The sequence below is a fragment of the Cupriavidus sp. 2TAF22 genome (genome assembly GCF_052115045.1).
Lineage (GTDB): Bacteria > Pseudomonadota > Gammaproteobacteria > Burkholderiales > Burkholderiaceae > Cupriavidus.
Genome location: NZ_JBFRFX010000010.1, coordinates 172,125 through 227,202, shown reverse-complemented (window position 1 = coordinate 227,202; position 55,078 = coordinate 172,125). Strand labels below are relative to the sequence as shown.

At 69.2% G+C, this 55,078-nt stretch carries 43 protein-coding genes and 1 riboswitch; of the genes, 27 read left to right on the top strand and 16 right to left on the bottom strand.

Annotated elements, in window-relative coordinates; genetic code table 11:
* The first annotated feature begins 9 nt into the window (after positions 1 to 9).
* The 6 genes from soxC (at position 10) to AB4Z48_RS14710 (ending at position 5,752) form a co-directional block, all read left to right on the top strand.
* Positions 10 to 1,209, top strand: a complete 1,200-nt coding sequence (soxC, locus tag AB4Z48_RS14735) for a sulfite dehydrogenase (protein ID WP_441615117.1) — start codon at positions 10 to 12, stop codon at positions 1,207 to 1,209.
* Positions 1,196 to 1,750, top strand: a complete 555-nt coding sequence (locus tag AB4Z48_RS14730; protein WP_441615107.1) for a c-type cytochrome — start codon at positions 1,196 to 1,198, stop codon at positions 1,748 to 1,750. Before soxC ends, AB4Z48_RS14730 begins: the two co-directional genes overlap by 14 nt.
* Before the next feature lie 211 nt (positions 1,751 to 1,961).
* Entirely contained in the window at positions 1,962 to 2,876 is a 915-nt protein-coding gene (locus AB4Z48_RS14725; protein ID WP_441615105.1) for a TauD/TfdA dioxygenase family protein, read from the top strand.
* A gap of 84 nt (positions 2,877 to 2,960) precedes the next feature.
* A complete protein-coding gene (locus AB4Z48_RS14720; protein ID WP_441615103.1) occupies positions 2,961 to 3,995 on the top strand; it encodes an ABC transporter substrate-binding protein in 1,035 nt (344 codons plus the stop codon).
* Position 3,996: 1 nt separating this feature from the next.
* The gene (locus AB4Z48_RS14715) at positions 3,997 to 4,845 is read left to right on the top strand and encodes an ABC transporter ATP-binding protein (RefSeq protein WP_441615101.1); all 849 of its coding nucleotides are present in this window, start codon (positions 3,997 to 3,999) and stop codon (positions 4,843 to 4,845) included.
* A 19-nt stretch (positions 4,846 to 4,864) separates the two neighbouring features.
* Positions 4,865 to 5,752, top strand: a complete 888-nt coding sequence (locus AB4Z48_RS14710) for an ABC transporter permease (protein ID WP_441615099.1) — start codon at positions 4,865 to 4,867, stop codon at positions 5,750 to 5,752.
* 44 nt (positions 5,753 to 5,796) lie between these two features.
* Here AB4Z48_RS14710 and AB4Z48_RS14705 read toward each other — a convergent pair whose 3' ends face one another.
* Positions 5,797 to 6,324: a shikimate kinase gene (locus AB4Z48_RS14705; protein ID WP_441615115.1), complete on the bottom strand. Its 528-nt coding sequence runs from the start codon at positions 6,322 to 6,324 to the stop codon at positions 5,797 to 5,799.
* A gap of 283 nt (positions 6,325 to 6,607) precedes the next feature.
* Here AB4Z48_RS14705 and AB4Z48_RS14700 point away from each other — a divergent pair, with 283 nt between their 5' ends.
* Entirely contained in the window at positions 6,608 to 7,375 is a 768-nt protein-coding gene (locus AB4Z48_RS14700) for a class I SAM-dependent methyltransferase (RefSeq protein WP_441615097.1), read from the top strand.
* A 72-nt stretch (positions 7,376 to 7,447) separates the two neighbouring features.
* Here AB4Z48_RS14700 and AB4Z48_RS14695 read toward each other — a convergent pair whose 3' ends face one another.
* The 3 genes from AB4Z48_RS14695 to AB4Z48_RS14685 are packed head-to-tail and all read right to left on the bottom strand — an operon-like array spanning position 7,448 to position 13,451.
* Positions 7,448 to 8,968, bottom strand: a complete 1,521-nt coding sequence (locus AB4Z48_RS14695) for an efflux transporter outer membrane subunit (protein ID WP_441615095.1) — start codon at positions 8,966 to 8,968, stop codon at positions 7,448 to 7,450.
* Position 8,969: 1 nt separating this feature from the next.
* Complete coding sequence (locus AB4Z48_RS14690) at positions 8,970 to 12,164, bottom strand: efflux RND transporter permease subunit (protein WP_441615093.1); 3,195 nt, start codon at positions 12,162 to 12,164, stop codon at positions 8,970 to 8,972.
* Between the two features lie 15 nt (positions 12,165 to 12,179).
* Positions 12,180 to 13,451 (bottom strand): efflux RND transporter periplasmic adaptor subunit, encoded by a 1,272-nt coding sequence (locus AB4Z48_RS14685; protein ID WP_441615091.1) that lies wholly within the window; start codon positions 13,449 to 13,451, stop codon positions 12,180 to 12,182.
* A 795-nt stretch (positions 13,452 to 14,246) separates the two neighbouring features.
* On the opposite strand from AB4Z48_RS14685, the gene AB4Z48_RS14680 reads away from it, so the two are divergent.
* Both AB4Z48_RS14680 and AB4Z48_RS14675 read left to right on the top strand, forming a co-directional pair.
* Positions 14,247 to 14,975, top strand: coding sequence for an IclR family transcriptional regulator (locus AB4Z48_RS14680; protein ID WP_441615090.1), 729 nt, complete (start codon positions 14,247 to 14,249; stop codon positions 14,973 to 14,975).
* Positions 14,976 to 15,270: 295 nt separating this feature from the next.
* The gene (locus tag AB4Z48_RS14675; RefSeq protein ID WP_441615088.1) at positions 15,271 to 16,500 is read left to right on the top strand and encodes a diguanylate cyclase; all 1,230 of its coding nucleotides are present in this window, start codon (positions 15,271 to 15,273) and stop codon (positions 16,498 to 16,500) included.
* Between the two features lie 21 nt (positions 16,501 to 16,521).
* Here AB4Z48_RS14675 and AB4Z48_RS14670 read toward each other — a convergent pair whose 3' ends face one another.
* The 5 genes from AB4Z48_RS14670 to AB4Z48_RS14650 form a co-directional block, all read right to left on the bottom strand.
* Entirely contained in the window at positions 16,522 to 17,400 is an 879-nt protein-coding gene (locus AB4Z48_RS14670; protein WP_441615086.1) for a citryl-CoA lyase, read from the bottom strand.
* Positions 17,397 to 18,596, bottom strand: coding sequence for a CaiB/BaiF CoA transferase family protein (locus AB4Z48_RS14665; protein WP_441615084.1), 1,200 nt, complete (start codon positions 18,594 to 18,596; stop codon positions 17,397 to 17,399). Before AB4Z48_RS14665 ends, AB4Z48_RS14670 begins: the two co-directional genes overlap by 4 nt.
* Before the next feature lie 74 nt (positions 18,597 to 18,670).
* Positions 18,671 to 19,654 (bottom strand): Bug family tripartite tricarboxylate transporter substrate binding protein, encoded by a 984-nt coding sequence (locus tag AB4Z48_RS14660; protein ID WP_441615082.1) that lies wholly within the window; start codon positions 19,652 to 19,654, stop codon positions 18,671 to 18,673.
* A 444-nt stretch (positions 19,655 to 20,098) separates the two neighbouring features.
* Positions 20,099 to 21,106, bottom strand: a complete 1,008-nt coding sequence (locus AB4Z48_RS14655) for a Bug family tripartite tricarboxylate transporter substrate binding protein (RefSeq protein ID WP_441615080.1) — start codon at positions 21,104 to 21,106, stop codon at positions 20,099 to 20,101.
* Positions 21,107 to 21,262: 156 nt separating this feature from the next.
* Positions 21,263 to 21,988 (bottom strand): MgtC/SapB family protein, encoded by a 726-nt coding sequence (locus AB4Z48_RS14650; RefSeq protein WP_441615078.1) that lies wholly within the window; start codon positions 21,986 to 21,988, stop codon positions 21,263 to 21,265.
* Between the two features lie 631 nt (positions 21,989 to 22,619).
* Between AB4Z48_RS14650 and AB4Z48_RS14645 the strand changes: the two genes are divergently transcribed.
* From AB4Z48_RS14645 to AB4Z48_RS14575, 15 genes are all read left to right on the top strand, one after another.
* Positions 22,620 to 23,165 (top strand): DUF6630 family protein, encoded by a 546-nt coding sequence (locus AB4Z48_RS14645; protein WP_441615076.1) that lies wholly within the window; start codon positions 22,620 to 22,622, stop codon positions 23,163 to 23,165.
* Positions 23,166 to 23,416: 251 nt separating this feature from the next.
* Positions 23,417 to 24,124: a response regulator transcription factor gene (locus AB4Z48_RS14640; protein WP_441615074.1), complete on the top strand. Its 708-nt coding sequence runs from the start codon at positions 23,417 to 23,419 to the stop codon at positions 24,122 to 24,124.
* 428 nt (positions 24,125 to 24,552) lie between these two features.
* Complete coding sequence (locus tag AB4Z48_RS14635) at positions 24,553 to 25,452, top strand: polysaccharide deacetylase family protein (RefSeq protein WP_441615072.1); 900 nt, start codon at positions 24,553 to 24,555, stop codon at positions 25,450 to 25,452.
* Between the two features lie 105 nt (positions 25,453 to 25,557).
* A complete protein-coding gene (locus AB4Z48_RS14630; RefSeq protein ID WP_441615070.1) occupies positions 25,558 to 26,208 on the top strand; it encodes a MotA/TolQ/ExbB proton channel family protein in 651 nt (216 codons plus the stop codon).
* Positions 26,208 to 26,636 carry a DUF2149 domain-containing protein gene (locus AB4Z48_RS14625; protein WP_441615069.1) on the top strand — a complete coding sequence of 143 codons (429 nt, stop codon included), beginning with the start codon at positions 26,208 to 26,210 and terminating at the stop codon, positions 26,634 to 26,636. Before AB4Z48_RS14630 ends, AB4Z48_RS14625 begins: the two co-directional genes overlap by 1 nt.
* Positions 26,633 to 30,709 (top strand): cobaltochelatase subunit CobN, encoded by a 4,077-nt coding sequence (locus AB4Z48_RS14620; RefSeq protein ID WP_441615067.1) that lies wholly within the window; start codon positions 26,633 to 26,635, stop codon positions 30,707 to 30,709. Before AB4Z48_RS14625 ends, AB4Z48_RS14620 begins: the two co-directional genes overlap by 4 nt.
* 114 nt (positions 30,710 to 30,823) lie before the next feature.
* A complete protein-coding gene (gene cobW / locus AB4Z48_RS14615) occupies positions 30,824 to 31,897 on the top strand; it encodes a cobalamin biosynthesis protein CobW (RefSeq protein ID WP_441615065.1) in 1,074 nt (357 codons plus the stop codon).
* 29 nt (positions 31,898 to 31,926) lie between these two features.
* Complete coding sequence (cobN, locus tag AB4Z48_RS14610; protein WP_441615063.1) at positions 31,927 to 35,721, top strand: cobaltochelatase subunit CobN; 3,795 nt, start codon at positions 31,927 to 31,929, stop codon at positions 35,719 to 35,721.
* A complete protein-coding gene (locus tag AB4Z48_RS14605) occupies positions 35,718 to 36,758 on the top strand; it encodes an ATP-binding protein (protein ID WP_441615062.1) in 1,041 nt (346 codons plus the stop codon). The genes cobN and AB4Z48_RS14605 overlap by 4 nt, the downstream gene beginning before the upstream one ends.
* 167 nt (positions 36,759 to 36,925) lie before the next feature.
* The gene (locus tag AB4Z48_RS14600) at positions 36,926 to 37,429 is read left to right on the top strand and encodes a vWA domain-containing protein (protein ID WP_441615060.1); all 504 of its coding nucleotides are present in this window, start codon (positions 36,926 to 36,928) and stop codon (positions 37,427 to 37,429) included.
* A 550-nt stretch (positions 37,430 to 37,979) separates the two neighbouring features.
* Positions 37,980 to 38,843: an IclR family transcriptional regulator gene (locus AB4Z48_RS14595; RefSeq protein ID WP_441615058.1), complete on the top strand. Its 864-nt coding sequence runs from the start codon at positions 37,980 to 37,982 to the stop codon at positions 38,841 to 38,843.
* Between the two features lie 24 nt (positions 38,844 to 38,867).
* Positions 38,868 to 39,809 carry a dihydrodipicolinate synthase family protein gene (locus AB4Z48_RS14590; protein ID WP_441615056.1) on the top strand — a complete coding sequence of 314 codons (942 nt, stop codon included), beginning with the start codon at positions 38,868 to 38,870 and terminating at the stop codon, positions 39,807 to 39,809.
* Between the two features lie 99 nt (positions 39,810 to 39,908).
* Positions 39,909 to 40,622: an SDR family NAD(P)-dependent oxidoreductase gene (locus tag AB4Z48_RS14585; RefSeq protein WP_441615054.1), complete on the top strand. Its 714-nt coding sequence runs from the start codon at positions 39,909 to 39,911 to the stop codon at positions 40,620 to 40,622.
* A gap of 103 nt (positions 40,623 to 40,725) precedes the next feature.
* Positions 40,726 to 41,898, top strand: coding sequence for a mandelate racemase/muconate lactonizing enzyme family protein (locus tag AB4Z48_RS14580; RefSeq protein WP_441615052.1), 1,173 nt, complete (start codon positions 40,726 to 40,728; stop codon positions 41,896 to 41,898).
* Between the two features lie 187 nt (positions 41,899 to 42,085).
* On the top strand, positions 42,086 to 43,069 hold the full coding sequence (locus AB4Z48_RS14575) for a Bug family tripartite tricarboxylate transporter substrate binding protein (protein WP_441615050.1): 984 nt from the start codon (positions 42,086 to 42,088) through the stop codon (positions 43,067 to 43,069).
* 95 nt (positions 43,070 to 43,164) lie between these two features.
* Here the strand turns inward: AB4Z48_RS14575 and AB4Z48_RS14570 are convergent, their stop codons facing one another.
* The 3 genes from AB4Z48_RS14570 to AB4Z48_RS14560 are packed head-to-tail and all read right to left on the bottom strand — an operon-like array spanning position 43,165 to position 48,037.
* A complete protein-coding gene (locus tag AB4Z48_RS14570) occupies positions 43,165 to 44,223 on the bottom strand; it encodes a HoxN/HupN/NixA family nickel/cobalt transporter (RefSeq protein WP_441615048.1) in 1,059 nt (352 codons plus the stop codon).
* A 29-nt stretch (positions 44,224 to 44,252) separates the two neighbouring features.
* Positions 44,253 to 45,773: a PepSY domain-containing protein gene (locus AB4Z48_RS14565; RefSeq protein ID WP_441615046.1), complete on the bottom strand. Its 1,521-nt coding sequence runs from the start codon at positions 45,771 to 45,773 to the stop codon at positions 44,253 to 44,255.
* A gap of 11 nt (positions 45,774 to 45,784) precedes the next feature.
* Complete coding sequence (locus AB4Z48_RS14560) at positions 45,785 to 48,037, bottom strand: TonB-dependent receptor (protein WP_441615044.1); 2,253 nt, start codon at positions 48,035 to 48,037, stop codon at positions 45,785 to 45,787.
* A gap of 125 nt (positions 48,038 to 48,162) precedes the next feature.
* A riboswitch (cobalamin riboswitch) is annotated at positions 48,163 to 48,420 on the bottom strand.
* Between the two features lie 291 nt (positions 48,421 to 48,711).
* Between AB4Z48_RS14560 and AB4Z48_RS14555 the strand changes: the two genes are divergently transcribed.
* Positions 48,712 to 50,268: a methyl-accepting chemotaxis protein gene (locus AB4Z48_RS14555; protein WP_441615042.1), complete on the top strand. Its 1,557-nt coding sequence runs from the start codon at positions 48,712 to 48,714 to the stop codon at positions 50,266 to 50,268.
* Between the two features lie 44 nt (positions 50,269 to 50,312).
* Here the strand turns inward: AB4Z48_RS14555 and AB4Z48_RS14550 are convergent, their stop codons facing one another.
* Together AB4Z48_RS14550 and AB4Z48_RS14545 are read right to left on the bottom strand one after the other, a co-directional pair.
* Positions 50,313 to 50,774, bottom strand: a complete 462-nt coding sequence (locus tag AB4Z48_RS14550; protein ID WP_441615040.1) for a DUF2501 domain-containing protein — start codon at positions 50,772 to 50,774, stop codon at positions 50,313 to 50,315.
* A 448-nt stretch (positions 50,775 to 51,222) separates the two neighbouring features.
* Positions 51,223 to 52,185 carry a GlxA family transcriptional regulator gene (locus AB4Z48_RS14545; RefSeq protein ID WP_441615038.1) on the bottom strand — a complete coding sequence of 321 codons (963 nt, stop codon included), beginning with the start codon at positions 52,183 to 52,185 and terminating at the stop codon, positions 51,223 to 51,225.
* A 143-nt stretch (positions 52,186 to 52,328) separates the two neighbouring features.
* Here AB4Z48_RS14545 and AB4Z48_RS14540 point away from each other — a divergent pair, with 143 nt between their 5' ends.
* On the top strand, positions 52,329 to 52,637 hold the full coding sequence (locus tag AB4Z48_RS14540; protein WP_441615113.1) for a DUF1272 domain-containing protein: 309 nt from the start codon (positions 52,329 to 52,331) through the stop codon (positions 52,635 to 52,637).
* Positions 52,638 to 52,652: 15 nt separating this feature from the next.
* Here the strand turns inward: AB4Z48_RS14540 and AB4Z48_RS14535 are convergent, their stop codons facing one another.
* The gene (locus AB4Z48_RS14535) at positions 52,653 to 52,988 is read right to left on the bottom strand and encodes a cupin domain-containing protein (protein WP_441615036.1); all 336 of its coding nucleotides are present in this window, start codon (positions 52,986 to 52,988) and stop codon (positions 52,653 to 52,655) included.
* 311 nt (positions 52,989 to 53,299) lie between these two features.
* Between AB4Z48_RS14535 and AB4Z48_RS14530 the strand changes: the two genes are divergently transcribed.
* Positions 53,300 to 53,722: a DUF3574 domain-containing protein gene (locus tag AB4Z48_RS14530; RefSeq protein ID WP_441615035.1), complete on the top strand. Its 423-nt coding sequence runs from the start codon at positions 53,300 to 53,302 to the stop codon at positions 53,720 to 53,722.
* Between the two features lie 51 nt (positions 53,723 to 53,773).
* On the opposite strand, the gene AB4Z48_RS14525 is transcribed toward AB4Z48_RS14530, so the two are convergent.
* Entirely contained in the window at positions 53,774 to 55,012 is a 1,239-nt protein-coding gene (locus AB4Z48_RS14525; protein ID WP_441615033.1) for a YbfB/YjiJ family MFS transporter, read from the bottom strand.
* Between the last annotated feature and the right edge of the window lie 66 nt (positions 55,013 to 55,078).

The following is a 55,078-nucleotide window of genomic DNA, read 5'->3' as shown; positions in this document are numbered from 1 at the left end:
GCCGGTGCCCTGGGCGCCGGCGCGCTTGCCGCCGGCGCGCCCGCGGCGGCGCAGGCGCAGGCGCAGGCGTTGAGCGTGCCGCCATGGTCGCGCACGCCCGGCGAGCCGGTGTTGTGGCGCGCCTACGGCCAGCCCTCGGACTTCGAGAAAAACGTGATCCGCCGCAACCGCGGCGCGGCACCGATGCCCGGCGCCAACTCGTCGATGACGCCGCTGCAGGACCTGCGCGGCATCATCACGCCGACCGGGCTGGTGTTCGAGCGCCACCACGCCGGCATCCCGCTGATCGATCCGGCGCAGCACCGGCTTGCCGTGCATGGCCTGGTCGACCGGCCGCGCATCTTCACCATGGAGGACCTGGTGCGCCTGCCTTCGGTGTCGCGCATCCATTTCCTGGAGTGCTCGGGTAATACCGGCCGCGAGTGGCGCGCGCCCAGCGCCTCCTCGGTGCAGCTCAGCCATGGCCTGTTGTCATGCTGCGAATGGACCGGCGTGCCACTCTCGGTGGTGCTGGAAGAAGTGGGCGTGCGGCCGGAGGCCGCCTGGGTCCTGGCTGAAGGCGCGGATGCCGCGTCCATGACACGCAGCGTGCCGCTGGCCAAGCTGCAGCAGGATGCGCTGCTGGTCTACGCGCAGAACGGCGAGATGCTGCGGCCCGAGCATGGCTATCCGCTGCGGCTGTTCCTGCCCGGCTTCGAAGGCAATATGAGCATCAAGTGGCTGCGCCGCCTGAAGCTGGGCCGCGCGCCGTTCATGACGCGCGAGGAGACCTCCAAGTACACCGATTCGCTGCCCGACGGCAGCGCGCGCCAGTTCACCTTCCTGATGGACGTCAAGTCCGTCATCACCTTTCCCGCACCCGACCATCAATTGCGCGACAAGGGCTTCTACGAGATCTCCGGCCTGGCGTGGAGCGGCCACGGCCGCGTGAAGCGCGTCGATGTCAGCGTCGACGGCGGGCGCAGCTGGAGCCAGGCGCAATTGCAGGATCCCGTGCTGGACCGCGCGCTCACGCGCTTTCGCCTGCCGTGGCATTGGGATGGCGGCCCCGCGGTGCTGCAGAGCCGCGCCGTCGACGAGGCCGGCAACGTGCAGCCCTTGCCCGATCAACTGGTCGCGCAGCGCGGCTACGAGTCCACCTATCACTACAACGCGATCCAGGCCTGGCGCGTGTCCGCCGACGGGAGGGTCGCCAATGCACGCGCCTGAGTCATCGCACCCGCGGCTCGCCGCGTGGCTGCTCGCGCTCGCCGCTTGCGGCGCGCACGCGCAAACCTACAATCTCGGCAAGCCCGCCAGCGCGCATGACCTGGCGGCCTGGAATATCGATGTCACCCCGGACGGCGCCGGACTGCCGCCCGGCAGCGGCACGGTCCTGCGCGGCAAGCAGGTGTACGAGAGCCAGTGCGCCGCGTGCCACGGCCTCAAGGGAGAAGGCAAGCCGGCAGACGCGCTGGTCGGCGGGCAGGGGACGCTGAACAACGCGCAGGAGGGAGGCAAGCCGCCACTGAAGACCATCGGCAGCTTCTGGCCGTATGCGACCACGGTGTTCGATTTCATCAACCGGGCCATGCCCTACAACGCGCCGCAGAGCCTGAAGCCGGAGGAAGTCTATTCGGTGACGGCCTACCTGCTCTACCTGAACGGGATCGTGCGGGACGACGCCGTGCTGGACGCGCGCTCGTTGCCGCGCGTGCGCATGCCCAATCGCGATGGCTTCGTGGTGGACGGCAAGGTCGGGGGATCCTGAGCGTATCGGCCAGGCGATATGCGATAAACAGATAAGACCCGCCACTATCCTTCGTTGACCGCACTACCCGGTGGTCACTAAAGTGCAAGGCTTGAAACCAAGCAGTGCGGGGCACTCCTTTTGCCGGAGCATGGCACCGCACCTACCGGTCCGCATAGATCCGCATAGATCCGCATAGATCAGACCGCACTTTCGTACCCCCGAGCCCGTCATGACGATTGGAACCCACACCGCGCCGAGCACGCCAGCCAGCGCAGCGCTTTCAGCCCGCCCCGGCACTTTCGAGATCCGTCCCTTCGATGCCCCGCTGGGCGCCGAGATCGTCGGCCTGGACCTGTCCGCGCCGCTCTCGGCCGAGGACTTCGCACGCATCCATCGCGCGCATCTCGACTACCACGTGGTGGTGTTTCGCGACCAGCGCATCACGCCCGACCAGCAGATCGCCTTCAGCCGCCGCTTCGGCCCGCTGCAGATCCATGTGCTGCATCAGTTCCAGCTGGCCGGACATCCGGAAATCCTGATCGTCTCCAACGTGCTCAAGGACGGCAAGCCGATCGGCCTGGGTGATGCGGGGCATTTCTGGCATTCCGATCTCTCGTACAAGGAGAAGCCGAGCCTCGGCTCGCTGCTGCATGCGCAGGAACTGCCCGCCGAAGGCGGCGATACCTTGTTTGCCAATATGCATGTGGCGTGGGACACCCTGCCCGCGCACCTGAAGACGGCGGTGGAAGGGCGCAAGGCCGAGCACACTTACCTGGCCAAGTACGCCGAGCTGCAGCAGCGCAGCCCGTGGCGGCCCAACCTGACGCCGGAGCAGATCGCGCAGGTGGCGCCGGTGCTGCAGCCGGTGGTGCGCACGCATCCGGAAACCGGCCGCCGCGCGCTCTTTGTCAGCGAGCACTTCACCACGCGCATCGCAGGTTTGCCGGAAGATGAAAGCCGCGACCTGCTGGCGCAACTGTTCGCGCACAGCGTGAAGCCCGAGCATATCTACCGCCATCAATGGCAGGCGCACGACCTGGTGTTCTGGGACAACCGCTCGCTGCTGCACCTGGCCGCCGGCTGCCCGCCGGAGATGCGCCGCGTGATGTACCGCACCACCATCGAGGGCGACCTGCCGGTCTGAGCCTTTCCCCGATGCCGGCGCCCAGGCGGCGCCGTCGTCTTCCTTACCCGGTCTTCCTGTCCAGAATCCAACGGAGTGTCCCGCATGTCCCTGTTTCGTTCCCGCTTCTTTCCCGCCCGCTGGCAGCGCGGCGCCGTCGCGCTGGCGCTGGCCACCGGCATGGCGGTCACGGGCGCGGCCCATGCCGAAGGCAAGATCCGCGTCGCCGAGCAGTTCGGCGTGGTCTACCTGCTGCTCAACGTGGCGCGCGACCAGCAACTGATCGAGAAGCACGGCAAGCAGCAGGGCGTGGACATCAAGGTGGAGTGGACCCAGCTCTCGGGCGGCGCGGCCATCAACGATGCGCTGCTGTCGGGCGCCATCGACATCGCCGGCGCCGGCGTGGGGCCCCTGCTGACGGTGTGGGACCGCACGCACGGCAAGCAGAACGTGAAGGGCGTGGCGTCGCTGGGCAACTTTCCCTACTACCTGGTCAGCAACAATCCCAAGGTGAAGACCATCGCGGACTTTACCGACAAGGACCGCATCGCGCTGCCGGCGGTGTCGGTCTCGGTGCAGTCGCGCGTACTGCAACTGGCCGCGGCCAAGCAGTGGGGCGACAAGGAATTCAATCGCCTGGACAAATGGACGGTGGCCGTGCCGCACCCGGACGCGGCTGCCGCCATCATCGCCGGCGGTACCGAGATCAGCGGCCACTTCGGCAACCCGCCGTTCCAGGAACAGGAACTGGCCGGCAATCCCAACGCGCGCATCGTGCTGAATTCGTACGACGTGCTGGGCGGCCCGAGCTCGGCCACGGTGCTGTACGCCACCGAGAAATTCCGTAACGACAACCCCAAGACCTACCGCGCCTTCGTCGACGCGCTGGCCGAAGCCGCGAAGTTCGCCACCGCCAATCCGGAAGCGGCGGCCGACCTGTATATCCGCGTCAACAAGGCCAAGATCGACCGCGCGCTGCTGGTCAGGATCCTGAAGAACCCGCAGGTGCAGTTCAAGGTGGCGCCGCAGAACACCTTCGCGCTGGCCGAGTTCATGCACCGCGTAGGCGCCATCCGCAATCAGCCGAAATCCTGGCAGGACTATTTCTTCCAGGATCCGGTCACCGCACAAGGTAGCTGATATGTCCGTGCAGCCTCTGCGCGTGGTTTCCACCCGCGCGACCACGGGCGCCGCGCCGCTGTTGCAGGTCGACGGTGTCTCGCTCGAGTACCGCACCCCCGAGCGCGTGGTGCGCGCCACCCACCAGGTCAGCTTCGACGTGCACGCGGCGGACCGCTTCGTGCTGCTGGGCCCGTCGGGCTGCGGCAAGTCGACGCTGCTCAAGGCGGTGGCCGGCTTCGTGCCGCCGTGCGAGGGCGAGATCCGGCTCGACGGCGTGCCGGTGCGCGCGCCGGGCCCGGACCGCATCGTGGTGTTCCAGGAGTTCGACCAGTTGCCGCCGTGGAAGACCGTGCGGCAGAACGTAATGTTCCCGCTGGTGCGTTCGCGCGGCATGTCGCGCCGCGAGGCCTCGGAATGCGCGCTGCATTTTCTCGAGAAGGTAGGGCTGGCGCAGTTTGCCGATGCCTACCCGCATACCTTGTCGGGCGGCATGAAGCAGCGCGTGGCCATCGCGCGCGCGCTGGCAATGCGGCCCAAGGTACTGCTGATGGACGAGCCCTTCGCCGCGCTCGACGCGCTCACGCGCCGGCGCATGCAGGAAGAGTTGCTGGCGCTGTGGCAGGACGCGGCCTTCACGCTGCTGTTCGTCACCCACTCCATCGAGGAAGCGCTGGTGGTGGGCAGCCGCATCCTGCTGCTGTCGCCGCATCCGGGCCGCGTGCGGGCCGAGCTGAACAGCCACCAGTACGACCTCGCCAGCCAGGGCGGCGCGGAATTCCAGGCCACCGCCCAGCGCATCCACCACCTGCTGTTCGACGAAGCGCCGCATGCGGCGAGCGCGCCGGCACGCACCGCGCAGGCGCGCTGAGCGCCCGCCAGGACCGATCATGAGCCAAGCGACCCCAAGCCTCGCCGCCACCACCGTGGTGCGCCCCGAATACGAGCGCAAGCTCGAACCCTTCACCGCCTTGCCGGTGGCGCGCGCCTTGCCCTGGCCGCAGCGCCTGTGGCAGCAGGGCTGGCTGCGCAAGACCCTGATCCTGGTGGTGCTGGCCTGCCTGTGGGAGGCCATCGCCCGCGTGCAGGACAACGACCTGCTGCTGCCCACCTTCCTTGCCACCGCGCGCGCGTTTGCCGAAGGCATCGGCAACGGGGAGCTGCTGTCCAAGGCGGGCGTGTCGCTCTCCGTGTTGCTGCAGGGCTATGCCGGCGGCATCGTGCTGGCCTTCGTGCTGACCACGGCGGCCGTTTCCACCGAGCTTGGCCGCGATGTACTGGATACCCTCACGTCCATGTTCAATCCGTTGCCGGCCATCGCGCTGCTGCCGCTGGCGCTGCTGTGGTTCGGGCTCGGCAGCAAGAGCCTGGTGTTCGTGCTGATCCACTCGGTGCTGTGGCCGCTCGCTCTCAATACCTATGCGGGCTTTCGCGGCGTGCCGGCCACGCTGCGCATGGCCGGGCGCAACTACGGCCTGCGCGGGTTGCGCTACGTGCTGCTGATCCTGGTGCCGGCGGCGCTGCCGGCCATCCTGTCGGGCCTGAAGATCGGCTGGGCCTTCGCCTGGCGCACGCTGATCGCGGCGGAACTGGTGTTCGGCGCGTCGTCGGGCAAGGGCGGGCTGGGCTGGTACATCTTCCAGAACCGCAACGAGCTGTACACCGACCGCGTCTTCGCCGGCCTGGCCATGGTGATCCTGATCGGCCTGCTGGTGGAGAACCTGGTGTTCCGCACGCTCGAGCGCGTGACGGTGCGGCGCTGGGGCATGCAGCATTGATGGATGCCCCCGGGGCGGCCTCTCCCGGCGCCGGCGCCGGCGGGTCAGCCTGGCTCCGGATCCGTGTGCGGCAATCCGGCCTGGCCGTCGAGCCCGAGCCCGAGCCGCTCGATCACCCTGGTGGCTGCATTCGCCACGCTATCGCCGTGAGAAGGCATGACCAGGTGCGCCGTCTCGCGATAGAGCGGGTCGCGCAGCAGGTAAAGGGCTTCGAGCGTGGCGCGCGGATTGGCGCCTCGCAACAGCGGCCGGTTCTGGTTGCGGCGCGCGCGATGCCATAGTTCGGCGGACGAGGCGCTGAGGTAGACCACGCAGCCGCGCGAGCGCAGCATCGCGCGGTTTTCCGCGCGCAGCACCGCGCCGCCGCCGGTGGCCAGCACGATGCCCCGGTGCCGGGTCAGCTCGTCGAGCATGCGGGTTTCGCGCTCGCGGAAGCCTTCCTCGCCCTCCAGCTCGAAGATCGTCGCGATGCGCACGCCGCAGCGTGCTTCGATTTCGTGGTCGCAATCGAAAAAAGGCCGTCCGAGCCGGCGCGCCACCTTCCTGCCGATGGTGGACTTGCCGGCTGCCATGAAACCAATGAAGAACAGGTTGTCGAGGTCCAATTGGGGGCGGTCAGCCACGGGCTTCCGATGCAGTCTGCGCTACGGTAGCACGAGATGCGCGCGCCGCAAAACCCGGCCGGCCCTTGCGATTGCGGCCTGAACGGCGTAATTTCTCGGCTTGCCGCCGCCGCGACGGCAAGACTCCCCGGGTTTTGACCGCGCGCCGCCCGGCGCCGCCGCTTCCCGGGCCGTCCTCGCAGCGCATTCGGCCCGGAGCGCCCATTTCCCCGCATCCGGAGACCGCGCACCCATGACCGACATCCACCACGCCGCCGCCCAGGGCTTTTCCAGCCAGGCCGATACCTACGCCCGCGGACGCCCGGACTATCCGCCCGCGCTGGCGGGCTGGCTGGACCAGGAACTCGGCTTGCGCGCAGGCAGGACCGTGCTGGACCTGGGCGCCGGCACCGGCAAGTTCAGCCGTCTGCTGCAGGCCACCGGGGCCACGGTCGTCGCCGTCGAGCCGGTTGCCGCCATGCGCGCCCAGCTCAGCGCCGCGCTGCCGGCCGTGCAGGCGCTCGAGGGCACCGCCGAGGCCATCCCGCTGCCGGATTCCAGCGTCGACGCCGTGGTCTGCGCGCAGGCCTTCCACTGGTTCGCCAACCACGCCGCCATGGCCGAGATCGCACGCGTCCTGCGGCCGGGCGGCAAGCTTGGCCTGGTGTGGAACGTGCGCGATGAGTCGGTCGACTGGGTGGCGCAGCTGACCGCCATCATGACGCCTTACGAGGGCGACGCCCCGCGCTTCTACAAAGGCGACTGGAAGGCGGTGTTTCCCGCCCCAGGGTTTGGCGAACTGGGCCTGGCCAGCCTGCCTTACGAGCATGTCGGGCCGGCGCAGCAAGTGATCATCGACCGGGTGATGTCGGTCAGTTTCATCGCCTCGCTGCCCGCCGCCGGACAGGACGCGGTGCGGGCGCGGCTGCAGGCCGTGATCGACGGCAGCCCGGCACTGGCCGGCAAGGCCAGCGTGGCCTTTCCGTACCGGACCGAGGCCTATAGCTGCCAGCGCCTCTAGGTCTGCGGCAGGCGCGGCCCCGGAGCCTCAAAGCCCGCGGCGCGCGGACCGGCACGGACATCTTCCCCGCTTCTAAGGCGCTGTGGACGTCCCCTGCGCCTGCGCGCTGCTGTAGTCCGCCGGCGCATCCGCTGGCCGTGGCGCGTCGCCGGCCCGTTCGATCCACCCGCCGCCGAGAAACTGGTACAGGTCCACCAGGTTGGTCAGCCGCTGCAGGCGCGCGGTAATCAGCAACTGCTGCGCGTTGTAGAGGTCGGTCTGCGCGGTCAGCACGGCCAGGTAGCTGTCGACGCCGTTGCGGTAGCGCAGGTCGGACAATGCCAGCCGGCGTTCCTGCGAGCCGGTGAAGCGCTCCAGCGAGCGGATCTGCCTGTCGAAGGTGCCGCGCGCCGCCAGGCCGTCGGAGACTTCGCGGAAGGCGCTCTGGATGGCCTTCTCGTAGTTGGCGATCTCGATGCGCTTCTGCACCTGGGCCAGGTCGAGGTTGGCGATGTTGCGGCCGCCTTCGAAGATCGGCAGGGTGATCTGCGGGGCGAACGACCAGGCGCCGGAGCCGGGCTTGAACAGGCCGCCCAGCGTGGGCGAGAGCGTGCCGGCGCTGCCGGTGAGCACGACCCGCGGAAAGAAGGCCGCGCGCGCCGCGCCGATATTGGCGTTGGCGGCCAGCAGCGATTGTTCGGCGGCGGCGATGTCGGGGCGCCGTGTCAGCAGGTCCGACGGCAGCCCCGCGGGGATATCCGTCAGCAAGGCCTGACTGTTGAGCGGCAGGCCGGGAGGAAGGTCGCCCGGCAGCGGTTCGCCCACCAGCAGCACCAGGGCATTTTCCGCCTGCGCGCGCAGGCGGCTTTGCGACTCCAGGTTGGCGCTGGCCTGTTCGACCACGCCTTCGGCCTGGCGCAGGTCCAGCTCCGAGCCGGTACCGACCTCGAACTGTAGCTTGGTGATGCGGAACGACTCCTGCGCGCTCACCAGCGTATTGCGCGTGACGGTGAGCGCGTCGTCGAAGGCAAGCATGGCGAGGTACTGGTCCGCGACCGACGACAGCAGCGCGATCTCCGCCGCCTTGCGGGTTTGCGCCAGCGCCAGGTATTGCGCCAGCGCCTGGTCCTTGAGGCTGCGGATGCGGCCGAAGAAATCGATCTCCCACGACGCGCTCAGCCCGACCGAATATTCGCTGCTGATGGTCCTGCCGGCGATGGAAAGATTCTCGGGCGTGCGCGCACGGCTGCCCGAGGCCACCGCGTCCAGCGCGGGGAACAGGGCGGCGCGCGTGATCTGGTACTGGGCGCGCGCGGCTTCCATATTGAGCACCGAGACGCGCAGGTCGCGGTTGTTCTTCAGCGCCAGTTCGAGGATGCGCTGCAGGCGCGTATCGGCGAAGAAGTCGCGCCAGCCGATCTCCGGCGCCGGCGTGGCGCCCGCGCTCACGGTGCCGCCGGTGCTGTCCTGCGCCGGGCCTGGCTGCTGGTCGTAGACGCCCCCGCTGGGGAAGGCGGGCGCCACCGGCGCCGCGGGGCGCTCGTACTTCGGCGCGAGCGTGCAGCCGGCGGCCAGGATGGCCGCGGCGGCCGTCATCAGTGCGTGCCTGCGCATGTCAGTGGCCCTCCCGCGGCGCGCCGCCGCCGTCGCTGCCGCCGCCCGGGTCGTCCGGCGCCGCCGGGGCCGCGGGGTGCGAACCGGGCTTCGCCTTCACCTTGCTGAACTTGCCGATCACCACGAAGAACATCGGGATCATGAAGATGGCCAGGAAGGTGGCGGTCACCATGCCGCCGATCACGCCGGTGCCGATGGCGTGCTGGCTGCCCGAGCCGGCGCCGTTGCTCACGGCCAGCGGCATCACGCCGAGGATGAACGCCAGCGAGGTCATCAGGATCGGGCGCAGCCGCTGGCGCGCGGCTTCCACCGCGGCATCCAGCGTGCTCATGCCCTGGTCGCGCAGGTCGCGCGCGAACTCCACGATCAGGATGGCGTTCTTGGCCGACAAGCCTACGGTGGTCAGCAGGCCGACCTGGAAGAACACGTCGTTTTCCAGCCCGCGCAGGGTGGCCGCCAGCAATGCGCCAAGCACGCCGAGCGGCACCACCATGATCACGGAGAACGGGATCGACCAGCTTTCATACAGCGCCGCCAGGCACAGGAACACAAAGAGGATGGAAATGCCGTACAGGATCGGCGCCTGCGAGCCGGACTGGATTTCCTGGTAGGACAGGCCGGTCCATTCGTAGCCGATGCCGGCCGGCAGCTTGGCGGCGATGGCTTCGATGGCCTGCATGGCCTGGCCGGTCGACTTGCCGTGCGCGGCGGCGCCCTGGATCTCGACGGCCGGAATGCCGTTGTAGCGTTCCAGCTTGGGCGAGCCGTAGATCCACTTGCCGGTGGCGAACGCGCCAAACGGCACCATGCCGCCGGACTGGTTGCGGATATACCAGGCGCCGAGGTCCTCGGGATTCATGCGAAAGCGTGCTTCGCCCTGGATGTAGACCTTCTTGATGCGGTTGTCGACATCGAGGAAGTTGTTGATGTACTGCGAGGCCCAGGCCGTGGAAAAGGTCTGGTCGATGTTGATGGCGTCGATGCCCAGCGCATTGGCCTTCTCGCGGTCGATACTGACCTTGAACTGCGGCGTGTCGTTCAGGCCGTTGGGGCGTACCTGCGCCAGCAACGGATCCTTGGCCGCCATCCCGAGCAGCATGTTGCGCGCTTCCATCAGCTTCTCGTGGCCGACGCCGGCGCGGTCCTGCAACTCGAAGTCGAAGCCGGCTGCGGTGCCGAGCTCCGGGATCGAGGGCGGATTCAGCGGGAAGATATTGGCGTCCTTGTAGGACGCGAAGTGCCCGAAGATGCGGCCCACCAGCGCCGGCGCCTTCAGGTTGGCGGATTCGCGTTCCTTGAAGTCTCTCATGCGCACGAACACCAGGCCGGAGTTCTGGCCGCGGCCCGCGAAGCTGAAGCCGTTGACGGTCAGCACCGCCTCCACCACGTCCTTCTCCTGCGTCAGCAGGTAGTCCTGCACGTCCGCCAGTACCTTGGCGGTCCGTTCCTGCGTGGAGCCCACCGGTGCCTGCACCAGCACGAACATCGTGCCCTGGTCTTCCTCGGGCAGGAAGGCCTTGGGCAGGCGCAGGAACAGGTAGCCCACCGCCACGATCACCAGCACGTAGATGACCAGCCAGCGCCCGGAGCGCCGGATCACATGGATCACGCCGCCGTGGTACTTCTGCTGGCCCCTGGCGAAATTACGGTTGAACCAGCCGAAGAAGCCGGTCTTCTCGTCATGATGGCCCTTGGGAATCGGTTCGAGCATGGTGGCGCACAGCGCCGGTGTGAGGATCAGGGCGACCAGCACGGACAGGATCATGGCGGCCACGATGGTCAGCGAGAACTGCCGGTAGATGGCGCCCACCGAACCGCCCGAGAACGCCACCGGCACGAACACCGCGGACAGCACCAGGGCCACGCCCACCAGCGCGCCGGTGATCTGGTCCATGGCCTTGCGCGTGGCGTCGCGCGGGGACAGTCCTTCTTCGGCCATCACCCGCTCGACGTTTTCCACCACCACGATGGCATCGTCGACCAGCAGGCCGATGGCCAGCACCAGGCCGAACATGGACAGCGTGTTGATCGAGAAGCCCACCACCGACATCACCGCGAACGTGCCCAGCAGCACCACCGGCACGGCAATGGTGGGGATCAGCGTGGCGCGCAGGTTCTGCAGGAACAGGTACATGACCAGGAACACCAGCACGATGCCCTCGATCAGCGTCTTGATCACTTCCTCGATGGACAGCGTGACGAACGGCGTGATGTCGTACGGGTATTCCACCGCCAGCCCGTTCGGGGCGTAGCGCTGCAGCTCGGCAATCTTGGCGCGTATGGACTTGGCGGTATTCAGCGCGTTGGCGCCGGTGGCCAGCTGGATGCCGAAGGCCGCGGTCGGTTGCCCGTTGTACTTGGTGTCGAAGTTATAGGTCTCGCCGCCCAGCTCGATGCGGGCCACATCCTTGAGGCGCACCTGGGAGCCGTCGGTGTTGACCTTGAGCAGGATGTTGCCGAACTGGTCCGGCGTCTGCAGCAGCGTGGCTTCGGTGATGGTGGCCTGCAGCATCTGCCCGGGCACGGAAGGCGTGCCGCCCAGGCTGCCGCCGGCCACCTGCACGTTCTGCGCAAGCACGGCGGCCTTCACGTCGAGCGGGGTCAGGCTGTAGTTGTTGAGCTTGGTGGCATCGAGCCAGACCCGCATGGCGAACTGCGAGCCGAACAGCGTTACCGTGCCCACGCCGTCGATGCGGCTGATCGGGTCCAGTATCTTCGAGGCCACGTAGTTGGTCAGGTCGTAGCGGTTCATGCTGCCGTCCTGCGACACGAAGGCCAGGATCAGCAGGAAGCTGCTGCTCGATTTCGTCACCTTGGTGCCGAGCTGCTGCACCACCTGCGGCAGCAACGGCGTGGCGAGCTGCAGCTTGTTCTGGACCTGCACCTGCGCGATGTCGGGGTTGGTGCCGGCGGCGAAGGTCAGGGTGATGGTGGCGGTGCCCGAATCGTCGCTGGTGGAGGCCAGGTAGAGCAGGTGGTCCAGGCCGCTCATCTGTTGCTCGATCACCTGCGTGACGGTGTCCTCCACCGTCTTGGCCGATGCGCCGGGGTAGGTCGCGCTGATCTGGATGGCCGGCGGCGCGATGGTCGGGTACTGGGCGATCGGCAGCGTCACCGTCGCCGCCAGGCCCGACAGCATCAGGATGATGGCGATCACCCAGGCGAAGATCGGCCGGTCGATGAAGAACTTTGCCATGGCGCCGGCTCCCTTTTATTGCGCGGCGGGCGCGGATGCCGCGGCAGGTGCCGGCGCGGAGGCGGGCGGGGCCGGCGGCGCGGAGGCCGGTGCCTGAGTTGGCTGCGGTGCCTGCGGTGGCTGCGCCTGTGCGTCCGAGGCCGCTGGCGCGGGCACCTTGGTCTCGACCGGCTTCACGGTCGCGCCCGGCTTGGCTTTCTCCACGCCGTTGACGATCACCCGGTCGCCCGGCTGCAGGCCGCTTTCCACCACCCAGCCATTGCCGTAGGTGCCGGCGGTGACGAGCTGGCGCAGCGCCACCTTGTTGTCGGGGCCGATGACAAGCGCCACGGGCTGGCCCTTCTGGTCGTGGGTGATGCCGATCTGCGGCACCACCATGGCCCTGTCGTTGACGCCTTCGTCGATGCGCGCGCGCACGAACATGCCCGGCAGCAGCACCCGGTCCTTGTTGGGGAAGATCGCGCGCACCGTGACCGACCCCGTGGTCTGGTCCACGCTTACGTCGGAGAACTGGAGCCGGCCGGGCTCGGAGTAGGTCCGGCCGTCCTCCAGCAGAAGCGTGACCTTGGCGGCGTGGATGCCGCTGGTCTGCAGCTTGCCTTCCTGGATCTGGCGGCGCAGCCGCAGGCCTTCCACGCTCGATTGCGTCAGGTTGACGTAGACCGGGTCGAGCTGCTGCACGGTGGTGAGCAGGGTTGCCTGGCTGGCCTGCACGTAGGCACCCGGCGTGACCTGCGAGAGGCCGCTGCGGCCGGTGATGGGCGAGATCACGTCGGTATAGCCGAGGTTGATCTGGGCGGTCTCCACGCTGGCCTTGCCGGCGGCCACGTCGGCCACGGCCTGGCCCAGCGCGGCCACGGCGTTGTCATAGTCCTGCCTGCTGACCGCGTTGGCGGCCACCAGCACCTTGTAGCGGCTGGCCAGCGCGTTCTGCGTGGCGACGTTGGCCTGGGCCTTGGCGAGCGCGGCCTTGGCATTGTTGAGTGTGGCGATATAGGGGGCCGGATCGATCTTGTAGAGGCGTTCGCCGGCCTTGACGTCGGCGCCTTCGGTGAACTCGCGCCGCAGCACGATGCCGTCCACGCGCGCGCGCACCTGCGCCACCAGGAAGGCGCTCGTGCGCCCGGGCAGTTCCACCGTCACGGGCACGGTGCTGGTCCTGACCGTCACCACGCCCACCTCGAGCGGCGGCGGCGGCGGCGCCGCCGGCTTCTGCCCGCATGCCGCAATGAGGGCGGCAATCGCCGCAGCGCCGGGATAACGAAATGGAATCCGCTCGTTGCGCATGAGGAAACCTCGGGTTCGTTAGGGTTGGCTGGGGTCGGCTGGCAGAATGAGGACCCACGTGCGCCAGCGTCCGGGCATCGGCAGGCAAGAGCCACGGCGGTGGCCGGGCGGCCGGATCGGCCGCGCGACAGTCGTCCAGGCGGCAACCGGCGGCGCCGGGCATCCGCTCGCAGGCGGTTGCCGGTGTTGTCGGTCGTCTTCGCCGGGAGCGGGCTCCGAAGCGGGCTCCGAAGCGGGTTCGGAAGCGGGCCTGGAAAGGCGGCCTCTGACTAGGGTTCGCGGCCCAGGCCCATGCGCCGCCGATGGCTGCGCGGCAGGCGCGGCGAGCGGGCGGCGCCAGGAATGTCGTACTGCCGGATACTGCCGCTGGCTCTGGCGGGGCAGGCGCGGCTGGCATGGCGGAGGAGGTGGAGGACTTTGATTTGCGCAAGCTGAAGGCGAGCCCGGATCAGTGCGTTCAATCCAACCATTGCTGGATCACTCCGTCGAGACGTAGTGCATCGCGTACACACCGTGGCCTGGCTGGCCCCCGCGGCCGGGGCGAATTGATGCATCACATCACTCTAGATCACTCAGGGGACAATGCAAGGGCGGGGCGGCGGGCTTGCCGTCATGTGCATCCGCAACAAAAGAGAGGTCCGCCGGCGCGCAACGGCCGGCATGGCCGCATTGACAATAGCAATGCCGTTCTATACCGTGGAACCGCAATGCAAAAAGGGCCAGTGCCATCCGGTCCCTGGCGCCAGCTTTCCTTCCTGCTTCTTCCCTGCTTCCTCCCTGCCCACTGTCCGACCGATGCCCCGTAAAGCCGCCCAACTCTCCGAAGCCGACAAGCATGCCGCCGAGGGCGGTGCCGTCGCCGTGGACCGCGCCTTGTTCGTGTTGTCCGCCTTCCGGCTGGGCGACACCACGCTAAGCCTGGTCGAGCTGGCGCAGCGCTCGGGCCTGTACAAGAGCACGCTGCTGCGCCTGCTGGCCTCGCTCGAGCATGCCCGCCTGGTGCAGCGCCAGAGCGATGGCCGCTATGGCCTGGGGCCCGAGGTCGCGCGCCTGCACGCGGTCTATTCCGCTTCGTTTTCGCTGGAGCTGGTGGTGATGCCCGTACTGCGCCAGCTGGTGCAGGCCACGCGCGAAAGCGCGGCCTTCCATATCGATCAGGGCGAGCATCGTCTCTGCCTGTACCGTATCGATTCGCCGCAGCCGGTGCGCGATCATGCCAAGGCGGGCGACCTGCTGCCGCGCAACCGCGGCGCCGGCGGGCGTGTGCTGCGCGCGTTCAGCGGCGCGCGCGGCGAGCTTTACCAGAAGATCCGCGACGAAGGCGTGGCCGCGATGGTCGGTGACCGCGTGGCGGATATCGCCGGCGTCTCCTCGCCGGTGTTCGGGCCGGACGGCGAACTGAAGGGCGCGCTGACCCTGACCTGCCCGACGCCGCGCTTCGACGAGGGTTTCCGCCCGCATGTGTTGCTTGCCGCACGCGACCTGACGCTCGCGCTGGGCGGCACCTTTCCCTATGCCGTCTGAGCGCGGCATGCGCCCGGCTGCCTGACGGAATCCGGGGCTTCGCAGGATCCGCTCGCGGGGGGCCATCCGGGTCAACCCCTAGGACGCTGGCGGACAGCCGCCGGTTTGCGGCGGGTCAATATCGATGTCGGAATCATCCCATGCCCGGCTTGTCGGGGGTGCCAGCTAAGGGCCGGTAACGTTATCATGCGCGTTTGCGAAGTTGGCCCACGCAGCCGGGACTGCGCCCGCCGTGACGGGAGCGCTGCCAACGTCGTCAACGTCAACGGCAACACGGCATCTTCAAAGGACTCCCGTGCAGTTAGACCAGCAAGCGGTAGTTGTTGTCATGGTGGTGGTGTACGCCAGCACACTGGCCATATCGCTGGGCCTGCTGGTCGCGCTGCGGCCGAGCGAGGCCGGGCGGCTGTGGGCGGCAGGGCACCTGCTGCTGTCCGCCGCCGGGCTGGTGCTGGCCCTCAATGCCTCGGACCGGCAAGTCTATGTGAGCGCCGGCGGCGCGGCCGTCTTTATTGCCGGGCGGCTGCTGATCTATCGCGGCGTGCGCGTCTACTACGGGCTGGTGTCGTGGGACCGCACGCTGGCGCTGGGCGTGTCGCTGGCCGGACTGGCCCTGCTCGGTGCCGCCGGCATGGCCAACAGCTATGCGCGCCTGCATGTGATTGGCTATGGCTGCCTGGCCCTGGTGGCGACGCTGACGGCAATCACCTTGTTGCATTCCCATGGCGGGCGCCGCAGTGTCGGCACGCCACTGGTGCTGGTGGCCACCCTGATCCACCTGGTGACCCAGCTGACCGGCCTTGCCGCCGGACTGGGCGGCATGGTGTTTTCCGGTCCGTTCTACGCCAGCAATGCCAGCGCCATGCTGCTGCTCTCGCCCATGGTGGCAACCCTGCTGGGCTTGTTCGGCTTCACGCTGATGGCGATGGAGCAGGTCATTGCCGTCAACGAGAACGGCGCCCGGCTCGACGCGCTGACACGGCTGCTCAACCGGGGCGCGCTCGACAAGGCGGCCACCAGCCTGGTGGCGGCATGGGAGCGGCACGGCCAGCCCTTGTCCTGCCTGGTGATCGATGTGGACCACTTCAAGCAGGTCAACGACCGCAACGGCCACCACGCAGGCGATACCGTGCTAAAGCTGATCGCCGAGGCCATCGACAACTCGCGGCGCGCCTCCGATGTGGCCGGCCGCTACGGCGGGGAGGAATTCTGCATCCTCTGCCCGCATACCGATGAAAGCCAGGCCACCGCGCTGGCCAACCGCATCCTGAAGAAAGTCCGCACGATTCCCTTGCCCGGCGCGCCAGCCGCGTTCGCCAGCGTCAGCATCGGCGTGGCCGAACTGCGCGGCGGGGCGGCGGGCGTGGAAGGCCTGTGGCGCGCCTTGTTCGCGGCGGCCGACCGTGCGCTGTACGCGGCCAAGGAATTCGGCCGCGATCGCTACGCGCTGGCGTCGTGGATGGCGCCGGTCACGCGCCCGGTGCCCGGCGACGTGGGCGATTCCTCCCCCGTGCCGAGCCGCTAGGCGCCAGGCGCTCACCCGCAGTCAGTCCTGCCTCGGCGGTACATCCCGTTGCGGGTGCCCGTCATAGGTCCAGATGTACTGGCGCGGGATCGGGCCTTTGTTGCGCCCGCCTTGCTGGGTCTGCTCCCATGCATGCGCCAGGATGCCCACCGAGCGGGACAGGCAGAACAGCCCGCGCGCCAGCGGCGCCGGGAAGCCCAGCTCGGCGTAGATGACCGCGGTGGCGCCGTCGATGTTCATGGGGATGGGCTTGCTGCGGCCCGCGCCGAGCTCGGCCTCCACCGCGCGCGCGATGGTCGCGAAGCGCCCCGGCACCACACCGTCTTGCGCGGCCTGGTCCACCAGGGCCAGCAGGCGCGGCGCGCGCGGATCGAGCGGATGGAAGCGGTGGCCGAAGCCCGAGACGAACTTGCCGTGCGCGTCGCGGTAGTCGGCCAGCGCCGCCTTGACCGCTTCGGCCTGGGGCAGGCCGCCGTCGATGCGCCGCGCCACGTCCTGGTACAGCTCCACCGCCTGCTCGCCGGCGCCGCCGTGCACGTCGCCGAGCACGTTGACGGCCGAGGCCATCGCATTGTTCAGGCCCACGCCGCAGGTGGCGGCCATGCGCGCGATGGCGATGCTGGGCGCCTGCGGGCCGTGGTCCACCGCGGACATCAGCGCGGCATCCAGCAGCTCGCCCTGCTTGCGGCTTGGCAGCTCGCCGCGCAGCATCAGCCAGATCATCTGCGCGAACGAGACCTGCCCGATCAGCTGCTCGATGGGGTAGCCGCGGTAGCGGATCTCGCCGGGCTGCATGTCGATGATCTCGGTGCGCCACCAGTCCTGGGACAGGCGCTGGCCTTCGTTGATGCCGGCCTGATCGCCGGTGTCGCCGGCAGCTTGCTTGATGGGGTCGCTCATACTGCGCGCTCCTGTTGCAGGGTTTCGATATCGGCCTCGCCATAGCCCAGCTGGGCGAGGATCTCGCGGGTGTGCTGGCCGAGCTCCGGCGGCGGCGTATCCACCGAGGGCGCTTCGCCGTTKAGTTTGAAGCCGGTGCGCACCAGGCGGATGTCGCGGCCCACGCCGGGGACGTCGGCAAAGTCGCCGATCATGCCGCGCCCGCTGATCTGCGGGTGGTCCAGCGTCTGCGGCACGCTGTAGACCGGGCCGGCGGGCACGCCGGCTTCGTTGAGCAGCGCCCACCATTCGTCGGCGGATTTCTTCGCCAGCTCGGCTTCCAGCTCGCGCGTCAGCGCCGCGCGGTTGGCCAGGCGCGACTGGCGCTCGGCAAAGCGCGCATCGGTGGCGAGCTCGGGGCGGCCCACTACGCGGCACACCGCCTCGAACTGTTCCTGCTTGTTGGCGGCGATATTGAGCAGCCCCGCGCCGGTATGGAAGGCGCCGGACGGGCTCGCCGTCATGTTCTCGTTGCCCATGGGGGACGGGGTCTTGCCGGCGATCAGGTAGTTGGACACCACCCAGCCCATGGTGGCGAGGGTGGCCTCCAGCATGGACACATCGATGAAATAGCCCTCGGTGCGCTGGTGGTCCGCCAGCGCGGCGGCCACGGCAAAGGCCGCGGTGATGCCGCCGATGGTGTCGGAGACCGGGTAGCCCACGCGGTAGGGCGCGGTCTGCGGATCGCCGGTGATGCTCATCACCCCGGACATGCCCTGGATGATCTGGTCATAGGCCGGCAGGTCGGACAGCGGGCCGTCCTGGCCGAAGCCGGAGATGCCGCAGTAGATCAGCTTCGGGTTGACCTGCTTGAGCGCCTCGAAGCCCAGGCCCAGGCGTTCCATCACGCCGGGGCGGAAGTTCTCCACCAGCACGTCGGCGCTGGCCACCAGCTTGCGGAACACTTCCTTGCCGCGCGCATGCTTGAGATTGACGGTGATGGAGCGCTTGCCCGGGTTCTGCGCCAGGAAGGACACGCCCATCAGCCGGCGGTTGAGTTCGGCATCCGCGCCGAGCTGGCGCGCCAGGTCGCCGGTGCCCGGTGTTTCCACCTTGATGACCTCGGCGCCCATATGGGCCAGTTGGTGACAGCAGAACGGCCCGGCCAGCACATTGGTGAGGTCGAGCACGCGGATATGGCGTAGCGGTTTTTGCATGGTGCGTGATCTCGTTGAAGCAAAAGGGAGCCGGGGGCTGCGAGCCGCCGCGCACGGCGGCGCAATCGCCCCTCTTACTCTACCTTGGCGCCCGACTGGCGCACGATGGTGCCCCAGCGGGTGTTCTCGGCCTTGATGAAGGCAGCCAGTTCGGCGGGGGTGCCGCCGCGCGGCTCGCTGCCTTCCTCGCGCATCTTGGCGATGGTATCGGGCTGGGCGATGGCCTTGTTGATTTCCTCGTTGACGCGCTTGATCACGTCGGCCGGCGTACCGGCGGGCGCCACCAGCGCCTTCCAGTCTTCGGCCTGGAAGCCGGCGTAGCCGCCTTCGATCACGGTGGGCACGTCGGCCACCAGCGGCAGGCGCTTGGACGAGGTCACCGCCAGCGCGCGCAGCTTGCCGGCCTTGATCATCGGCAGCGCGATCGGCGGCGTGGCGAAGTAGAAATCGGTCTGGCCGCCCAGCAGGTCGGTCAGCGCCGGCGAGGCGCCCTTGTACGGCACATGCAGCATCTTGATGCCGGTGCGGCGCGCGAACATCTCGCCGGTCAGGTGGCCCACGGTGCCGGTGCCGGCCGAGGCCATCGACAGCTGCCTGGCCTTGCCCGCGGCGACGAGGTCGGCCAGGTTCTTGTATGGCGCGTCCTTGCGCACGATCAGCACCAGCGGCTGGGCGGAAACCAGTGCCACCGGGGTGAAGTCCTTGACCGCGTCATACGGCATCTTGGGATACAGCGTGGGGTTGATCGCCAGGTTGGCGGTCTGGCCCATGCCCAGGGTATAGCCGTCCGGGCGCGCCTTGGCCACGGCGTCCATGCCGATATTGCCGCCCGCGCCGGCGCGGTTTTCCACCACCACGTTCCAGTGCGTGCTCATGCCCACCTTGTTGAACACCAGGCGCGCCATGACATCGGTGCCACCGGCCGGCGGGAAGGGCACCACCAGCCGCACCGGCTGGCTGGGGTAGGTGTCGGCGGCGGCAGGCAGGGCGGCGGCGAGCAGCGTCGCGGGCACGGCAAGCATCAGCAGGGCGCGGATGGGGGAGGGAAAGCGCTTCATTGGGTCTCCGTCTATGGGTGTTGCAAGGCGGCGCCTCCGGGCCGCGCCCCGGTCGGAAGGGCGGGCGCATGCGGCGGGCCGGCGATTGCGTCTGGGATGGCGTCTCGATGGCTCGTGGAGGGGGTGTGGCAGCGGCACGGAGGCCGTCATTCCCACCTTGCCTCCAGATTTTACGTTCTATACAACAGAACAACGATCTTACTTAAGGAATTTAAACGAGAGAATAGGAGTGCCGGGGATGGTTGTCAAGGCGCCTTTGGCGCAAGCACCGCGCGGTCCGGGCACGGGTTTGCCGCCGGAACGGCAATGCGCCGGACTGGAAGGAAAAGCGGGGGGGAGGGGGGCGGCCCGCGGGGCGGGCCGGTTGCCCGCGACGGGGCTGGGAGGCGGGAGGGAGGCAGGGGCGGGCGGCGGCCGGCATCGGCGCGGCCGCCGCGGCCGGGCTTAGTCGAGCGAGATCTTCGCGGCCTTGATGATTTCGGCGTACCGCGCCGAATCGCGGTCGATCAGCTTGCGGAACTCATCCGGCGTGCTGCCCACGCCGATAAAGCCCAGGTTCTCCAGCTTCTTCTGCACGTCGGGCGAGCGCACCGCCTCGGCGATTTCCTTCGACATGCGGTCGATGACCGGCTGCGGCGTGCCGGCAGGCGCCATCAGCCCGGCCCAGGAGCTCATCACGAAACCGGGAAAGCCGGCTTCTTCCATGGTCGGGATATTGGGCTCGCCCGGCCAGCGCTTGGCCGACGCCACCGCCAGCACATTGATCTTGCCTGCCTTGGCCTGCGGCATCGGCACCAGCAGCGGGTCGAACACCATCGACACATTGCCCGACATCAGGTCGGTCAGGATGGGCGCGCTGCCGTTGTACGGGATATGCGTCATCTCCATCTTGCTGACCATGCCGAACTTGGTGCCGACCAGGTGGGCGCTCGAGCCGGTGCCGCTGGAGCCGAAGTTCAGCTTGCCCGGGTTCCTGTGGCCGTATTCAACCAGCTGGGCGACCGTGGTGGCGGGCACGGACTTGCTGGAAAACAGGAACAGCGGCAGGTCCGCCATCAGCGCTACCGGGGTCAGGTCGCGCGGCTTGTACTGCAGGTGCGAATACAGGCTCGGGTTGGCCGAATAGGCGGCCAGCACCGACAGGAAGGTGTAGCCGTCGGGCTTGGCGCGCGCCGCTACCGAAGTACCGAGCGTGGAATTGCCGCCGGGCTTGTTCTCGATCACGATCGGCTGCTTGAGGCGCTCGGCAACCTTTTCGAAGACGATGCGCGAGACGGTGTCGGTGGAACCGCCCGGCGTATAGGGCACGATCACCTTGATCGGCTTGGCGGGCCATGCCTCGGCGGCGATGGCGGGGACGGCTGCGGCGACGGCCTGGCAGGCGATGGCGGTGGCCAGGAGGTGGCGGGCAAGGCGCGGCGCGCGGCCGGCAGGCGACTTCGAAACTTTCATGTGCTCCTCGTATGTAATGAGACCGCGCCGGGATCGCCGTCCACGGTCGGCACAAGGATGCCATGTTGTTCGTACATTGCAACAACACCAGCCATTTTTCTGTGCGTTGATCGCCTGCCCGGACGGGGGGGTGCGCCAGGAGGCGGTCATGCCGCTTCAGTCCGTCGTGCTGGGGCTCCAGAACGCCTGGTGGATATGCTCGGACTCGGCCAGCTGCGCCATCAGGCGGTCGAGCACATCGCCGTCGACCGAGGTGGAAGTCAGCACTGCCTCGATCTCCACATCGGCATCGCCGAAGGCATGCACTTCGAGGTCGCGCATCGGGTAGCTGCCTGTCTCCAGTGTCCGCTCCAGCAGTTGCAGCGCCTGCTTCTGCGAAGCGCGCGGCGCGATCACGTAGACGGTGTTGGTGACTTCCACCGCCGGGGTGTCCATCGGCTGCTGGTTGATGCGGTTGACCACCGGCCGCAGCAGCGTGTTGGCGGCCAGCACGAACAGGCAGCCAACCGTGGCCTCGATGATCAGGTCCGCGCCGGCGCAGGCGCCGATGGCCGCCGAACCCCACAGCGTGGCGGCGGTATTGAGCCCGCGCACATTGCCTTCCTCGCGCATGATCACGCCGGCACCGAGGAAGCCGATGCCGGATACCACGTAGGCCACCACGCGCACCGCGCCGTCGTGCCCGGCCATGCGGTTGGCCATGTCGACAAAGATCGCCGCCCCCACCGCCACCAGCACATTGGTGCGCAGGCCGGCGGTGCGCTGGCGGAGTTGCCGCTCGTAGCCGATCACCGTGCCCAGCACGAAGGCCGTGGTCAGGCTCACGAGGGTGTCCAACAGCGAGGCGAGGTTGATGTTCTGGAAAGCTTGGAGGGAGTGCATGGCAGATGTTCCCGGACGTGAAGCCGATACGCTTCGTGATGATTGTGCCTGGGCCTGGCCCTGGCGCTATTGCGTTTGTACGACGGGCAGGTGTCAGGCCGGTGTGGCCGGCATTGGCCGCGACGACAAGAGCGCGACAAGGCAGCGACACGGCAGCGCACGGCAGCGCACGGCGGGGCGGCGTGCGCGCGGGATGCGGTCCCGCGCGCACGAGCGCATCCCGCGGCATGGTGGCCGCCGGTCTTGCAATGAACTGGGAGAGCAGGCATTGCGCGGAGAACCCGTGCAATGCACCGCCACTACCGGCCGGTTCCGGCGAGGCAGTGGCGAAAGGACGCCTGGACTTGCCTAGCCGTTCAGGATGTGGCCAGGGGCCAGGTAGAACAACTGTCCATGGAGATGACTCCGGAGCGATAACGGGGCGAAGCGTAACAAAGCCGATACGCGCTTGGCAACCGCTTTTTGGGGGGGTGTTAGCGCCATGCCGGAAACGGCCGGCGCGGCACGTGTGCGTGTGGCGCCACGCTACAACCTTTGTCAGAATAGGGGGCCGCGAGCCAAATCCATCGTCGCGGCATCACGGGCAGTGCCACGGCCAATATCGAGTGCGCCGGCCCGTGGCGTTCCGGCAGTGACCACGTCGTTGCTGCCGTCTCCAACCCGCCAGAAGCTTATGACGATTGTGCTCCCGAGTGAAACGCAGGACGCCATGCGCGAGTTGATCCTGCTGGTATGCCTGCACGACCAGGAAGYCGCGGATCGCTACTGGATCGCTTTCCGGCGTGCGCTGGCGCATGCCGGGCCGCGATGCGACGGACATCAGCTGCTGTGGCCGCTGAGCGAAGCCCTCGGCAACGGTGCCGGCTTCTATGTGGAGTGGAATGACAGGGCCGCGCTGGTGCGCAGCGTGCATATGCTGGGCGAGCGCGTCGGCGTGCGCGTGGATTGGGGCGTGAGCGAGCCGCTCGCGCCTGCCTTTCTGGCCGCGCACGATATCCCTCGCCTGATGACGATCGCGCAAGCCTCCATGCGCATGGCCGGTTATAGGCTGTGGTGCTGGGATACGCAGGCCGACGCCTTCGCCGGCTGGATGATCCGCGACAGCGATGAAGCCCGGCTCGCCGGCCTCGCCGCACGCCTGCATCTGATGATCGACCCCGCCGACGAAACCTGCTGACGGCACCGGGTCTTCCGGTCCGTGCTCAGCGCTTCGCACCCAGGCCGGCATTCGCTCCGGCATGCAAATCCCGCGTTCACATTTCGTGACAATTGCCGTGCATGGCTGAGATAGGCTAGTCGCGTCCGATGCTGGCCCGGCAGCATGCCCGCGAGCGCTTTCTTGCATCGCAGTCGCCTATCTCGTTCGCCGAACATCCCGGCGCATATGGCTGGACACGGTAACGTTCCGGGCATGGTCATGAGAGATCCATGAGAATTGCTTCGGTGGAAGACGATGAGAGCCAGGCCGAGCTGATCCGGCGGATCGTGGAGGACGCGGGCTTCGCGTGCGCGACCTACGGCAGCGGTGGCGCCTTCGTGCGCGCGCTGCGCGAACATACCTTCGACCTCGTTATCCTCGACTGGCAGCTGCCCGACATCAGCGGGCTCGATCTCGTGCAGTGGATCCGCCAGCGCGTCGGCCGCCTCCTGCCGATCCTGTTCCTGACCAGCCGGCCGCTCGAGGAGAGCATCGTCGCCGCGCTGGGCGCCGGCGCGGATGACTACATGATCAAGCCGATCCGCCGCGCCGAACTGGTGGCGCGCATGCGCGCGCTGTTGCGCCGCGCTTATCCGCAGGCGATGGTGCGCAGCGAGCTGGTCGAAGTCGGCAGCTATGCGGTGGATCCCGTGGCGCGCACCATCACGCTGCGCGGCGCCAGGCTGGACGTGTCGCCGCGCGAGTTCGACGTGGCACTGTTCCTGTTCCGCAACGTGGGCCGGCTGCTGTCGCGCGAGATGATGGAGAAAGCCGTGTGGGGCCGCGTGATCGGGCCCGACTCGCGCACGCTCGATACCCATGTGTCGCGCCTGCGCATCAAGCTTGCGCTGCGCCCGCACAACGGCGTGCGGCTGACCTCGGTGTATTCGCACGGCTATCGCTTCGACGCGGTGGCCGAGCCTGGCGGGCCCGGCTGAGCCGCGGCCTGCGCGCGCGAGCGGCATGCCGACACAGTTGTTTACGGTGCCGCGCCGGCCAGAGGCTAGTCTGAATGCAGGGGAGGCTTTCGCCGGCTTCCCGTACCCGTCGGCAGCGCCCGCTTCGCTGCCGGTCTTGCCAACCAGGCCATGTCGTGTGGCCTGGTCTTTTTTGCGTGCGCGAATTGCCGTCCCGGTGGCCCGGCAGGGGTTGCGGATGCGGATTCCCGGCGCCTTCGCCGGGCCCCCGGGGGGGCTATGGCACAATGCCGCGTCGTGTCCGCCATGCCCTGATGGCCGTTGCGGCGGCTCGCGCACACGCGCGGGCAGCTGCGGCCGGATGCCTTGTTCCTTGCCTGAAACTTCATGACGGTACGCCGGCGTAGCGCACACAGTGGCGCGCCGCGCGAAGCCGCGCGCCCCCACGCATGCGTTTTTCTCGTTTTTGTCTTTTTGCCGGCGCCATGCTGGCCAGCGGCCTGTGCGCCGCATCGCCGGCCACGGCACCGGTTCCGGCCGGATTCCAGCCTGCCGCGCCGGGCATCCAGCTGGCGGCATTGCGCGCCGCGCGCCCGCTGCCACCGATCCGCTTCCTGCTCACTTTCGACGACGGCCCCGATGCCGGCGAGGACGGCAGCACGCCGCTGATCCTGCGCCAGCTTGCCGACAACCCGGTCACGCCAGGCATCAAGGCGCTGTTTTTCGTGCAGACCGCCCACCCGCGGCGCGGCGGCGGCGACGAGGGCAAGGCGCAGATGCATGCCACCTGCAAGGCCGGGCACCGGCTCGCGGTACACAGCGGACTGCCGATCGGGCACCTGTCGCACACCCGGCTGGAGCCGGAGGAACTGGAAGCCTCGCTGCTGTCCGGCGAGGCCGACATCATCGAGCAATGCCGCGGCGCGGCGCAACTGGTGCGCCCGCCCAACTGGGCCTACAACGACGCCGTGCAGGCGGTCTACCGCAAGCTCGGCCTCGGCATGCTCATGTCGGACATCAATGCGCGCGACGGCAAGATCTACGGCTGGCACATCAGCCTGCGCCGGCGCTCGCACATGAACAGCGAGCTGGCGCAGGTCAAGGTGGCCCTGTCCGAGCAGCGCCTGGCGCTGGCCGGCGGCGTGGCGCCCATCGTGGTGAGCTTCCACGATACCAACGACTACACCGCGTCGCACATGACGGAGTACCTGCAGATCCTGGTGGAGGAAGCGAAGAACAACGGCCTGGTGCTGGCCGATCCGCCGTTCTACACCGACGCGCGCGTGGCCGAGCGGGCCGCGCGGGTGCGTGCGCTGTCGGGCGTCTACGCGCGCGCCAGCTGGCCCTGAAGCCACGGCGGCGGCGTCGGCCGCCGCGTACAATGCTGCGCCACGGCAGTCCGCTTCCCTTTGGCGGCTGCGCCGACCCGCCCCTGCAACTAGCTGACATTCACGATGGAAAGCGCCGTCACCGAGATCTTCTATCGCCTTTCCACGGCGTTCTTCTGGCCGGTCGCCCTGGCCTTGCTGGTGCTGTTCGTGCTGTCGCTGGCCGACCTGGGCAGCCTGCTGGTGCAGTCGCGCCGCCGGGCCGCCTCGCCGCGCAGCGACCTGCCGGCGCTGGCCAATGCGCTGGCCTGCGGCCTGCGCCAGGGCGCGCGGGCGCAATTGCAGGCGGTGCCGATGTCGCCCGCGCTGGCGCGCTTCTGGGGTTTGCTCGAAGGCCGCCTGGCGCGCCTCGATTCGCACGAGCATCTCGACCTGTGGCTGGACGAGACCCTGCAGCGCGAGGAAATGCGCGTGGCCAACCGGCTCGACCTGACCCGCACGCTGGTGCGCATCGCACCCATGCTGGGGCTGGCGGGCACCATCATCCCGCTCGGGCCGGCGCTGCAGTCGTTGCTGGCCGGCGACATGGCCGGCATGGTCAACCACCTGGTGATCGGTTTCGGCGCGGTGGTCTGCGGGCTGGTGCTGGGCGGCATCGCCTATGTGCTCACGCTCACGCGCGAGCGCTGGGCGCGTGCCGACCTGAAGGAAATGGAGAACCTGTGCGAGCTGGTGCTGCGCGCCATGCCCGCGCCGGGCGCCGGGGCGCACGGCTGATGGACGCCGGCCACGGACACCAGTTCCGGCGCCGCCGCTTCGTGCGCCGCCGCCGCGCCCAGGGCGAACTTGCCTCGGTGCATCGCGAAGACCCGCTGGCCGGCGTGGCCAACCTGTTCGATGCATCGATCGTGTTCGCGGTGGGCCTGATGGTGGCGCTCACGCAAGCCTTCAGCCTGACCCAGCTGCTCGATCCCGATGCGCGCTTCACCCTGGTCCAGCGCGATCCGCGCACGGGCGAACTGCAACTGCTCGAGAAGAACCGCAAGGAAGTGAAGGTCAGCAAGTTGTCCGCGCAGCAGAAGGCGGGCGAGGGCACGCGCCTCGGCGTGGCCTACCGGTTGCCGGACGGCAGCGTGGTCTATGTGCCCGAAGGCGCGCCGGCCTCCGCCGCGCAAGCCGTGCCGGCGGCGGGCGCCGGCAAATGAGGCTGGCCCGGCAGCGCTGGCTGCTGATGTCCCTCGCCTTGCTCTGCTGGCTGGGCGCGTGGCCATGGCACGCCAGCGCCGCCGCGCCCGTGCGCGTGCTGGTGGTCACCACCAACACCCACCTGCTGCCCGCCGCCGAGGCGCGCCTGCGCGAACTGGCCGGGCCGGGCAGGGTGGTGGTGGAGGCGGTCACCACCGCGCCCGCCGCGGCGCAGATCGCCGCCGCCGATGCCATCTACGCCTATTTCGCGCCCGCCGCCGTGCTCAGGCAGATGGCGCCGGCCATGCGCCAGGCAAGGCAGCGCGGCGCGCTGCTGCTGGCGGCGCCCGCCGCAACCGCCGAGGCCGCGTGGGGCATCAGCCTCGACGCGCCGCGTGGCCAGGCCGCCGAGGCGTACTGGAGCGCCGGCGGCGCCGACAACGTGGCCGGCTGGCTGGCCTGGACCATCGCCCAGGTGCGCGGCACGGATGCCATCGCCGTACCGCCGCCGCATCCGCTGCCCGCGTCCGGCATCTACCATCCGCGCGCCGCGCAGGCGTTCGCCACGCTGGCGGCATACCTGGCTTGGTATCGCACCGCGAGCGGCCTGCCGGCCCAGGCGCCGCTGGTGGGCATCGCTTTCTACGCCAGCAACTACCGCCAGCAGGATCTCGCCCATATCGATGCGCTGGTGGCCGCGCTGGAGAGCCAGGGCATCGGCGCCGTGCCGGTGTTCGGCTGGCCGCTTTCCAGCCTGGATGCGGCGCTGACGGTGGACGGGCGCAGCCCGCTGCGCGCGCTGTTCACGCTCAACCTCACCATCAGCCGCGCCGAGGACAAGGCCTGGCTGGAGCGCCACGGCCTGCACGCCATCAACCTGCTGGCCACGCGCGACAGCCAGGCCGCCTGGCGCGCCGACGCGCGCGGTATCGCCGGCGAGCGCCTGCCGCTGCTGCTCAACACGCCCGAGCGCGCCGGGGCCGGCGAGCCGATCCTGTTCGCCACGCTGGAAGACGAAAACGGCGCCAAGACCAGCCGCGCCGTGCCGGAGCGCGCCGATGCCGCGGTGGCGCGCGTGCGGCGCTGGATCGCGCTGCAGGACAAGCCGGCAGCGGACAAGCACATCGCCATCCTCTACTACAACAACCCGCCGGGCAGCGGCAATATCGGTGCCAGCTACCTGGCCACGCTGCCCTCGCTCGCGCAGATCATGGCGCGCCTGCGCGCGGCCGGCTACCAGACCGGCACTGCCTTGCCGGATACCGCGGAGCTGACCGCGCTGCTGGAGCGCAACGGCCGCAATATGGAGGAATGGTCGCCGGGCGAGCTGCGCGAGATGGTCGCGCGCGGACGCGTCACGCTGCTGCCGATGGCGCAATACAAGCGCTGGTTCGAGGCGCTGCCCGCGGCGTTCCGCCAGTCCGTGCTGGCCGCCTGGGGCCCGCCCGAGCGCAATCCGCTGATGCTGGTGGACGATGGCCGCGGCGGGCAGGATTTCGTGATTCCGGGCCTGCGCTTCGGCAACCTGTTCGTGGGGCCGCAACCGCTGCGCTCCACCTTCGCGCGCGCGATGGACACCTCGCACGACACCGTCACCCCGCCGCCGCATTCGTATATCGCCGCCTACCTCTGGTACCGCCACGCCTTCGGCGCCGACGCGATGGTCCACGTGGGGCGCCACGGCACGCTGGAATGGCTGCCCGGCAAGCAGGTGGGGCAGGCCGGCGACGACAGCGCCGAAGTGCTGCTGGGCGACCTGCCCAACGCCTACTACTACATCCAGGACGGCGGCGGCGAGGCCATACAGGCCAAGCGCCGCAGCGCCGCCGTGCTGGTCAGCCACCTGACCCCGCTGCTGACCCGCGCCGGCATGCCGGCCGCGCTGGCGAAGCTCGACGAGGTGATCGAGCAGCAGGAAGCCACCGCCGACAGCGCACCCGCGCTGGCCGAACAATACCGCCTGCAGGCACTGGCGCAGATCCGCGCGCTGGGCCTGGACCGCCAGCTCGGCGTGGACCTCGCCGCGCCATGGGAACAGGTCGAGCCGGTGATCCACCGGTTCCTGCACAAGGTGGAAGCCGAGCCGATGCCGCAAGGCATCCATGTGCTGGGCGAACTGCCGCCAGCGGATTTCCAGCGGCAGGCGCTGGCTACCGTGCTGGAAAGCGCGTTCGACGCCGGCGAGCGCAAACGCCTGGGCCATGACCCGTTGGCGAACTGGGCCGGCGCGCTGCTCGACGGGCGCGAGCCGGATCTGGCGGACCTGACGCCGCCGCTGGCGGACAAGGCAAAGGCCGCGCTGGCCGCGGCGCGCGCATGGCTGGCCGGCCTGCGCGCCTCACCGCGGAGCGAACTTGACGGCCTGGTGACGGTGCTCGCGGGCCGCTACCTGCCGACCGCGCCGCTCGGCGATCCGGTGCGCACGCCGCAGGGCCTGCCCACCGGGCGCAACCTGCATGCCTTCGACGGTGCCTTCATCCCCACGCCGGCCGCGTGGGAAGTCGGCAAGATGCTGGCGCGGCAGACGCTGGCGCGCTACCAGGCCGAAACCGGCGCGGCGCCCGAGCAGGTCTCGATGGTGCTGTTCTACGGCGAGACCGAGCGCCACCAGGGCGCGATGGAAAGCGAGGCGCTCTACCTGATGGGCGTGGAGCCGGTGTGGAACGCGCGCGGCGTGGTCGAGGACGTGCGGCTGATTCCCGATGCGCAGCTTGGCCGCCCGCGTGTCAACGTGCTGTTCACCATCTCCGGCATCTACCGCGACGGCTTCGGCGACAAGGTGGCGCTGCTGGACAAGGCCGCGCGCCTGGCCGCGGCCGCCGGCGACAACGCCGTCAGCCGCCACGACCGCGAGGCGCAGGCCGCGCTGCTGGCCGCCGGCGTGGCGCCGCCGCTGGCCGGGCGCCTGGCGCGCGCCCGCGTGTTCGCCGCCAGGCCGGGCAACTACAGCATCGGCGTGAACCAGATGGTGGAGCAGAGCCGCGACGTGGCCGGCGCCAACGGTTCCGCCGCACAGCCGGGGCAGGCGCTGGCGCAGCAATACCTGCGCTACATGAACTTCGCCTTCTCCGCCGAAGGCTGGGGCGAGACCGCGCCGCAGGCGCTGGCCAGCCACCTCAAGTCCAACCAGGCCGTGTTGTTCTCGCGCGCCAGCACGCTCTACGGCGCGCTCGACAACGACGATACCTACCAGTACGCCGGCGGCCTCAACCTCGCCACGCGCGCGGTCAGCGGGCAGGCACCGCGCTTCTGGCTGCACAACCTGCGCCGCCCCGCCGAGGCCGAGACCGTGGACGCGCGCACCTGGCTGGCCACCGAACTCAACGCGCGCAACTGGAACCCGCGCTGGATCGCAGGCATGCAGCGCTCCGGCTATGCCGGCGCGCGCGAGATGTTCAAGGAGATCGAGCATCTCTACGGTTTCCAGGCCACCAGCCCGGAACAGATGAGCGGCGATTTCTGGCAGCGGACCTACGACGTCTACGTGGCAGACAAGCTCGGCATGGGCATGGACAAGTTCTTCGCCGGCAACAACCCGCACGCGCGGCAAGGCATCCTGGCGCGCCTGCTGGAAGTGGACCGGCAGGGCAGCTATCGCTTCACGCCGGCCGAGCGCGCCGACATGGCGCGGCGCTACGTGGCATCGGTCAACCGCGACGGACTGTCGTGCACGGCCAATAGCTGTGGCAATCCGGCGCTGATGCAGTACATCGCGGGGCTGGGCCAGCAGGCCCGCCTGCCGGTGGATGCGCTGCGCGCGTTCGGCGAGCGGCTGGCGCGGGCGACGCCGGGGCGCGAGCCGGCTGCGCAGGGCAGCGGCCCGGCGCGGCCAGTGGCGGCAACGGCGGCCGCTCGTGCCACGCCGCCAAAGCCGGCGCCGCCGGTGCCGCCGTTGCCGCCGTTGCCGCGCACGACCGAACACGTGGTCGGCCGGTTGCTCGAAGCGCGCACGCTCAACCTTGCGCCTTCGGCGCCGCTTGCCGGTCTGCGGCCACGCGAGGCGTGGTGGATGGCGGCACTGATGCTGTTGCTGGTCGGCGCCGGTGCCGGCGTGGAATGGCACCGGGGCCGGCGCCGGCAGGCCCAGCGCTAGCGGCGCGGCGGTGGACAGTACCGCACGATGTCTTTATGCTGTTCGCCTCGTTTCCACCGGCTGCCGCAAGCCGGACCCCGCTTTCCAAACGCCTGATTTCCCGAGCCCGCCACCATGCAGACCAGCAAGATTCCCGCAACCATCGTCACCGGCTTCCTGGGCAGCGGCAAGACCACCTTGCTGCGCCATATCCTCGAGAACGCCGGCGGGCGCCGCATCGCGGTGATCGTCAACGAATTCGGCGAACTGGGCATCGACGGCGAGATCCTCAAGGGCTGCGGCATCGGCTGCGACGAGTCGGGCGAGAGCAACGGCCAGCTCTATGAACTGGCCAACGGCTGCCTGTGCTGCACCGTGCAGGAAGAGTTCTTCCCGGTGATGGAGCAACTGCTGGAGCGCCGCGCCGACATCGACCACGTGCTGATCGAAACCTCCGGCCTGGCGCTGCCCAAGCCGCTGGTGCAAGCCTTCAACTGGCCCAGCATCAAGAACGCCTTCACCGTGGACGCGGTGGTCACCGTGGTCGATGGTGCCGCCGCGGCGGCCGGCCAGTTCGCCGCCGACCCGGACGCGGTGGACGCGCAGCGCAAGGCCGATCCCAATCTCGACCACGAATCGCCGCTGCACGAACTGTTCGAAGACCAGCTCGGCGCGGCCGACCTCGTCATCCTCAACAAGACCGACCTGATCGACGCCGCGCAGCGCGCCGAGGTGGAGGCGCTGATCCGCCCGGAGATCCCGGCCGAGGTGAAGATCGTCGGCGCGCAGGGCGGCAAGCTCGACGTGGCGCTGCTGCTGGGTCTGAACCGCGCGTCCGAGGACAGCATCCACCTGCGCCCGGACCACCACGGCTCCGCCGACGATCCCGAGCATGCCGACCATCATCACGACGAATTCGATTCGGTGGTGGTGGAGCTGGGCGAAGTGGAGCGCGACCATCTGGTCGGCGCCTTGCAGCAACTGGTGGAGCAGCACACCATTTACCGCATCAAGGGTTTCGCCAAGCTGCCCGGCAAGCCCATGCGGCTGGTGCTGCATGGCGTGGGCCGCCGCTTCGACGGCTACTTCGACCGCCGCTGGCAGCCGGGCGAGGCGCAGTCCACGCGCATCGTGCTGATCGGCCAGGAGCTGGAGCAGGCCACGCTGCAGGCCGCCTTGGAGGCTGCGCTGGCCACGGCGCAAGCCTGACGCCGCAGCCCTGACACGTCCGCCACGCGATGCACCTGCTTTCCACCCGCCCGGGCGGCTTCGTCGACGACAACGCCGGCGTGGTGCGCATCGTGCAGAGCCCGGCGCGCATGGTGGTGCTGAGCGCGGCGGACACTACGCTGTCGCTGCTGGCCGGCGTGTTCCCGCGCCTGGGCGAAGACTTCCCCACGGTGCGGCTGGCCAACCAGATGTACCTGCGCCAGCCCGCCTCGCTCGACATGTACGTGGACGACGTGCTGCAGCACGCGAGCGTGGTGGTGGTGGATCACCTCGGCGGCGACAGCGACTGGGCCTACGGCCTGGAGCGGCTGACCGAACTGGCGCGCGCGCGCGGCCAGTTGCTGGTGATGTTCTCCGGCGACCTGGCCGAGGACGCCAACCTGCTGGCGCGCGGCAACGCGCCGCCGGCGCTGTCCCATACCCTGTGGCGCTACCTGCGCGAGGGCGGCGCCGACAATGCAGAGCAGTTCTTCCGCTGCCTGGCCCACCACGCCTTCGGCTGGGGCGAGCCGGCGCTGCAGCCGCGCGTGCTGCCGCAGGCCGCGCTCTACCATCCGGCCCACGGCGTCGCCACGATGGCGGACTGGCAGCGCGACTGGATTGCGGATGCGCCGGTGGCGGCGCTGGTCTTCTACCGCGCCCACCTGCAGGCCGGCAACACCGATGTGTTCGATGCGCTGATCGCCGCGCTGCGAGCCGAGGGCCTCAACCCGCTGCCGCTGGCGGTGAATTCGCTCAAGGACACCCTGTGCCGCGAGGTATTGCAGCAGCTCTGCGCGGAACACCGCGCGGCGCTGGTGCTCAATACCACGGCCTTCGCGGTGTCGTCGCTCGATGCGCCGCAGACGTTGGCGCTGGCCGGCGACGCGCCGGTGCTGCAAGTGGTGCTCAGCGGCGGCAACCGCGAGGACTGGCTGCGCGACAACCAGGGCCTGGGCGCGCGCGACGTGGCCATGCACATCGCCATGCCCGAGGTGGACGGCCGCATCATCACGCGCGCGGTCAGCTTCAAGGGCCTGTCCTACCGCTGCCCGCATACCGAGGTGGACGTGGTGCGCTACCAGCCCGACGCGGAGCGCATCGCCTTCGTGGCGGCGCTGAGCCGGCGCTGGTGCCGCCTGCGCCGGATGCCCAACGCCGACAAGCGCGTGGCGCTGGTGCTGGCCAACTATCCGTCCAGCGAAGGGCGCATCGGCAATGGCGTGGGCCTCGATACGCCCGCCTCGGTGGTGGGCATCCTCGCCGCGCTGCGCGAGCACGGCTATCACTGCGAAGGCCTGCCCGCCGACGGCGACGAACTGATGCGCGGGCTGACGCAGGGCATCACCAACGACCTTGCCCAGCACGGCTGGCGCCCGGCCTTCCAGAGCCTGYCGATGGCGGACTACCTGGGCCACCTGCGTAGCCTGCCCGAGGAAAACCAGCGTGCCATCGCCGCGCAATGGGGCGAACCCGGGCAGGACCCGATGGTGCGGCAGGGCCGCTTCATGATCGCCGGCGTGCGCAGCGGACATCTGTTCATCGGCCTGCAGCCGGCGCGCGCCTACGCGCTGGCGGCCGGCACCACCGGCGCGCAGGACTACGCCAGCTACCACGACGCCGAACTGGTGCCGCCGCACGGCTACCTGGCCTTCTATTTCTGGCTGCGCCATGCCTTTGGCGCCGATGCCGTGGTCCACGTCGGCAAGCACGGCAACCTGGAATGGCTGCCCGGCAAGAGCGTGGCGCTGGCCGACTCCTGCTGGCCAGACGCCATCCTCGGCCCGCTGCCGCATCTCTACCCGTTCATCGTCAATGACCCGGGCGAGGGCGCGCAGGCCAAGCGGCGCGCGCAGGCTGTCATCATCGACCACCTGATGCCGCCGCTCACGCGCGCCGAGAACTACGGCCCGCTGCAGGACCTGGAACGCCAGGTCGACGAATACTACGAGGCGCTGGCGGTGGACCCGCGCCGCGCGCGGCTGCTGCGCAAGTCCATCCTCAAGCTGATCGTGGACCAGCAGTTGCACCGCGAGCTGGGGATCGACGCGCCGGCCGACAGCGACGGCGAGGATGCGCTGCTCAATCGTACCGACACCTATCTGTGCGAGCTGAAGGAATCGCAGATCCGCGATGGCTTGCATGTCTTCGGCGTGTCGCCGCAAGGCCGCCAGCGGCGCGACACGCTGCTCGCGCTGGGCCGTTTCCCGAGCGGCGACGGCCGGGGCGCGCAGGCCAGCCTGCTGGCCGCGCTCGCCGCCGATCTCGGGCTGGGCGAGGGCTTCGATCCGCTCGACGCGGACTGGGGCGCGCCGTGGCAGGGGCCGCGCCCGGCATTGCTGATGGCCGTCGATGCCGGCGCATGGCGTCACCACGGTGACACGCGCGAACGACTGGAAATGCTGGCGGCGCAGTTGCTCGGCGACGATGCAGTGCCGGCCGGCCTGCCGCAGGCCGCCGCCGTGCTGGCGCGCCTGCATGGCGAGGTGGCGCCGGCGCTGGACGCCTGCGGCGAGCAGGAAATGCGGCAGCTCGCGCGCGGGCTGGCCGGGCAATTCGTGCCGCCCGGCCCGAGCGGCGCGCCATCGCGCGGCCGCCCCGACGTGCTGCCCACCGGCCGCAATTTCTACTCGGTCGATACGCGCGCGGTGCCCACGCGCACGGCCTGGACGCTCGGCCTCAAGTCCGCCAATCAACTGATCGAGCGCCATCTGCAGGAACATGGCGATTATCCGCAGGCGGTGGGGCTGTCGGTATGGGGCACGGCCACCATGCGCAGCGGCGGCGACGACATCGCGCAGGCCTTCGCGCTGATGGGCGTGCGGCCGCGCTGGGCGGCCGGCAGCTTCCGCGTGACCGACTTCGAGATCCTGCCGATGGCGATCTTCGACCGCCCGCGCGTGGACGTGACGCTGCGCGTGTCGGGTTTCTTCCGCGATGCCTTTGCCAACGTCATGCGCCTGTTCGACGCCGCAGTGCAGGCCGTGGCCGAACTGGACGAGCCGCCCGAACTCAACCCCCTGCGCGAGCGCGTGCTGGCCGAGCGCGCCCGCCTGGAAGCGCAGGGCCTGCCCGCCGCCGAAGCGCGCCGGCGCGCCGGCTGGCGCGTGTTCGGCGCGCGCCCGGGCGGCTACGGCACCGGGCTGCAGGACCTGATCGACAGCCGCGCCTGGCAGGACGACAACGACCTCGCCCAGGCCTACCTGCATGCCGGCGGCTACGCCTACGGGCAGGGCACCGACGGCGTGGAGGCACGCGCCAGCTTTGCGCAGCGCCTGTCGGGCCTGGACGCCGTGGTGCAGAACCAGGACAACCGCGAGCACGACCTGCTCGACGCCAACGACTACTACCAGTTCCAGGGCGGCATGGCCGCCGCCGCGCGCACCTTCGGCGGCGCGCAGCCGGCCATCTACCATGGCGACCACAGCAACCCGGCCGCACCGCGCATCCGCACGCTGCAGGAAGAAATCAGCCGCGTGATCCGCGCGCGCGTGGTCAATCCCAAGTGGATCGACGGCGTCAAGCGCCACGGCTACAAGGGCGCCTTCGAGATGGCCGCCACCGTGGACTACCTGTTCGGCTTCGACGCCACCACGCGCGTGGTATCCGACCACCAGTACGCGCTGGTGACCGACGCTTACGTGAACGACGCCGACACGCGCGCTTTCCTGCGCCGGCACAACCCGCGCGCGCTGCACGCCATCTGCGAGCGCCTGCTCGAGGCCGCGCAGCGCGGCCTGTGGCAGGCGCCCGGCGAGCGCCGCGCCCAACTCGAACAGCACCTGCTCGACAGCGAGCAGGCATTGGAAGGAGCCTCCCGATGACCGCCGCCGCACAGCGCTCGCGCTTGCCGTTTCCGTTCAGCGCGCTGGTAGGCCAGCAGCGCCTGCAGCAGGCGCTGCTGCTCGCCGCGGTGGACCCCGGCATCGGCGGCGTGCTGGTGAGCGGCCCGCGCGGCACCGCCAAGTCCACCGCCGCGCGGGCGCTGGCCGAGCTGCAGCCCGAAGGGCAGTTCGTCACGCTGCCGCTGGGTGCCAGCGAGGAACAACTGACCGGCACGCTCGACCTGGGCCATGTGCTGCGCCAGAGCGAGGTGCGCTTCGCCCCCGGCCTGCTGGCGCGCGCGCACCAGGGCGTGCTCTACGTGGACGAGGTCAACCTGCTGCCCGACCATCTCGTGGACCAGTTGCTCGACGTGGCCGCCAGCGGCATCAACGTGGTGGAGCGCGACGGCGTCTCGCACCAGCACGAGGCGCGCTTCGTGCTGGTCGGCACCATGAACCCGGAGGAGGGCGAACTGCGCCCGCAATTGCTGGACCGCTTCGGCCTGGCGCTGACGCTGGAGAACTGCACCGATCCCGCGCAGCGCCAGGCCATCGTCCGCACCCGGCTGGCCTTCGACACCGACCCCGAAGCGCTGCGCGCGCGCCATGCCGGCGCGCAGGACGCCTTGACGCGCCAGGTGCATGCCGCCCGGGCCGCGCTGCCGGCACTCGCGTTCAGCGACGCGGTGCACGAACGCGTTGGCCGCCTGTGCCTGGACGCCGCGGTGGACGGTGTGCGGGCGGACCTTGTGATGCTGCGTGCGGCACGCGCGCTGGCTGCGCTGCAGGGCGACGCGGCCATCGTGCCCGCGCACGTGGACACCGTGGCCGAACTGGTGCTGCATCACCGCCGGCAGGTGCCGCCCGAACCGGGTCGCGCGCCGGGCCACGAACATGCCGACGACCGCAGCGAAGCCAGCCCCGCCGCAGCGGGCTCCGCCAACCCCTGGGGCGCGCTGCCGCCACCCGCGGCCAGCACGGCGGCGGGCATCGCACCGGTCAAATCCGTGAGGCCGCTGCCCGCAAAAAAAGCCTGAGCCACCGGCAGGCCGCCGCCGATTCCCGGCAAGGCGGCAACCGGTGGCAAGGCCCCCGCTTCTCCGCGCCAGGCCCCTCGCATGGCCGCCTGAACGGCCAGCGCATCCACTGGCCGCGCACGCTCGCCGCCAAGCGCACCGCACCGCTCGCGCCGGGCCACCTGCGCATGCGGGCGCAGCAGGCGCAGGCGGGCGTGCTGCATTGCTTCGTGCTGGACTGTTCCGCCTCCATGCTGCACGGCCGCCAGCTCGCGCTTGCCAAGGGCGTACTGCTGCGCCTGCTGCAGCGCGCCTACCAGGCCCGCGCCGAGGTCGCGCTGGTGTGCTTCGCCGGCACCCATGCCGAAGTCCGCCTGCAGCCGGCCCGCGCCCGGCCGTGGAGCGAAGCGTGGATTCGTCCCATCGCCGGCGGCGGCGGCACGCCGCTCGCGCTCGGCATGCAGCGCGCGGGCGAGCTGCTGGCCCGCGCCGCGCGCCGCCGTCCGGCGCAGCAACGCTGGCTCTGGCTGCTCAGCGACGGCCGCAGCCCGGAGCAACCCGTGCGACCGCACCGGGCGGACGCCGTGATGGTGGTGGACTTCGAGCAGCAGGCGGTAGCGCTGGGGCGGTGCCGCGAGCTGGCCGCGGCCTGGGATGGGGAGTATTTGCTGGCGCAGGCGCTGGTCGCCTGAATGATCGGCTGTCCGCGCCGACGGCATTCCCGGGGCCGGGCGCGCAGGCCGGCTACAGATCTGCAGTTGGGTGGAAGTGGATTCCTGTACCGCCAGTACGCACCGGTTTCGTCCCGGGCTTGTTTCGAGCCACGGCCGCGACGGCATGGCTAAGTGGAAACCATTAGCGGTTCGTCCTTGCTCCTGCCTGAATCCAGGTACTAGAATATCCTACATCGCGAATAAGAATTCGCAATCCGAATATTTAGGTGATGCACGGGTGATGCACGGGTGAAGCACAGATGAAGCGCAGGTAACTCGTACATGCGGCACAAGCCGGCAAGATGACCGGCGGGGCGAGGTACCACATGCGTTTCCAGAATTTTTTTTCGTGTTTAATTTGCGAATAAAAATTCGCAATCCGAATTAACCAGCCGCGATGGCGTATCGGCACTGAGGTGGCACTGAGATGGCACTGAGGCGATAGGCATGCGCGGTTTATCAGCGAGGGCTTTCCTCCGTCAGTTCGACGAATTAAAATTCGCATTCCGAACTAACAGTGGAGATTGACATGGCACCCGAGAACACAGTCCGTTCCGCATCGAAGGCGAGCAGCGCGGGCGACGCATCGAAGAACACGGTGCAGTCGCTGGCGAAGGGCTTCCGCATTCTCGAAGCGTTCTCGGCACAGGAACCCGAGCTGACCATGGCCGAGGTGGCGCGCCGCGCAGGGCTGGACAATGCCACCGCCTTCCGCTTCCTCAATACGCTGGTGGACATCGGCTATGTGCAGCGCGTGCCGGACACGCGCCTGTTCCGGCTGTCGCTCAAAGTGCTGGACCTTGGTTTCGACGCCATTGCCCATGCCGACCTGCGCACGCGTGCAAGGCCGATCCTGCGCGCGCTGGTGGGGGAGATCAATGAAGCCGCCTCGATTGGCGTGCTGGATGGCGCGGACGTGCTCTACGCAGAACGTGTGCAGGCCGGGCTGACGCGGCTCGGGGTCGATATCCGTATCGGCAGCCGGGTGCCGGCGTATTCCACGGCGGTCGGCTACGCCATCCTGGCATCGCTGCCACGGGACACGCAGACCCGCGTGCTGGACGCGCAGCCGCGCCAGAAGCTGACCGACCACACCCTCACCGAGCTCGACATCATTCTCGAGCGGCTCGAGACAGTGCGCGCCAAGGGTTACGCATTGTCCGACCAGGAAACCGTGTCCGGCCTGTACGTGGTCGCCGCACCGGTGCTGGACGTGGACGGCGTGCCGCTTGCGGGCCTGAGCGTGGCCGCACCGGCGATGAATACCTCGCTCGACGATTTCGAATCGACCACGGCGCCGGCGGTAGTGCATGCCGCTACCGAACTGGCCCGTGCGTTGCAACCCTCCGGAGGCTTCATTCCGCCTTCCTTATCGCCAACCTTGCGCCGCTAGCGCCTGCTTCACCAGGAGACAAACGTGTCTGATATCAATTTCCGCGGCATCATCCCCGCCATCGCGGTCCCGTTCAACGCGGACTACAGCATCAATGAGCCGGAACTGCGCCGCTTTTCCCGGTGGCTCGGCGGCCAGGAGGGTGTCACGGCGCTGATGACCAACGGCCACACGGGCGAAGTCTTCTCGCTGACCCCGCGCGAACGCGCCGAGGTGACGCGTATCACCGCGGACGCCACCAAGGGCATCTGCCCGGTGATCTCGTCGATCGTCTGCGAAGGCATCAACGATGCCGTGGAGCAGGCCGGCTGGGCCAGGGAAGCTGGCGCCGCGGGACTCGATATCATGCCGCCGCACCACTGGCTGCGCTTTGGCTTCAAGCCCGAGCACTGCCTCGACTATTTCAACGCCATCGGCAAGGCCAGCGGCCTGCCGCTCGTGGTGCATATCTACCCGGCCTGGACGCGCGGCTCCTATTCGTCCGAGTTGCTCGCCGAACTGGCAAGGCTGCCTTATGTGAAGGCGTTCAAGATGGGCGAGCGCGAGATGAACAAATATGCGCGGGACATCAAGGAGATCCGCGCCGCCGACCCCACCAAGGTGCTGATGACCTGCCATGACGAATATCTGCTGTCGTCGATGGTGCAGGGCATCGACGGCGCGCTGGTCGGCTTCGCCTCGCTGATCCCCGGCCTGATCAACGACCTGCTCAAGGCGGTCCAGGCCGGCGACCTGCACGAAGCGATGCGCGTGCAAGCCCTGATCAATCCCCTCAAGGACGCGGTGTACGGCGCCGGCGAGCCGACCGGCGAAGCGCACGGCCGCATGAAGGCCGCCATGGCGCTGGCCGGCATCATCAGCGACGGCACGGTGCGCCCGCCAACCCACGCGCCGTCGGCTGCCGAACTGGCTGCCATCCAGGCCGCGCTTGCGCAGGCCGGCATTACCCAGAAGGCCGCGGCCTGATACTGCCGCGCCGATGCCCGGCCTGTGAGCGGCCCGCAGCCATGCGCGGCGGCGCCGCGGCGGCATGGTCGCCAGCGATGTGTTTTCGGGAGGGACCAGATGAGCCAATCGACGCAGAACCAGGACACGCCCGCGCAACCGGCAAGGCACGCCATTGTCACCGGCGCCAGCTCCGGCATCGGCGCCGCCATTGCCCGGCGCTTGCTGGACGCAGGCTGGCACGTGACCGGCCTGGACCGTACGCCGGTGGCCAGCAGCGAAGGTTTCAGCGCGATCGAAGTCGACCTGACCGACGCACCGCGGCTGGCGGCCGCTGTCGGTGCGCTGCCGCGGGTCGATGCCATCGTCCATGCCGCCGGCTTCATGCGCACGGCCGCGCTGGGCGAACTCAAGCCGGAAGACGGCGAGGGCATGTGGCGTATCCATGTGCAGGCCGCCTCGGTGCTGGCCAATGCGCTGCTGCCGGTGCTGCCCGACGGCGCGCGCATCGTGCTGATCGGCAGCCGCACCGCTGGTGGCGCACCCGCGCGCAGCCAGTACGCGGCAACCAAGGCCGCGCTGCTGGGCATGGCGCGTTCATGGGCGGCGGAGCTGGCGCCGCGCGGCATCACGGTCAACGTGGTGGCGCCCGGCGCTACCGAAACGCCGATGCTGAACGACCCCGGACGCAAGGGCACGCCGCCGCGCACGCCGCCCATCGGGCGCTTTATCCGCCCCGGCGAAGTGGCCGGCGTGGTGAGTTTCCTGCTCGGCCCGGACGCAGGGGCCATCACCGGCCAGCAGATCGTGATCTGCGGCGGCGGGTCGCTGTAGCGCGGCCAGGCCGCACCGAAGACAACGAGATACCGGATACACCGAACACCGGATACACCGAACACCGAACATACACCGCATACACCGAACACTGGAGATAGCCATGTCTGTGCGCATCATTGACGTCCGCGAGGTGACGAAGCCGATTTCGTCGCCCATCCGCAATGCCTATATCGATTTCTCGAAGATGACGACCAGCCTCGTCGCCGTGGTGACCGACGCCTTCCGCGACGGCAAGCGCGTGATCGGCTACGGCTTCAACTCCAATGGCCGCTATGGCCAGGGCGGCCTGATCCGCGAGCGCTTCGCGCCGCGCATCCTGGCGGCCGATCCGGGCTCGCTGCTGGACGACACCGGCACCAATCTCGATCCCGGCCGCGTGTGGGCCGCAACCATGTCCAACGAGAAGCCCGGCGGCCACGGCGAACGCTCGGTCGCGGTCGGCACCATCGACATGGCGGTCTGGGATGCCGTGGCCAAGATCGCCGGCAAGCCGCTGTTCGGGCTGCTGGCCGAGCGGCACGGCGTCAAGGCCAACCCGCGCGTGTTCGTCTACGCCGCCGGCGGCTACTACTACCCGGGCAAGGACCTGGGCGCCTTGCGCTCCGAGATGCGCTCCTACCTCAAGCGCGGCTACAACGTGGTCAAGATGAAGATCGGCGGCGCCAGCATCGAGGAAGACAGCGCGCGCATCGAAGCCGTGCTGCAGGAGATCGGCGCCGACGCACAGCTTGCCGTGGATGCCAACGGACGCTTCGATCTCGATACCGCCATCGCCTACGCCAAGATGCTGCGCGACTATCCGCTGTTCTGGTACGAAGAGGCCGGCGATCCGCTGGACTATCACCTGCAGGCCACGCTGGCCGAGTACTACCCGGGCGCCATGGCCACCGGCGAAAACCTGTTCAGCCACCAGGACGCCCGCAACCTGATCCGGTATGGCGCCATGCGCCCCGACCGCGACTACCTGCAGTTCGATTGCGCGCTGTCCTATGGCCTGGTCGAGTACGAACGCACGCTGGAAGTGCTGAATACGTTCGGCTGGTCGCCGCGCCGCTGCATCCCGCACGGCGGCCATCAGATGTCGCTCAATATCGCCGCCGGCCTGGGCCTGGGCGGCAACGAAAGCTATCCCGACCTGTTCCAGCCGTATGGCGGCTTCCCCGATGGCGTGAAGGTGATCGAAGGGCATATCACCATGCCAGAGCTGCCCGGCATCGGCTTCGAAGGCAAGGCCGACCTCTACGCCGAAATGGTGGCGCTGGCGCAGCCATGAATCGCCGCGCGTCGGGGACAAGGCGCCGCTGACCCGGGACCGAGAACCGCCATTGATGGCGGCACCGGGACCAACGGCAAGCGCACCGCGCTGGCCTTGTCGATCGATACCACGCGCCGCGGGCGCGCCGGGCCATGGCCCGGCCACCCGGCGGCATGCGCTTTCAGTCGAGATACAGGAGACAAAGATGCAATTGAACACGCTGTCCCGCCGGCTTGCCCGTCGCGCCGCCCAGGCGCTGCTGCTGTGCGCCGCCGCCATGGCCACCGCCGTTGCGCAGACCTATCCCTCCAAGGCCGTGCGCGTCATCATTCCGTTTCCGCCCGGTGGCCCGACCGACACGGTCGGCCGCATGCTGGCGCAGAAGCTGGCCGAGCAGACCGGGCAGAGCTTCATCGTCGACAACCGCCCCGGCGGCCAGGGGATCATCGGCGCCGATGCGGTTGCCAAGGGGGCAGCCGACGGCTATACGCTGCTGTTCAGCGCCTCCACCTTCACCACCACGCCGATGACGCTGAAGTCGTCGCCCTACGACGTAACGCGCGACTTCACGCCCGTTGCGCTGGTGGGCAAAGGCCCGCTGGCGGTGTCCGTCAATCGCAAGCTGCCCATCAACAACATCAAGGAGCTGATTGCCTATGCCCAGGCGCATCCGGGCAAGATGTCGTTTGCCATCGGCTCGCAGGCCTCCGCCGGCCACCTGTCGACGGAGATGCTCAAGCGCGCGGGCAAGATCGACTACCTGGTGGTGCCGTACAAGGGCTCTGCGCCGGCCTACCAGGACCTGATCGGCGGTGCCATCGACGGCTTCATCGATCCCGTGCTCGGCGCCCTGACATACCATAAGAGCGGCATGGTGCGCGTGGTCGCGGTGACCTCGAAGGACCGCCTGCCATCCATGCCCGACGTGCCTACCGTCGGCGAGACCGTGCCTGGCTACGAGTTTTACTCGTGGTACGGTCTGTGGGGGCCGGCCAAGCTGCCGGCGGAGGTGACCAGGCGGCTCAATGCCGAGGTCAACAAGGCGCTGTCTTCCGACCTGCGCGCCAGACTGGCAGAGCAGGGCTACCTGCTGTCGCCCGGGACGCCCGAGGATTTCGCGCGCTTCGAGAAGGAAGACATGGCCCGCTCCGCCAAGATCGTGGCGGAGGCGAAGATTCGCGCGGAATAGGGCGGACTTCGGCCCCAACTTCCGCCCCGGCTTCGGCGCCGACTTCGGTGCCGACGTCGGGGCGGACTTCGGGGCGGGATCGCGCCTGGCCGGTCTCACCCCATCCGCACCTCGATCTCGTCGTACCGGCGTACCCGGTACACCACCATCGACACCAGCCAGCTCAGCACGAACACGCCGATGATCACGTAGCCGAGCATGCCGAAGTGCGCGTTCAGCTCGCCAACCACGTCCCACAGGCCGCCTTCCAGGCCAAGCTTGTCGGCGATCAGGCCGAGCGCCTCGATGCCGCCGATCACCACCGCCACCACCACCGACACCAGCGTGATGGTCATGTTGTAGTAGAGCTTGCGGATCGGCTTGGTGAAGGCCCAGCCGTAGGCGCCGAGCATCAGGATGCCGTCGGTGGTGTCCACCAGCGACATGCCCGCCGTAAACAGCGCGGGGAACACCATGATGGTCCAGAACGGCACGCCCTTGGCGGCCTCCGCGGCGGACAGGCCGAACAGGGCCACTTCGGTCGCGGTGTCGAAGCCGAGGCCGAACAGCAGGCCCATGGGAAACAGGTGCCAGCTGCGGCTGGCAAGGCGGAACAGCGGGCGGAACAGCCGCGCAAGGAAGCCGCGGTTGTTGAGCAGCAGGTCCAGGTCTTGCTCCTTGAGCGCTTCGCCGCGCCTGACGGCGCGGAAGGCGCGCCACACCGAGATCAGGATCAGCAGGTTGAAGAAGGCCAGCAGGAACAGGAACAGTGCCGACACGCTGGTGCCGATCATGCCGCCCACGGCCTTCATGTCGGCGAAGCGGGTCTGCAGCGCGGCGGCGGCCACGGCGATGCCGATCGACATCAGCGTGACCACGGTGGAGTGCCCGAGCGAAAAGAAGAAGCCGACCGCGACCGGACGCTTGCCTTCCTGCATCAGCTTGCGCGTGACGTTGTCGATGGCGGCGATATGGTCGGCGTCCACGGCGTGGCGCAGTCCCAGCGAGTAGGCGAGCACGGCCGAGGCCAGCAGCATGGGGTGGTCGCGGAAGGCGGCCAGCGCCCAGATCCAGGCGCCGACATTGGCGGCGATCAGGAAGGCGTACAAGGCGATGACCTTGCGCCGTACGTCGGCGTGCTGGTCGTTGAAGATGCTGGCGAGGAAGCGGAGCATGGTCGGTTCTGTGATCTAGTGCGAATCGGTCAGCGTTGTGTCCCGGCGCGGCGACGGGGGCGGAACAGGCGCCGCCAGCCTATCACCACGCCGCTGACGGAGATGAGGAGCCCGGCGGCGGACAGCGCCCACACGGCAATGTCCCACGCGGGCCGGTGCCGCAGCAGCCAGCCCAGGTCCCAGCTGTGCGCCGCGTTGAACAGCCAGCGGTAGGCGCGCCGGCTGCCGTCGCTGCGGCCGAGCAGGCTGCCGTTGGTGGCGTCGAGATAGGCCCAGGTGGCGGCGGCGTCGTCGAAGCGTACCCGCAGCACGGGCAGCTTGCGCGGCTGGTGATGGCTGTACCAGTAGTCGTCCGGCTGCGTCAGCAGTTCGCTCCCGGCGATGCCGGCCCCGGGCACCAGGCTGGCGGCAGCTGCGGTGAGCCGCTCGCCGGTTGGCGCGAGCGCGGCGCCGGTATCGGCGCGATAGGCGAGGCCGTCCTGCGCCGCGGTCGCCACCAGCAGCACCGGCTGGCCTGCCTGCCACGTCATGCGGATTTCGCGCGGTCGCCCGGCGGCGCGCAACTGGCTGGCCAGCGCGCTGCCGTCCAGATCGGCAAAGCGCGGCAAGGTCTGTCCCGCATAGCGCTCGAGCGCGGCCTGGTCGAAATTCCGCCCCGGGAACCACTGGTTGGGGTTGACCGAGAGCCAGCCGCTGGCCAGCCATGCCAGCAGGAACAGCGCGCCGCCCAGCCCGGCGACATGGTGCCAGGCCATCCAGCCGTGGTAGGGCGAGGTGCCGCCCGCGCTGCCATGCGCAAAGCGGCGCTGCACGCGCAGCCGCAGCCAGCCGATCCAGATGCCGCTCACCGCCACGGCCATGCACACGCCGGAGGTCCACAGCACCACCTGCCGCCACAGCGGGGGATCGGCGCGCACCGGCGTGAAGTACAGCCAGTGCGGCACCGCGCCCAGCCAGTTCCAGAAGCGCTCGGCGCGCCTGGTGTCGCGCATGACTTCGCCGGTGCGCGCGGACACGTACAGTTCGGTGCCGGCATCGTCGTCCAGCGCGATGCGGTGCAGCGGGCGCCAGGCGTTCAGGCCGTTGGGCACGGTCCACTGGTCGCGCTCGGCGGTCTCGACCCAGCGTGCCTTGCCCACACGGGCGAAGCGCGCGGCGATGTCCTGCGCGGTGGCGGCATCCACCTGCCCGATGGGCGCGCCGTCGCGCGCGGAGACCGTGTGCGGCGTGCCGCGCCAGTCGACCATGCGGTAGACCGGCTGGGTGCCCATCATCTCCAGGCGCAGGCTGCGCGGGAAGCGCTCCAGGCCGGCGCTGGCCATGGCGGCGGCCGGCGTGACCCGCACCGCGGGCAGGTCCAGCGGCGGCAGGCCGGCGAGGCGTTCTGCATCGGTCAGCGCGGGAAAGGCCACGTACATCATGACCAGGCCCGAGAGAAACCACATCGCGATCAGCAGGCAGCCGGCGATGCCGGCCCAGCGGTGGATCAGGTAGAGCCAGCGTCGCGTGAAGCGCCAGCCGCGCTCCCGCCAGGACCCCGGGCGGCGCATCGTGGCCATGCCTAGAAGTAGAAGTTGGCCGACAACTCTGCCGCGCGCGGCCGCCCCAGCAGCCACTGCCCGCCGCTGTTGCCGGAGGTCTCGGCGTAGTTGCGGTTGAACAGGTTGTACACGCGCAGCGCCAGCGCCGTCTTGCGCGACACGCGCCACTGCAGCGAGGCGTCCACCACGGTGTACGAGGGCATGGCCGTGGTGTTGGCGTTGTTGGTATAGCGCCGGCCCACATAGCGCAGGCCGCTGCCCACCTGCCACTGCGGCGCGAAGGCCCAGGTCAGCCACAGGTTGGCCGCCTGCTGCGGCACGCCAGTCGGCACATTGCCGTTGCGCGAGACCAGCGCGCCGTTCACGCTTTCGGCGAAATCGTCATAGCGCGCGCGCAGCACGGTGCCGTTGGCGTCCACGCGCAGGCCGCGCATGAGTTCGATGCTGAGGGAGGCTTCCAGCCCGCGCGAGGACTGCTCGCCTACCTGCACCGTCAGCGCCGGGTTGCTGGCGTCGCGCGTGAGCAGGTTCTTCTTCACGATCTGGTACGCGGCGAAGGTCCATTCGCCGCGCTGGTCCCAGAACGATTGCTTGATGCCGGCCTCGATCTGCCGGCCGGTGGCGAGCTTGAAGTCCTTCTGCGCGTCCGAGGTGGTGATCAGCGCGCCGAGCGGATCGGTGGCGGTGGCGTACTGCGCGTAGACCGACAGCTTCGGCGTGAGCTCGTAGACCGTGCCGGCGCGCCACGTCACGTTGTTGAAGTTGCGGGTCCAGTCGTCGCCAGTGAGCAGGTTGCCGCGCTCGAGCTGGGCATGGTCGAAGCGCACGCCGCCTATCACCGACCACTGCTGCGTGAGCTTGAGGCGGTCCTCGCCGAACAGGGCGGCTTGCGTGGTGTGGGTGCGGTAGCGCGGCGAAGTGACCACCCCCGGCGGGCTGAAGAACTGGCCCGGATCGAACTGATAGGCGTTGACGGTGGACGTGCCGCCGTAGGGCGAGTTGTTGCTGTGGGTGAAGTTGATGCGGTTGACGTCGAAGCCCACCGTGGCGGTGTTGGCCATGCCGAACAGCTGCCCGTCGATCTTCAGGTCGGCGCGGTCGCCTACCTGTTCCTGGTCGTGCAGGATTTCCAGGTAGTCGGTGCGGCGCACCTGGCCGGAGGCGGGGAGGAAGGTGTAGGACTCGGCATCGCGCCAGTGGCGCTGGCTGGTGAGGTAGTAGAACTGGTTGCGCACGGTCACGCGTTCGTTCGGYTGCCATTGCGCGGCCAGGCGCGTCCAGCGGTCGCGGTAGGTGATCTCGCTGTCGCCCACGTTGTAGTTCTTCGTGCGCAGCGACGTATCCAGGCTGCCGTTGACCAGCGGCGTACCGAAATAGCGCATCGGGTGCTGGTCGCCGTCGTCATAGGACAGCGTGACATTGAACTCCGGCGAGACGTCGAGCCGCACCGCGGCGGATACGGCCACGTTGCGCGATTCGCCGCGTTCCACCCAGCCGGCGGAGCGTCCGTAGTTGACATTGAAGCGGTAGGAGAGGTTGTCGTTGACCGCGCCGCCGGTGTCGAAGGCCGCGCGCGCCGTCCGCTGGGTGCCGCCGGTGAGCTGCAGCTCGTTGGTGATCGGCGCGCGCATCGGCTTCTTGGGAATCACGTTGACCACGCCGCCGATGGCGCCCTCGCCATACATGACCGACGCCGCGCCGCGCAGCACCTCGATGCGGTCAACCGACCAGGTATCGAAGGGGAAGGTCACCGTGCCGGCCGCCACGTAGAGGCGCGTGCCGTCGTAGAGTTGCATCACCGAGCCCTGGCCCGAGAAGCCGCGCGCGGTCAGCGCGGTGCCGCCGTTGCCGGGGGCGCCGTTGGCGATGATGCCGGTGGCGCGGGACACGGCGTCGCTCACGGTCAGGTCGCCGCGCTCGCGGATCACCTCGCCGGGCAGCACCTCCACGCTGGCCGGGGTCTCGAGCGGCGTCAGTCCCAGCCGGCTGGCGGTACTGGCAGGTTCCGACAGCGACAGGCCGGGCAGCGCCGCCGCGCTGCTGATCACCACCGGCGGCAGCACGGCGGCGTCTTTCGGTGCCGGCTGCGCATGCGCGCGGCCGGGTGCTTCGGTGTCTTCGGCGGCCCGGGCGGCCTCCGCGCCGGCGCCGGCAAAGGCCCCCAGCGACAGTGCCAGCGCACAACCGCGGGCCAGCTTGCGGCGGGTGGGGGAAAACCGGGGCCGGACAGGGCCGGGCGGGGCGGTGCGGGTGAAACGGGAGCGCGCGGGCATGGACTTTCCATCGTGAGCCGCAGGCGACCCCGCCCGCGGCAATGAACGAACAAGCCACGGACGCGCGCGCAATGGCGCCGGGACGCATGCCCGGCAGCCTCACGCCTTGCCGCCCGTCCGCAGCCTCGGTGATCGTTCGCAAGGCCGGTATCCGGGCTCGCAGGGGGACGCACTGCCGCTTGGGCGCGTCCAGGGTGCCGCCTTCCCACGCGTTCCGACGCGCAGTGGCTGCCGCGGCCTGTGGGCCCGGCGTGACACCTTTCTACCTGCTGACCGTTGCGGGGGCAGCACAGGATTTGCCGCGCACATGGCGGCGCACCTGTTTCCCGTTTAACCCTCGCCGCGTGTCGCGCGGCGGGGGCACCTTCGAACCTGTTGCAATCCAATTGCAGGAGCAATGTGGAAAGCGACCGCGATTGTAACGGGATTTCTACTGTGCTTGCCTGGTGGCCTGGCCCTTCGTTGTGATCACGCACACCGGGGCGGTGGTGCACCGGGATGGCGATCTGCGGCGCGATTTTGGTGCTTTATGCGCCATTCCGTCCGCATCCTGGTGGCTTCTTGCGGAGATGCCGCACGCAGCGCTAAAGAAGACAAGGTGCGCTCCGATATCCGTGCATGCCGCGTGCCTTTTGCATCGCCGGCGCATGCCTGGATATAAAGCGAACCCTTCCATGAATCACCTGACCCTGCGAAAAAAGCTGTGGATCCCCCTCGTGCTGGCCTGGCTCGGCCTGCTGCTGCTGACCGTGACGCACGCCTTCCAGACCCGGCAACTGCAGATGGCGGACCGTCGCGGCGAACTGGCCAACGTGGTCGACATGTCGCTGTCGCTGGTGCGTGACTACGCCGAGCAGGCGCGCCTGGGCAAGATGACCGAAGACGAAGCCCGTGCGCAGGCCATCGCCCGCATCGCCGCGCAGCGCTACGGCAAGGATGGCTATATCACCATCGTCGGCGCGGATTCGGTGCTGGTGATGCATCCGATCAACGCCAAGCTCAACGGCAAGAACATGATCGACTTCAAGGATGCCAAGGGCAATGCCTTGTACGTCGAGATTGCCGCGCGTGGCGCGTCGCCCGAGGGCGCGGGACACCTGGACTACTGGTGGCCCAAGCCCGGCAGCGACCAGGCCAGCCCCAAGATCGGCTACGTGGCCCGCTACAAGCCGTGGGGCTGGGATCTCGTCGCCGGCACCTATATGGATGATGTGCAGGCACAGTTCCGCGCTTCCCTGTATCAGTCGCTTGGCCTGCTGGTGCTGCTCGGCATCGTGATCTCGGTGGTGGCCACGCTGCTGATCCGCAGCATCCAGCGCTCGGTCGGTGGCGAGCCCGCTGCGGCGGCGGCGCTGGCGCTGCGCATGGCCGGCGGCGACCTCACGGTGCGTGCCGACACCGCCCCGGATGACAATGCCAGCCTGATGTACGCCATCGGCCATATGCGCGACCAGCTTGCCGGCACGGTGGCGGGCATCCAGCAGTCGGCCGATTCCATCAGCGCCGCCGCGCAGCAGATCGCCGCCGGCAACACCGACCTGTCGAGCCGCACCGAGCAGCAGGCGGCCTCGCTGGAGCAGACCGCCGCCAGCATGGAGCAGATCACCGCCACCGTGCGCCAGAACGCCGACAACGCCGCCGAGGCCAGCCAGTACGTGGCCGATGCCGCGCAGATCGCGCAGCAGGGCGGCAGCGTGGTGAGCGAGGTCGTGGCCAAGATGCGCGGCATCACTGCCAGCTCGCGCAAGATCAACGACATCATCGGCGTGATCGACGGCATCGCCTTCCAGACCAATATCCTCGCGCTCAATGCAGCGGTGGAAGCCGCGCGTGCCGGCGAGCAGGGCCGCGGCTTCGCCGTGGTGGCCGGCGAGGTGCGCAACCTCGCGCAGCGCAGCGCGGGTGCCGCCAAGGAAATCAAGACCTTGATCGTGGAATCGGTGGGGCAGGTCGACAGCGGCTCCGCCCTGGTCGAGCAGGCCGGCCAGACCATGGCCGAGATCGTCAACGCGGTGGGCCGCGTGACCGCCATCATGGACGGCATCGCCTCGGCCACGGCCGAACAGCGCACCGGCATCGAGGAGGTCAACCGCGCGGTCTCGCAGATGGACCAGATGACGCAGCAGAACGCAGCGCTGGTGGAGCAGGCCAGCGCGGCCGCGGCCTCGCTCGAAGACCAGGCCGGCGCGCTGCACCATGCGGTGTCCGCCTTCCGCCTCGTGCCGGCATGAGTGCGCGGGCCGGGCGCGCGCCGTTTGCGCGCCCGGCCCTATCCCTATAGCAGCGACTTGCCCTGCGCCAGGATCTTGTCGCAGACCTGCTTGGTGACCTGATCCTTGAGGCCGCCGCCGCTGAGGTCGAACTTGTTGCCGTCGCTGCTGCTGAGTATTCCCTTGGCGCCGTCCGTGTAGCCGGGGTCCGATGTCGCCGAGCCGCCGAGCTTGCCCATCAGCTGGTCCTTGACGGACGAAGCGCCGCCGCCGCCGAGGTAGTTGTTCTTGACGCAATACTCCAGCACACCGGCCACATTGCCGATGCTGCCGGAACTCAGCGATTGCAGCGAAGGCATGCCGCCGCCCAGGCTGCCGGCGAGGCCGCCCAGGCCGCCGGTGCTGCTTCCTCCGCCCTGCGTGGCTCCCTTGAGCATGTCGCCGATCTGCGCGTGGATCGCGGCCGCCGGCAGCAGGCCGGCGAGCAGGATCGACACGGCAGTGATGCGGTAGATGCTGGATTTCATGCGGTCTTCCTCCGGGGTGGGATCATGGCAGCTTCCAATATAGTGCGTGGCGGGCAGGCCATCGCCACGGGTGCACGGGCGCGACCCAGCCCGCGGCGCTCCGGCGCTGGCGCGCCCGGTAGCCGGATGCCCCTTGCGACCCACCGCAGGGACAATGCATCACTCGCGGGTGCGGCGCGGCCCATGCCGGCGCGGAAGCCGGCCCCGCATTTCCCCTGGATCGGCGGATCGGCAATGGCGGCGCGGCGGTATACGTGGCTGCCGGGCGGGAACTGCGGGGCCGCGATTGCTGGGTCGCGGTGCGCGCGCTCGCCCCGCTCATCTCCAGCCCGTTCTTCCTGGGGGCGTCGGCCAATGGCGTGGAGACCTCGGCCCCGCTCCACTGCGCCGGAGGCGGCACGGTCGCCCGCGCGACAGCGGCGCAAGACGCCACGGGCCGGGTCGCGCATCAAGCGGATGCCATGCGCCAGGCAGACGGCGTCACGGCCTCCTCCTGGCGCCATGCAGCCCGCAATGCGTGCGGGCTGGCAAAGCCGCAGTGCGCGGCCACCTGTTCCATGGGCCAGTCGCTTTCGCGCAGCAGCCGCCGCGCCAGCGCAACGCGCAATTGCTGCTGGTACTGCTTTAGCGTCACGCCGCATTGCTGGTGGAACAGCCGGGCCAGTTGCCGGTAGCTCAGCGCGAAGCGGGCGGCCAGCGCCGCATAGGGCAGCGCGTAGTCCGGCCGGGCCGTCAGGAAATCTTGCACGGCGTGGATGACCGCGTGATCGTGGTCGCGGTAGCGTAGTTGCGCGTCGAGCGCGGGATCCTGGCTCAGGCGGCGGAACGGCACCACGTTGTCGCGCGCCACGCGGATCGCCGCCGGCGCGCCGAAATCGCGCGCGATCAGGTGCAACGCCAGGTCGATGCCGGCCGTGACGCCGGCCGAGGTGACCAGCCCGCCGTCGTCGACCAGCAGCCGGTTAGCCAGCACGCGCGCGCGCGGATGGCGTTGCTGCAGCCGCTGGAGGTAGTCGTGGTGGGTGGTGCAGTCGCGCCCGTCGAGCAGCCCCGCGGCGCCCAGCAGCCAGGCGCCGGTGCAGACGCTGGCCAGCAGGATGTCGCCAAGGCGCGGGCGCGCAATGCGCTGCAGCCATTGCACGATCTGCCTGTTGCCCGGTGACAGCGGGGCGTCTGGCGCGAGCTTGCATCCCGCCACGATGACGGCATCGCCGTGCGCCAGCGTGGCCGGCAGGGGCTTGAGCGCGCTCAGCCTCAGGCCCTGGAAGCTCTCCAGCTCGCGTTCCGGTCCCACGCAGATGCACTCGACCGAGCCCAGCCCCAGCTCGCCCAGCGAGCCGAACAACTGCAGCGGCCCGGCCAGGTCGAGCACGTGCACTTTTGGCGGGAGGACGAAGTAGATCCGTTTCATTCGATGGCGGGGCGGGGCCGTTCAATGGATGGCATGTTTTTTACGCCGGGAGGCAGAGTATCTGCTTTGCGCCAGGCTGCTTTGTTTTTACCATGGCACATAACTTACCTGGCCATACTGGCCACCTCATCACGGGAGACATGATGCTACAGCTCAGACCGACTTGCGAACACTGCGACAAGGCGCTGCCGCCGGCTTCGGGCGAAGCGCGCATCTGCAGCTATGAATGCACGTTTTGCGCCGCGTGCGTGGACGATATCCTGCAGAACGTCTGTCCCAATTGCGGCGGCGGCTTCACGCCCAGGCCGGTGCGGCCCGCGCGCAACTGGAAGAACAACAATTGCCTCGGCAAGGACCCGGCCAGCACGCAGAAGAAGCACAAGCCGGTCGATCCGCAGGCACATGCGCTTTTTGCCGCGCCCATTGCCGGCATTGCGCCGGAACAGCGCTGAGCGGCCGGGAAAAAGCTATTCGTCCCGATGGTGCAGCAACGTCATCAGCACCGAAGCATCCTCGATGCCGCGCAGCGCGTGCGGTGCGCCGGGCGCCAGGTACATCAGGTCGCCGGCGTCCATGCGCTGGCTGCTGCCATGCGCCTCCATCTCGATCGCGCCCTCCAGGCAGAGCACGGTGATCGCGCCGGGCACGCTGTGTTCCGGGAGCGACTTGCCGGCCGGCAGCACCAGTCGCATGACCTGCAGGTCCGCTGCGCGCACCAGCGTCAGGTTCTGGGCCTGCCGCAGCGCGGCGCCCAGCGGGCGGAGTTTGACGATCTCACCGGTTGCTGCGTGATGCTGAGCCATGACCATTCTCCATCGATGCGGACGCGCCGGCAGGTGGCCGGCGCCATGTGAAGGGGACTTCCGCCAGCTGTCGCCAGCCATGCTACCGGAATAGCGCAGCACCCGCCCCGGCGCAAGGGCGCGCTGGCGTCAGCACGCGCCAGGCCGTGGCAGCCTTACCGAAACACGCCCGCTCGCCGGACCGGCGGCGCTGCAATGGCTTGCCCCCGGCGCCGTGATTTTCTAGCATGGTTGCGCAGGCGCGGCTTGCCGCGAATACCGCGGCGGTCCCGCCGTCCCGACACACCGCGCGTACCCACGGAGCCTTGTCCTTGCTGCTTCGCCTTCGCCTTCGCCTTGCCGCGGCCCTGGTGCCGGTCCTTGCGGCTGCCGCCTGCGCCAGCGTGCCGGGCCTGCCGTGCGCGCCAGGCGAACATCGCGCCGTTGCCGAGTTGATGTATTTCGGCACGGCCATGCCGGGCGGGACGGTGTCGGAAGACGCATGGGCCGCCTTCCTGCGCGATTCCGCCACCCCGCGCTTTCCGCAGGGTTTGACAGTATGGCGGGCGGCCGGACAGTGGCGCGCGCCGGGCCCGGAGGGGATCGGGCGCGAAGCAGCCTATGTGCTGAGCATCGTGCATGGAGATGACGACGCTAGCAACGCTGCGGTGCGCGCCATTGCCGCGGAGTACAAGGCGCGCTTCAGCCAGGAGGCGGTGCTGCGGACCAGAAGCGCGGTCTGCGCCGCGTTCTAGCGCGCAGATTCCCGGCGGAGCGCCTCGCCGGGCTGGATGGATGGTTCGCTCTCAGTGCGCGCGGCTTGCGTCCTGGCGGCGCACCGCGAAGTCTGCGAGCAGCGCCACGACCAGCGCCACGCCGCCGCAGGCGAAGATCAGCGCATAGTTGTTGTGCGAAACGCCGAACAGATAGGAGTAGCCGTAGCCGCCGAGCGCCTGGAATAGCGCGAACGCCGTGGTGGCGCGGCTCCACGCGGCACGCTGCTCGACATGGTCGTGCGGCACCATTTCATGGATGCGGCCCAGCGTAAGCGGCACGATGCCGGGCGTGAAAATACCGAGGATGACCGTGGCAACGCCGATCAGCACGGCGCTGCCCGACAGCGCCAGCATGGCCGCTGCAAGCGCCTGCAGCGCCAGCGCGATGCGATAGGCGGAGCGGAAGCCGATGCGGTCCGCGACGTTGCCGCACAGGACCGGGCCGGCGATGGCCGCAATGCCGTACAAGACCCAATAGCTCGCACCGACGGCCGCACCGCGGCCGAGCCCGCGCGCTACATAATCGACCAGCAGCACCATGGCTGGCACCAGGCCCAGCGCGTTCGCTGCGTACTGGGCATACAACACCCGCATGGCCGTGTTCGCGCCGCGGGCCGGGGCGGCAGCGGATTGCGCTGGCGCGCTAGCGGCGCCGGCGGCTTGCGCTGCGTTATCGCCGGGCCAGCCGAACCAGCTCACCGCGGTCAGCACGAGGGCCACCACGCCGAGCCCGAGCCACGTGTCCCGCAGGCCAAGCTGCAGCAGTTGCGGAACGATGGTGCCGGACGCGGCGATGCCAAGGCCCAGCCCGAGGAAGATCATGCCCCCCGCGAAGCCGCGGCGCGCCGGCGGGATGTGCGGCAGGATCGTGGTCGCCACCAGCACCATGATGGCGCCGCCCGACAAGCCCGAAGCAAAGCGCCACAGGAAGAACCAGCTCACGGAAAGCGGAAAGCCGCAGGCAAAGAAGGCCACCGTGGCGACCAGCATCAGCAAGCGCAGCGCGCTGCGGTTGGACAGCGCGCTGGCGAGCGGGCGGCCCAGCAAGGCGCCGGCCAGGTAGCCGGCGAAATTGGCCGCGCCGAGCGTCACTGCTTGTGACGAGGTGAACCAGTGCGCCTGGATCAGCGAAGGGATCAGGGGCGTGTAGGCGAACCGGGCCAGCCCGATGGCGACCAGGCTGCCGCAAAGGCCGGCCAGCATGGCGAACATGGCTTGCGCATCCAGCGCGCTGGCGCGGCCTGGCATGGCAAGGGTGTCTTGTGACATGAACTTCTCCTGCGATGGACCCGAAGCCGTTGGCGACAGGCCTTCCATTGTGGGAACGGCGTCAGC

Excerpts from the sequence above, each read along its gene's own strand:
- AB4Z48_RS14730 (WP_441615107.1), top strand. The coding sequence starts at position 1,196 with ATGCACGCGCCTGAGTCATCGCACCCGCGGCTCGCCGCGTGGCTGCTC.
- AB4Z48_RS14725 (WP_441615105.1), top strand. The coding sequence starts at position 1,962 with ATGACGATTGGAACCCACACCGCGCCGAGCACGCCAGCCAGCGCAGCG.
- AB4Z48_RS14720 (WP_441615103.1), top strand. The coding sequence starts at position 2,961 with ATGTCCCTGTTTCGTTCCCGCTTCTTTCCCGCCCGCTGGCAGCGCGGC.
- AB4Z48_RS14715 (WP_441615101.1), top strand. The coding sequence starts at position 3,997 with ATGTCCGTGCAGCCTCTGCGCGTGGTTTCCACCCGCGCGACCACGGGC.
- AB4Z48_RS14710 (WP_441615099.1), top strand. The coding sequence starts at position 4,865 with ATGAGCCAAGCGACCCCAAGCCTCGCCGCCACCACCGTGGTGCGCCCC.
- AB4Z48_RS14705 (WP_441615115.1), bottom strand. The coding sequence starts at position 6,324 with ATGGCAGCCGGCAAGTCCACCATCGGCAGGAAGGTGGCGCGCCGGCTC.
- AB4Z48_RS14700 (WP_441615097.1), top strand. The coding sequence starts at position 6,608 with ATGACCGACATCCACCACGCCGCCGCCCAGGGCTTTTCCAGCCAGGCC.
- AB4Z48_RS14695 (WP_441615095.1), bottom strand. The coding sequence starts at position 8,968 with ATGCGCAGGCACGCACTGATGACGGCCGCCGCGGCCATCCTGGCCGCC.
- AB4Z48_RS14690 (WP_441615093.1), bottom strand. The coding sequence starts at position 12,164 with ATGGCAAAGTTCTTCATCGACCGGCCGATCTTCGCCTGGGTGATCGCC.
- AB4Z48_RS14685 (WP_441615091.1), bottom strand. The coding sequence starts at position 13,451 with ATGCGCAACGAGCGGATTCCATTTCGTTATCCCGGCGCTGCGGCGATT.
- AB4Z48_RS14680 (WP_441615090.1), top strand. The coding sequence starts at position 14,247 with ATGCCCCGTAAAGCCGCCCAACTCTCCGAAGCCGACAAGCATGCCGCC.
- AB4Z48_RS14670 (WP_441615086.1), bottom strand. The coding sequence starts at position 17,400 with ATGAGCGACCCCATCAAGCAAGCTGCCGGCGACACCGGCGATCAGGCC.
- AB4Z48_RS14660 (WP_441615082.1), bottom strand. The coding sequence starts at position 19,654 with ATGAAGCGCTTTCCCTCCCCCATCCGCGCCCTGCTGATGCTTGCCGTG.
- AB4Z48_RS14655 (WP_441615080.1), bottom strand. The coding sequence starts at position 21,106 with ATGAAAGTTTCGAAGTCGCCTGCCGGCCGCGCGCCGCGCCTTGCCCGC.
- AB4Z48_RS14650 (WP_441615078.1), bottom strand. The coding sequence starts at position 21,988 with ATGCACTCCCTCCAAGCTTTCCAGAACATCAACCTCGCCTCGCTGTTG.
- AB4Z48_RS14640 (WP_441615074.1), top strand. The coding sequence starts at position 23,417 with ATGAGAATTGCTTCGGTGGAAGACGATGAGAGCCAGGCCGAGCTGATC.
- AB4Z48_RS14635 (WP_441615072.1), top strand. The coding sequence starts at position 24,553 with ATGCGTTTTTCTCGTTTTTGTCTTTTTGCCGGCGCCATGCTGGCCAGC.
- AB4Z48_RS14630 (WP_441615070.1), top strand. The coding sequence starts at position 25,558 with ATGGAAAGCGCCGTCACCGAGATCTTCTATCGCCTTTCCACGGCGTTC.
- AB4Z48_RS14625 (WP_441615069.1), top strand. The coding sequence starts at position 26,208 with ATGGACGCCGGCCACGGACACCAGTTCCGGCGCCGCCGCTTCGTGCGC.
- AB4Z48_RS14620 (WP_441615067.1), top strand. The coding sequence starts at position 26,633 with ATGAGGCTGGCCCGGCAGCGCTGGCTGCTGATGTCCCTCGCCTTGCTC.
- cobW (WP_441615065.1), top strand. The coding sequence starts at position 30,824 with ATGCAGACCAGCAAGATTCCCGCAACCATCGTCACCGGCTTCCTGGGC.
- AB4Z48_RS14605 (WP_441615062.1), top strand. The coding sequence starts at position 35,718 with ATGACCGCCGCCGCACAGCGCTCGCGCTTGCCGTTTCCGTTCAGCGCG.
- AB4Z48_RS14600 (WP_441615060.1), top strand. The coding sequence starts at position 36,926 with ATGCGGGCGCAGCAGGCGCAGGCGGGCGTGCTGCATTGCTTCGTGCTG.
- AB4Z48_RS14595 (WP_441615058.1), top strand. The coding sequence starts at position 37,980 with ATGGCACCCGAGAACACAGTCCGTTCCGCATCGAAGGCGAGCAGCGCG.
- AB4Z48_RS14585 (WP_441615054.1), top strand. The coding sequence starts at position 39,909 with ATGAGCCAATCGACGCAGAACCAGGACACGCCCGCGCAACCGGCAAGG.
- AB4Z48_RS14580 (WP_441615052.1), top strand. The coding sequence starts at position 40,726 with ATGTCTGTGCGCATCATTGACGTCCGCGAGGTGACGAAGCCGATTTCG.
- AB4Z48_RS14575 (WP_441615050.1), top strand. The coding sequence starts at position 42,086 with ATGCAATTGAACACGCTGTCCCGCCGGCTTGCCCGTCGCGCCGCCCAG.
- AB4Z48_RS14570 (WP_441615048.1), bottom strand. The coding sequence starts at position 44,223 with ATGCTCCGCTTCCTCGCCAGCATCTTCAACGACCAGCACGCCGACGTA.
- AB4Z48_RS14565 (WP_441615046.1), bottom strand. The coding sequence starts at position 45,773 with ATGCGCCGCCCGGGGTCCTGGCGGGAGCGCGGCTGGCGCTTCACGCGA.
- AB4Z48_RS14555 (WP_441615042.1), top strand. The coding sequence starts at position 48,712 with ATGAATCACCTGACCCTGCGAAAAAAGCTGTGGATCCCCCTCGTGCTG.
- AB4Z48_RS14550 (WP_441615040.1), bottom strand. The coding sequence starts at position 50,774 with ATGAAATCCAGCATCTACCGCATCACTGCCGTGTCGATCCTGCTCGCC.
- AB4Z48_RS14545 (WP_441615038.1), bottom strand. The coding sequence starts at position 52,185 with ATGAAACGGATCTACTTCGTCCTCCCGCCAAAAGTGCACGTGCTCGAC.
- AB4Z48_RS14540 (WP_441615113.1), top strand. The coding sequence starts at position 52,329 with ATGCTACAGCTCAGACCGACTTGCGAACACTGCGACAAGGCGCTGCCG.
- AB4Z48_RS14535 (WP_441615036.1), bottom strand. The coding sequence starts at position 52,988 with ATGGCTCAGCATCACGCAGCAACCGGTGAGATCGTCAAACTCCGCCCG.
- AB4Z48_RS14525 (WP_441615033.1), bottom strand. The coding sequence starts at position 55,012 with ATGTCACAAGACACCCTTGCCATGCCAGGCCGCGCCAGCGCGCTGGAT.